General features: G+C 68.2%; 40 protein-coding genes and 2 tRNA genes. 21 read left to right on the forward strand and 21 right to left on the reverse strand.

Translation table 11 applies throughout. The annotated features are described in order from the left end of the window. Nucleotides 1-45 precede the first annotated feature (45 nt). Nucleotides 46-2,292, reverse strand: a complete 2,247-nt coding sequence (recG, locus tag CA982_RS17050) for an ATP-dependent DNA helicase RecG (protein ID WP_086536459.1) — start codon at nucleotides 2,290-2,292, stop codon at nucleotides 46-48. Continuing rightward, the gene (locus tag CA982_RS17055; RefSeq protein ID WP_086536460.1) at nucleotides 2,289-3,938 is read right to left on the reverse strand and encodes a DAK2 domain-containing protein; all 1,650 of its coding nucleotides are present in this window, start codon (nucleotides 3,936-3,938) and stop codon (nucleotides 2,289-2,291) included. The genes recG and CA982_RS17055 overlap by 4 nt, the downstream gene beginning before the upstream one ends. Nucleotides 3,939-4,220: 282 nt before the next feature. Here CA982_RS17055 and rpmB point away from each other — a divergent pair, with 282 nt between their 5' ends. Together rpmB and CA982_RS17065 are read left to right on the forward strand one after the other, a co-directional pair. Next, nucleotides 4,221-4,412 carry a 50S ribosomal protein L28 gene (gene rpmB, locus CA982_RS17060; protein ID WP_004023092.1) on the forward strand — a complete coding sequence of 64 codons (192 nt, stop codon included), beginning with the start codon at nucleotides 4,221-4,223 and terminating at the stop codon, nucleotides 4,410-4,412. A 109-nt stretch (nucleotides 4,413-4,521) separates the two neighbouring features. After that, nucleotides 4,522-5,370 (forward strand): enoyl-CoA hydratase/isomerase family protein, encoded by an 849-nt coding sequence (locus tag CA982_RS17065; RefSeq protein WP_086536461.1) that lies wholly within the window; start codon nucleotides 4,522-4,524, stop codon nucleotides 5,368-5,370. A gap of 384 nt (nucleotides 5,371-5,754) precedes the next feature. On the opposite strand, the gene CA982_RS17070 is transcribed toward CA982_RS17065, so the two are convergent. Genes CA982_RS17070 through thiL form a run of 3 tightly spaced genes read right to left on the reverse strand, consistent with a single transcriptional unit; the run spans nucleotide 5,755 to nucleotide 8,069 of the window. After that, entirely contained in the window at nucleotides 5,755-6,438 is a 684-nt protein-coding gene (locus tag CA982_RS17070) for a uracil-DNA glycosylase (RefSeq protein ID WP_086536462.1), read from the reverse strand. A gap of 23 nt (nucleotides 6,439-6,461) precedes the next feature. Further along, complete coding sequence (locus CA982_RS17075) at nucleotides 6,462-6,983, reverse strand: gamma carbonic anhydrase family protein (RefSeq protein WP_086536463.1); 522 nt, start codon at nucleotides 6,981-6,983, stop codon at nucleotides 6,462-6,464. Nucleotides 6,984-7,028: 45 nt separating this feature from the next. Further along, entirely contained in the window at nucleotides 7,029-8,069 is a 1,041-nt protein-coding gene (gene thiL, locus CA982_RS17080; protein WP_086536464.1) for a thiamine-phosphate kinase, read from the reverse strand. 155 nt (nucleotides 8,070-8,224) lie between these two features. Here thiL and CA982_RS17085 point away from each other — a divergent pair, with 155 nt between their 5' ends. Continuing rightward, a complete protein-coding gene (locus CA982_RS17085; protein ID WP_086536465.1) occupies nucleotides 8,225-8,470 on the forward strand; it encodes an Lrp/AsnC ligand binding domain-containing protein in 246 nt (81 codons plus the stop codon). A 78-nt stretch (nucleotides 8,471-8,548) separates the two neighbouring features. Next, nucleotides 8,549-9,157: a DUF3515 domain-containing protein gene (locus tag CA982_RS17090; RefSeq protein ID WP_086536466.1), complete on the forward strand. Its 609-nt coding sequence runs from the start codon at nucleotides 8,549-8,551 to the stop codon at nucleotides 9,155-9,157. Between the two features lie 18 nt (nucleotides 9,158-9,175). On the opposite strand, the gene CA982_RS17095 is transcribed toward CA982_RS17090, so the two are convergent. Beyond that, the gene (locus CA982_RS17095; protein WP_086536467.1) at nucleotides 9,176-10,183 is read right to left on the reverse strand and encodes an NAD(P)H-dependent glycerol-3-phosphate dehydrogenase; all 1,008 of its coding nucleotides are present in this window, start codon (nucleotides 10,181-10,183) and stop codon (nucleotides 9,176-9,178) included. Nucleotides 10,184-10,326: 143 nt separating this feature from the next. Between CA982_RS17095 and cofC the strand changes: the two genes are divergently transcribed. From cofC to CA982_RS17110, 3 genes are all read left to right on the forward strand, one after another. Next, complete coding sequence (cofC, locus tag CA982_RS17100; RefSeq protein ID WP_167383371.1) at nucleotides 10,327-11,094, forward strand: 2-phospho-L-lactate guanylyltransferase; 768 nt, start codon at nucleotides 10,327-10,329, stop codon at nucleotides 11,092-11,094. Between the two features lie 75 nt (nucleotides 11,095-11,169). Then, the gene (locus CA982_RS17105) at nucleotides 11,170-13,368 is read left to right on the forward strand and encodes an RNA degradosome polyphosphate kinase (RefSeq protein WP_086536468.1); all 2,199 of its coding nucleotides are present in this window, start codon (nucleotides 11,170-11,172) and stop codon (nucleotides 13,366-13,368) included. Between the two features lie 44 nt (nucleotides 13,369-13,412). Next, complete coding sequence (locus CA982_RS17110) at nucleotides 13,413-14,336, forward strand: NUDIX hydrolase (protein ID WP_086536469.1); 924 nt, start codon at nucleotides 13,413-13,415, stop codon at nucleotides 14,334-14,336. Nucleotides 14,337-14,454: 118 nt separating this feature from the next. Here the strand turns inward: CA982_RS17110 and CA982_RS17115 are convergent, their stop codons facing one another. The 3 genes from CA982_RS17115 to leuC all read right to left on the reverse strand — a co-directional run bounded on the left by CA982_RS17115 (nucleotide 14,455) and on the right by leuC (nucleotide 17,367). Further along, nucleotides 14,455-15,084, reverse strand: coding sequence for an HU family DNA-binding protein (locus tag CA982_RS17115; protein ID WP_086536470.1), 630 nt, complete (start codon nucleotides 15,082-15,084; stop codon nucleotides 14,455-14,457). 173 nt (nucleotides 15,085-15,257) lie between these two features. Next, nucleotides 15,258-15,851, reverse strand: coding sequence for a 3-isopropylmalate dehydratase small subunit (gene leuD / locus CA982_RS17120; RefSeq protein ID WP_086536471.1), 594 nt, complete (start codon nucleotides 15,849-15,851; stop codon nucleotides 15,258-15,260). Between the two features lie 52 nt (nucleotides 15,852-15,903). After that, nucleotides 15,904-17,367, reverse strand: a complete 1,464-nt coding sequence (gene leuC / locus CA982_RS17125) for a 3-isopropylmalate dehydratase large subunit (protein ID WP_086536472.1) — start codon at nucleotides 17,365-17,367, stop codon at nucleotides 15,904-15,906. 108 nt (nucleotides 17,368-17,475) lie between these two features. Here leuC and CA982_RS17130 point away from each other — a divergent pair, with 108 nt between their 5' ends. Continuing rightward, nucleotides 17,476-18,210, forward strand: coding sequence for an IclR family transcriptional regulator (locus tag CA982_RS17130; protein ID WP_086536473.1), 735 nt, complete (start codon nucleotides 17,476-17,478; stop codon nucleotides 18,208-18,210). Between the two features lie 61 nt (nucleotides 18,211-18,271). Beyond that, nucleotides 18,272-18,769, forward strand: coding sequence for a PPOX class F420-dependent oxidoreductase (locus tag CA982_RS17135; protein WP_086536474.1), 498 nt, complete (start codon nucleotides 18,272-18,274; stop codon nucleotides 18,767-18,769). Between the two features lie 130 nt (nucleotides 18,770-18,899). Here CA982_RS17135 and CA982_RS17140 read toward each other — a convergent pair. From CA982_RS17140 to CA982_RS17160, 5 genes are all read right to left on the reverse strand, one after another. Next, nucleotides 18,900-18,972 (reverse strand) — tRNA-Glu (locus CA982_RS17140). Between the two features lie 54 nt (nucleotides 18,973-19,026). Next, nucleotides 19,027-19,098, reverse strand: a tRNA-Gln gene (locus CA982_RS17145). Nucleotides 19,099-19,184: 86 nt separating this feature from the next. Further along, nucleotides 19,185-20,663 (reverse strand): glutamate--tRNA ligase, encoded by a 1,479-nt coding sequence (gltX, locus tag CA982_RS17150; protein ID WP_086536475.1) that lies wholly within the window; start codon nucleotides 20,661-20,663, stop codon nucleotides 19,185-19,187. A gap of 46 nt (nucleotides 20,664-20,709) precedes the next feature. Next, nucleotides 20,710-21,534: an alpha/beta fold hydrolase gene (locus tag CA982_RS17155; RefSeq protein WP_086536476.1), complete on the reverse strand. Its 825-nt coding sequence runs from the start codon at nucleotides 21,532-21,534 to the stop codon at nucleotides 20,710-20,712. Next, nucleotides 21,531-22,301, reverse strand: coding sequence for a fumarylacetoacetate hydrolase family protein (locus CA982_RS17160; RefSeq protein ID WP_086536477.1), 771 nt, complete (start codon nucleotides 22,299-22,301; stop codon nucleotides 21,531-21,533). Before CA982_RS17160 ends, CA982_RS17155 begins: the two co-directional genes overlap by 4 nt. A gap of 148 nt (nucleotides 22,302-22,449) precedes the next feature. Here CA982_RS17160 and CA982_RS17165 point away from each other — a divergent pair, with 148 nt between their 5' ends. Beyond that, nucleotides 22,450-23,679 carry an MFS transporter gene (locus CA982_RS17165; RefSeq protein ID WP_086536478.1) on the forward strand — a complete coding sequence of 410 codons (1,230 nt, stop codon included), beginning with the start codon at nucleotides 22,450-22,452 and terminating at the stop codon, nucleotides 23,677-23,679. A 98-nt stretch (nucleotides 23,680-23,777) separates the two neighbouring features. Here CA982_RS17165 and CA982_RS17170 read toward each other — a convergent pair whose 3' ends face one another. Together CA982_RS17170 and serA are read right to left on the reverse strand one after the other, a co-directional pair. Continuing rightward, complete coding sequence (locus tag CA982_RS17170) at nucleotides 23,778-24,785, reverse strand: 3-isopropylmalate dehydrogenase (protein WP_086536479.1); 1,008 nt, start codon at nucleotides 24,783-24,785, stop codon at nucleotides 23,778-23,780. Continuing rightward, the gene (serA, locus tag CA982_RS17175) at nucleotides 24,782-26,377 is read right to left on the reverse strand and encodes a phosphoglycerate dehydrogenase (protein ID WP_086536500.1); all 1,596 of its coding nucleotides are present in this window, start codon (nucleotides 26,375-26,377) and stop codon (nucleotides 24,782-24,784) included. Before serA ends, CA982_RS17170 begins: the two co-directional genes overlap by 4 nt. A 342-nt stretch (nucleotides 26,378-26,719) precedes the next feature. Between serA and CA982_RS17180 the strand changes: the two genes are divergently transcribed. Then, complete coding sequence (locus CA982_RS17180) at nucleotides 26,720-27,385, forward strand: chymotrypsin family serine protease (protein ID WP_086536480.1); 666 nt, start codon at nucleotides 26,720-26,722, stop codon at nucleotides 27,383-27,385. Between the two features lie 95 nt (nucleotides 27,386-27,480). Here CA982_RS17180 and CA982_RS17185 read toward each other — a convergent pair whose 3' ends face one another. Continuing rightward, nucleotides 27,481-28,503: a LacI family DNA-binding transcriptional regulator gene (locus CA982_RS17185; RefSeq protein WP_086536481.1), complete on the reverse strand. Its 1,023-nt coding sequence runs from the start codon at nucleotides 28,501-28,503 to the stop codon at nucleotides 27,481-27,483. Between the two features lie 246 nt (nucleotides 28,504-28,749). Here CA982_RS17185 and CA982_RS17190 point away from each other — a divergent pair, with 246 nt between their 5' ends. From CA982_RS17190 to CA982_RS17220, 7 genes are all read left to right on the forward strand, one after another. After that, on the forward strand, nucleotides 28,750-29,913 hold the full coding sequence (locus CA982_RS17190) for an asparaginase (protein WP_086536482.1): 1,164 nt from the start codon (nucleotides 28,750-28,752) through the stop codon (nucleotides 29,911-29,913). Between the two features lie 3 nt (nucleotides 29,914-29,916). Next, nucleotides 29,917-30,795: a polysaccharide deacetylase family protein gene (locus tag CA982_RS17195; protein WP_086536483.1), complete on the forward strand. Its 879-nt coding sequence runs from the start codon at nucleotides 29,917-29,919 to the stop codon at nucleotides 30,793-30,795. Nucleotides 30,796-30,900: 105 nt separating this feature from the next. Beyond that, complete coding sequence (locus tag CA982_RS17200; RefSeq protein WP_086536484.1) at nucleotides 30,901-32,274, forward strand: MFS transporter; 1,374 nt, start codon at nucleotides 30,901-30,903, stop codon at nucleotides 32,272-32,274. Then, nucleotides 32,271-33,035: an SDR family NAD(P)-dependent oxidoreductase gene (locus tag CA982_RS17205; RefSeq protein ID WP_086536485.1), complete on the forward strand. Its 765-nt coding sequence runs from the start codon at nucleotides 32,271-32,273 to the stop codon at nucleotides 33,033-33,035. Before CA982_RS17200 ends, CA982_RS17205 begins: the two co-directional genes overlap by 4 nt. A 27-nt stretch (nucleotides 33,036-33,062) precedes the next feature. Next, nucleotides 33,063-33,800 carry an SDR family NAD(P)-dependent oxidoreductase gene (locus CA982_RS17210; protein ID WP_086536486.1) on the forward strand — a complete coding sequence of 246 codons (738 nt, stop codon included), beginning with the start codon at nucleotides 33,063-33,065 and terminating at the stop codon, nucleotides 33,798-33,800. 47 nt (nucleotides 33,801-33,847) lie between these two features. Beyond that, on the forward strand, nucleotides 33,848-34,069 hold the full coding sequence (locus CA982_RS17215) for a hypothetical protein (RefSeq protein WP_244176336.1): 222 nt from the start codon (nucleotides 33,848-33,850) through the stop codon (nucleotides 34,067-34,069). A gap of 214 nt (nucleotides 34,070-34,283) precedes the next feature. After that, nucleotides 34,284-35,948, forward strand: coding sequence for an MFS transporter (locus CA982_RS17220; RefSeq protein ID WP_086536488.1), 1,665 nt, complete (start codon nucleotides 34,284-34,286; stop codon nucleotides 35,946-35,948). Nucleotides 35,949-36,181: 233 nt separating this feature from the next. On the opposite strand, the gene ilvC is transcribed toward CA982_RS17220, so the two are convergent. The 3 genes from ilvC to CA982_RS17235 form a co-directional block, all read right to left on the reverse strand. Next, on the reverse strand, nucleotides 36,182-37,195 hold the full coding sequence (gene ilvC / locus CA982_RS17225) for a ketol-acid reductoisomerase (RefSeq protein ID WP_010841326.1): 1,014 nt from the start codon (nucleotides 37,193-37,195) through the stop codon (nucleotides 36,182-36,184). 118 nt (nucleotides 37,196-37,313) lie between these two features. Beyond that, nucleotides 37,314-37,817, reverse strand: coding sequence for an acetolactate synthase small subunit (gene ilvN / locus CA982_RS17230; RefSeq protein ID WP_004019305.1), 504 nt, complete (start codon nucleotides 37,815-37,817; stop codon nucleotides 37,314-37,316). Then, nucleotides 37,814-39,778, reverse strand: a complete 1,965-nt coding sequence (locus CA982_RS17235) for an acetolactate synthase large subunit (RefSeq protein ID WP_086536489.1) — start codon at nucleotides 39,776-39,778, stop codon at nucleotides 37,814-37,816. The genes ilvN and CA982_RS17235 overlap by 4 nt, the downstream gene beginning before the upstream one ends. A 347-nt stretch (nucleotides 39,779-40,125) precedes the next feature. Between CA982_RS17235 and CA982_RS17240 the strand changes: the two genes are divergently transcribed. From CA982_RS17240 to ilvD, 3 genes are all read left to right on the forward strand, one after another. Beyond that, entirely contained in the window at nucleotides 40,126-40,584 is a 459-nt protein-coding gene (locus CA982_RS17240; RefSeq protein WP_086536501.1) for a PH domain-containing protein, read from the forward strand. A gap of 97 nt (nucleotides 40,585-40,681) precedes the next feature. Continuing rightward, entirely contained in the window at nucleotides 40,682-42,028 is a 1,347-nt protein-coding gene (gene mgtE / locus CA982_RS17245) for a magnesium transporter (RefSeq protein WP_086536490.1), read from the forward strand. Nucleotides 42,029-42,299: 271 nt separating this feature from the next. Further along, complete coding sequence (gene ilvD / locus CA982_RS17250; RefSeq protein WP_086536491.1) at nucleotides 42,300-44,144, forward strand: dihydroxy-acid dehydratase; 1,845 nt, start codon at nucleotides 42,300-42,302, stop codon at nucleotides 44,142-44,144. A 90-nt stretch (nucleotides 44,145-44,234) separates the two neighbouring features. Here ilvD and CA982_RS17255 read toward each other — a convergent pair. Further along, on the reverse strand, nucleotides 44,235-45,106 hold an 872-nt coding region (locus CA982_RS17255), incomplete at its 5' end, for a DoxX family protein (protein WP_086536492.1).

A 45,106-nucleotide genomic window follows, 5' to 3' on the forward strand; every position in this document is an offset into this window, starting at 1 on the left:
GCGCCCCGCGCGACGATCCACGGCACCTGGGCAGCAGGACGCCGGTCAGGACTTGTCGAGATACGCGATCTTGTGCGGGACGAGGATGCCGTCGACGAGATCGGCGAGCGGCCGGTGTTCGAGCAGCGTGATGTCCTCGCTCACCACGTCTTCGGCGAGTTCGCGAGCGTCCTCGATGACCTCGACGTCCTCGAGTAGGGAGAGGAACCGCAGCGAGGTGTTCACGCCGGACTGCAGGGACCCGAGCAGATCGCCCTCCCGCCGCTGTTCGAGGTCGACTCGTGCGAGCTCGAATCCGTCGTTGGAAGCCGCGACGGCACGGAGGCGGTCCATCGACGGCGACGTGTCACGGGCGTTCGTCATGAGCAGGCACAGTCCGGCATGCCGGCCGCGCCCGACGCGACCGCGCAACTGATGCAGCTGGCTCACGCCGAAGCGGTCGGCGTCGACGATGACCATCGTGGTCGCGTTGGGAACGTCGACACCCACCTCGATGACGGTGGTCGACACCAGGACGTCGATCTCGCCCCGTCCGAATGCGTCCATGACGGAATTCTTCTCGTCGGCGGGCAACCGGCCGTGCAGGAGCTCGACCCGCCGGTGCGCGAAGGGACCGGAGACCAGCGCCTCGTACTGCTCGAGAACCGAGGTCGTCTTCGGGCCCTTCTCGTCGTTCCCGTCCGGTTCGGGTTCGGGGCCGTCGCCGATACGCGAACACACCACATAGACCTGACGGCCCTCGTCGATCTCCTCGTTGGCACGTGACCAGACGCGATCGACCCACGAGGCCCGGCTCGTGGGCACCACGGAGGTGGTGATCGGCTGCCGGCCGCGCGGCAGTTCGCGGAGCACCGAGGTCTCCAGATCGCCGAAGGCGGTCATGGCGACGGTCCGCGGGATCGGCGTGGCGGTCATCACGAGGAAATGCGGGATGCGTCCGTCGCGCCCCTTGCCGCGCAACACATCTCGCTGCTCCACACCGAAGCGGTGCTGCTCGTCGATCACCACGAGTCCGAGGTCGAAGAACTCCACTTTGTCCTCGAGGAGCGCGTGCGTCCCGATCACGATGCCGGCCTGCCCGGTGACCACGTCGAGCAGCGTCTCGCGCCGTCCCTTGGTCTTCATCGATCCCGTGAGCAGCGCGATCCGCGTCGCCCCCTCGGCCGCGCTCAGCTCACCCGCCTCGGCGAGGTCGCCCAGCATCGTCTTCATGGTCCGGTAGTGCTGCGCGGCAAGCACTTCCGTCGGCGCCAGGATCGCACACTGGAACCCGTTGTCGACGACCCGGAGCATCGCCAGCAAGGACACGAGAGTCTTTCCGGACCCGACCTCGCCCTGCAGCAGCCGGGACATCGGCTGCGCGCGGGCCAGATCCTCGGCGAGCTCCTCCCCCACCTCGACCTGACCGTCGGTCAGCGTGAACGGGAGCCGGTCACGCAGCTTGTCCTCGAGACCGCCGGGCACCCGCGGACACGGTGGCGCCGACTCACTCCGGCCCGCCAGCCGACGCTGCGCGAGCACGGTCTGGATGGCCAGCGCCTCGTCGAACTTCAGTCGACGGGACGCGATCGTCACGTCATCCTCGGAATCGGGCAGGTGGATCTTGCGGATCGCCTCGTCGGTGCTCACGAGTCCCCGCGCGCGCCGTTCGGCCTCGGTCAGGGCATCGGGGATCGGCGCGCTCTCGGTCAGCACCCGGCGGACCGCGCCGAGGATGTCCCAGGTCTGGATGTTCTTGTTGGCCGGGTACATCGGCAGGATGTCACGGTCGAACATCGTGATCAGCGGGTGGTCGCCGCACTCTCCGGTGACCTGCTCCTCGATCGCGTACATCTCGGTCAGCATCTTGGAGCCGACGACGTCCTCGATCTCCGGATCGCCGTCGGGCAGGATCATCCATTCGGGATGGGACAACTGGATCTGGTCGCGGAAGTACTTGACCGCGCCGGCCATCATCACCCGCGCGCCGGGACGCAACAATCCCTTGATCCGGAACGCGTTGAAGAAGCTGGCCTCGTAGACCTCGTTGTCGTCGGTCACCTTGACCTTGAGGAAGGATCCCTTGCGGCTTCTCATCTTGATGAGGTCGGACTTGGTGATCCGCCCGACGATCGTCAGCCACTCACCGGGCTCGGGTCGTTCCTGATCGGCCACATGGCCGCGTCGTATGTACCGGCGGGGGGTGTAGCGCAACAGCTCCCCGACCGTGTGCACGCCCACGGTCGCGAGCTGTTCGGCGGGCTTGACCCCGAGGACGTCGGCCAGCGAATCCGACAACGCCAGCTCGGTCACTCCACACCCACCTGGATGAGATCGGTCCGCTGCCCGGTGCGATACACCGCCAGTTCGATACCGGGATAACTGCGCCGCATCTGCTCGCCGACGGCCTCGAGGGCGGCCTCGTCGACGTCGACACCCGCGAGCAGCGTCACGAGTTCACCTCCGGTGGAGAGCATGAGGTCGACGAGCGCGGTGCACGCCGACGTCTGATCCGGCGCGACCACGAGTACGTCGTCGCCGATCAACCCCAGCACGTCGCCGACGTCGCTCATCCCGGCCAGCGTCATCATCCTCGTGGTCGCCGACTGCAGGGATCCCCAGCGCGCGCCGGCCGCGGCCTCGGCCATCGCGTAGGCGTCGACGTCGGGCACCTCACTCGGATCGTGCACGGCGAGGGCCGCCAGGCACTGGGTCATCGACGAGGTCGGCAGCATGAGCACCGAACGCTGGTTGGAACGCACCTCGGTGGCAACCGTCACGAGGTCCTGAGACGTCAGGGCGCCGTTGGCCATGACGACGACATGCGCGCTGTCGGTGTCGCGGATCGTCTTCCCCAATTCGTGGGCCGAGAGACCGTCGTCGGCGCGCAGCACCACCGCGCCGGCCTCGCCGAACAGTTCGGCCGCTCCGTCACCGGACACGACGGCCACCACGGCCCGCTTGTGCCGGGGCGGTGGTTCCGCCGAATCTGCTTGTGCTCGAATGGCGTCGAGGGCGAAGCAGCTGATCCGGACGTCCGAGAGCTGCCCGATGCCCGCGCCGGCCTCCACCGCCGCTCCCGGCTCGCAGGTGTGCACGTGCACCGAGAACCGTTCACCCTCACCGCTGGAACTGTCGCCGACGATCACCACGGCGTCGCCGAGGTCGTCGAGCCGTGCGCGGAGTTCGGCGATCTGCTCGCCTGCTGCCCCGTCGAGGAGATACATGACCTCGAAGTCCTGGTCGCTGCCGTCGACGCAGCTGTCGTCCGGCCCGTGTCCGAGCGTGGTGCTGTCGGTGAGGATGCCCCGGTAGCGGCGCCGGCGGTGGGAGACGCCGGTGATCACCTCGACCATGGCGTCGACGATCGCGAGAAATCCGCGTCCGCCCGCGTCCACCACGCCGGCGTTCGCGAGCACCGACAGCTGCTCCGGGGTGCGTTCGAGTGCCTCGGCGCAGTCATCGGCCACGGCGCGCACCTGGTCTGCGGGCGATTCGTTCTCGTGTGCCGCGGCCGCCTCGGCGGCCACCCGCACCAGCGTGAGCACTGTGCCCTCACGCGGTTCGCTCACCGCGCGGGTCGCCGCGAGCGAACCGAGGCGGAGTCCCAGCGTCGACAGTTCGGCGAAGGTCAGTGCGTCCGTGTCGCCGAGGATCTCCGCGCCGTCTGCGAGGCCGACGAGTACCTGGGAGAGGATGATCCCCGAGTTGCCTCGGGCCTGCGCGACCGCGCCGTCGGCCATCGCGCGCGCCACCTCGGGCAGGGATGCGTCGGGCGGGGTCTTCTCGACCGCCTCGGCCGCCGCACGCATCGTGAAGAGCATGTTGCTGCCGGTGTCCGAATCGGGGATCGGGAAGACGTTGAGGTCGTTGATCTCGCCGCGCAGCGACTCGAGCTGCTCGACCGAGGCACGGGCCCAGTCGCGCAGCAACTGCGGGTTGACGGTGCGGGCGATCACACGGTGACTCTTTCTCGCAGACGCGGCGCGCGACGGGCAGTGCTCTCGCGGGCGACGTGACCGGCTGGTGAAGTTGTGTGCAAGGCTACTCGGGGTGTCCGACCGTGCGGCGCGTCCGAGCGGGTCCGCCTGCGGCGAGTCGGCCCGGATTTGGTCACGTCCCCACGACCTGGTTATCCTTGCAGGGTTGCCTTTCGCCTCGGCGCGCACACCGTCCGGTGGTGCCGATCGATCCGTGAGGCTGACCACCAGACCATGATCATCTACCAAGGGAGTTCGACGATGGCTGCCGTCTGCGATATTTGCGGCAAGGGCCCGGGCTTCGGCAAGTCGGTTTCTCACTCGCACCGCCGTACCAACCGACGCTGGAACCCGAACATCCAGTCCGTTCGCGTGGAGGTCGCCCCCGGCAACCGCAAGCGCAAGAACGTCTGCACCTCCTGCCTGAAGGCCGGCAAGACCGCAGCTGTCTGATCTTCCGCACCCGTCCGCGGGTGAGGTGTCCGAGAGCACGAGACCCGATGCCATGAGCGCAAGCTCCCCGGCGTCGGGTCTTTGGCGTGTGCGCGATAATGTTTCGCGCATGCCCTCATCGAATCCCACCGCCACCGCCACCCACCCCGCCGCCGTCGATGCCGACGACTTGGTGAGCGAGGCCAACGGCGTTCTCACCGTCGCGGTGTCGACCGCGGGTGCGGGCAACTCACTCGACGACGCCGCCCTCGCCGCCGGCACTCAGGCTCTCCGCGAGGTCGCGCGCGGCCGGCGGGACGTCGGTGCCGTCCTGCTCGTCGGGCTGGGCAAGAACTTCTGCGCCGGCGGAAACGTCCGTGCCTTCGCCGGCGCGGACGACCGTCCGACCTACCTCCGCGAGATCGCGGACAACTTCCATCAGCTCGTCGGCGCCCTCCACGAGGCCGACCGCCCCGTCGTCGTCGCCGCCAAGGGCTGGGCCGCCGGTGCCGGCATGTCTCTGGTCCTGCACGCCGACGTGGCCATCGGCGGCCCGTCGACGAGACTCCGGCCCGCCTACCGCGGCATCGGTCTGACGCCCGACGGCGGACTCACCTGGACGCTCCCGCGCGCGGTCGGCGCCGCTCGCGCCCGACAGATCATCCTGACCGACCGCGTCCTCACCGCGGAGGACGCCCTGCAGTGGGGGCTGCTGTCGGAGATCGTCGCCGACAACGAGGTCGAAGCGGCCGCGCGCACGGCGGCCGAGACCATCGCGTCGGGTCCCCGCGGCGCCGACGCCGCCACGAGGCATCTGCTCGCCGTCTCCGCGGACACGACCCTGGTCGAGCACCTCGCACTCGAAGCCCGCTCGATCTCCGAACGGTCCGGCCTGCCCGAGGGCATCGAAGGCGTCGACGCCTTCGTCGGCAAGCGCGCACCGGACTTCACCCGCGGGCGCGCCGGCACTGCTCCCTGAGCGGAACGAACACCACCTAACCGCCGCTCCCCAATCCGAAGGAACCGCAAAGCCCCTGGTTCCGAGCCCGAGAGATCTGCTGATCCACCGCTCCCTGAGGAGCGCCCGGAGCTTGCGGAGGGCGCGTCACGAAGAGTTGGCGAGACGAACTTGCGAGACCCTTCGTGACGCTCGCAAGCTCGCTCCTCAGGGAGCAGTGAATGTGGTCGCGCACCGAGCACGACGGTTGTTTCGTAGTCCACGACGGCCGCCAGGCCGCAGATACCGAGGTGCGAAGAGCGCAAGCGACCCAACCCCGCCGCTCCCTGAGGTGCGAGGAGCGCAAGCGACCCAACCCCGCCGCTCCCTGAGGTGCGAGGAGCGCAAGCGACGAGCCACGAAGGGTCAGGGCAGGCGCCAGTCGACCGGTTCGGCACCGAGATCCATCAGTTCCTCGTTCGCCCGGCTGAAGGGCCGGGAGCCGAAGAACCCGCGCGAGGCCGACAGCGGCGAGGGATGCGCCGACGTGATGGTCGGGACATCGGGGAGCCACTTCTCCAGACCCGCGGCGTCCCGGCCCCACAGGATCGCGACGAGTGGTTCGTCGCGAGCCGCGAGCGCCTTGATGGCACACTCGGTCACCTCTTCCCAGCCTTTGCCGCGATGGGAGGCAGGCTCGCCCGGGGCCACCGTGAGCACCCGGTTGAGCAGGAGCACACCGTTGTCCGCCCAGGGCGTGAGATCACCGGTGGTCGGCGCCGGGTAGCCGAGATCCGCGCAGTACTCGGTGTAGATGTTCGTCAGCGAACGCGGGATCGGCCGCACGTCGGGCGCCACCGAAAAGCTCAGCCCGACTGCGTGTCCGGGCGTCGGATAGGGATCCTGCCCGACGATCAGGACGCGTACGTCTTCCAGGGGGCGCGTGAAGGCGCGCAGGACATGTTGTCCCGCAGGAAGATAGCGGCGCCCCTCGGCGATCTCGGCGCGCAGGAACCGGCCCATCTCGGTGATGATGGGCTCCACCGGTGCCAACGCCTCTGCCCAGCCCGGGTCGATCAGTTCGGCGAGCGGTTTGGGTGGTGCGGTCACGATTGCCTCCGTCGTGCGGGTCGTCAGTCCAGCCGTTTGAGCGCGGTGCGGTAATGCTGCGCGTTCTGGAAGTACATCTCACAGTTCAGGTCGGTGTGTCCCGTGGGGACCTCGTAGCCATCCCGCAGCCGCGCCGGCACACCGAGCGCCATGCGTCGCGGCGGCACGTCGAACTTGAACGGCACCACCGCGCCGGCGCCCACGATCGCACCGTCGCCGACCGTCGACCCGTTCAGGACAACCGAACCCGAGGCGATGAGGCAGTCGTCACCGATCGTCGCGCCCTCGATGTGCGCGTTGTGGCCGACGACGCATCGCTCACCGATGACGGTCGGGTCGAGAACTGTGCAGTGGATGACGGTGCCGTCCTGGATGTTGCTGCGCGCGCCGACGGTGATCGTCCCGTAGTCGCCCCGCAAGACCGCGCCCGGCCACACCGACACCCCGTCACCGAGGGTGACCGCGCCGATCACCACCGCGTCCGGGTGCACGTAGGTGTCCTGGCCCAGGACCGGTTCTCGATCGTCGAGTGCGTAAATCGCCATGAGGCGACTCTAATGGTGCGTCTCGGAAGCGGGCGAGACACACCACTAGTCGCCGGTCGGGTCGGCGAAGGACTGCCACCCGTGCAGGTCAGGTCCATCGGGCCCGCCGACGCGCCGGTCGTCCACCCAGACCTCGGGCGCCGACGTCGACGGCGCACCGACCGAGCCGATCACCGTCCAGCCGGGGGGCACCGCCGCCGCTTCGAACGAGGCGAGCAGGTGATGGTCCTCACCCCCGGCGAGGAGCCATCGCGTGAGGTCCACCCCGAGCGCGCCGGCCGCCTCGACCAGATCGGGTCGTCGCGGGACCGCGTCGGAGTCCACGGCCATCGCGAGCCCCGCGGCCCTCGACATCGTGAGCAGTTCTTCGATCAGACCGTCGGAGATGTCGGTCATGGCGTGCGCGCCCGCAGCTGCGGCGATCGGCCCCTGCCCGAGGTCGGGAGCCGGCACGCGATGCAGCGCAACGAGTTCCGGCCAGTCGGACTCGGCCGCACGCGGATCGGAGAGCACCGCGAGCCCCGCCGCGCTGGCCCCGAGCGGCCCACTCACCGCGAGGACGTCACCCGTTCGCGCGCCACCCAGTGACACCGGACGACGATCCTCCAGGGCACCGACCGCGGTGACGCTCACCACCACCTGACCGGCCGCGACGAGATCGCCGCCCAGCACCCGCGCGTCCAGTTCGTGCGCCGCGCGCACCACCCCGTCGTTCAGGTCGAGGACCACGCCGACCGGCGTCTCCGCCGGACATGCGATGGATACGACGAGACCCGTTGTGCGACCGCCCATCGCGGCGACATCGGCCGAACTCTGCACCACCGCGCGGGCGCCGACCTGCTCGGGCGTCGACCAGCCGAACCGGAAATGGCGGCCCTCGACGACGGTGTCGGTGCTGATCACCGCCGACCCGCCGATGTCGAGAACGGCTGCGTCGTCGCCCGATCCGATCACGATGTCGTGGGCGGGCTCACCGGCTGTCGCGGACGCGGTCAGCGCGGCGATGACGGCGCGTTCGCCGATCGCACCGACCGTGTCGGTCCGATCGATCGGGTGATGGGGTCGACCGGTCTCGTCGATGGTCACTCGTGGGGCCTTTCCTCTTCCGGTCGCGCGCGCACGGGTTTGTCGGTGACAATGTGTGCCACAGTGTATTGGGCCGCCGGGCGACGCCGGTTCGACAGCCCGTGTCGACGATGTGCCCCAGACGATGTGGCCCGGGAACGACACAGACGGAGAGGATGTCCGTGGTTCAGGCATACATACTGATCCAGACCGAGGTCGGCCGGGCCGCGCTCGCAGCGGCGACGATCGCCGAGATCGCCGGGGTCGCCTCCTCCGAGGAGGTCAGTGGGCCCTACGACGTGATCGTCCGGGTCGATGCGGCCGATGCCACGCACCTGACCGAGAACGTGGTTCCGCAGATCCAGAAGGTGGACGGCATCACCCGCACGCTGACCTGCCCGGTGGTCACGACGACGCGCTGACCGTCGACACCGGCCGCGGCCGTCCGCGACAGGTGCCCACGCGCGGGGCCGACCGAGGGACTCTCCTACTGTTGTGGGGTGACGTCAGCAGGTTCGGATGACACTCCGCAGAACCCCATCGACAACGAGGCCGTCGACGCCCCCGCCCCTGAGGACGCCTCGCGGTACGGCAGTGGCGGCCGGCTCAGCCCGGCACTCGTCGCGACGCTGGTGGCCATCCCGGTGATGGTGATAGCCGGGTTCATCGTGTTCGCCGCACTGCGTCCCGACCCGGTGACCCCGATCGAGTCCTACGACGCCGCCGGGCCGGTCTCCGAGGAGTGCACCCGACTTCTCGCCGAGGCGCCGGACACCTTCGAGGGGTTCGGCACGAAAGAGGTCTCCGGGGATCGCGCGACGTGGCCTGCGACGGGCTCCGGCGACGACATGACCTTGCGGTGCGGGGTGACCCGGCCGGCCGAGCTGTCCCCCACGAGCAACCTCCAGGAGATCCACGCCGCCGATCAGGCCGGGGTCCAGTGGTTCATCACCGACACGGTCGCCGGCTCGGGGCAGGCCTACGTGTGCGTCGACCACCGTCCGTACGTCGCGATGTGGATCCCGGCCAATGCAGGCAACGGCCCGATCACCGACATCTCGGGCGTGATCGACCGCACCCTCGAACGGGGACCGCTCGACTTCGGCTGATCCGGCGGCGGAAAGGGATCAGTCCCGGTAGATCTCCGGCTTGGGGCTGCGGCCCAGCAGCGAGTTGACGGCGTCGGCCACGGACATGCCGTCGTGGCACACCTGGTGGACCGCATTCGTGAGCGGCATCGGCACCTGGTGCCGCTCGGCCAGGGCGCGCACCGAAGAGCAGGACTTGACTCCTTCGGCGACCTGACCGTTCGTGGCCTCCTGCGCCTGCGCCATGGTGGCACCCTCACCCAGCCGGGCACCGAACGTGCGGTTGCGCGACAACGGCGACGAACACGTGGCGACGAGGTCGCCGATCCCGGCCAGACCGGCCAGCGTCTCGATCTGCGCGCCCACCGCGACACCCAGCCGGATCGTCTCCGCGAGCCCGCGGGTGATGATCGTCGCCAGGGTGTTCTGACCGAATCCGATCCCGCTCGCCATCCCGCAGGCCAGCGCGATGACATTCTTGGCCGATCCACCGATCTCGCATCCGACGACGTCGGTGTTGGTGTACGGCCGGAAGTACCGCGTGCTGAACGCGCTCTGCAGGGTCACCGCACGCGCCTCGTCGGCACAGGCGATGACCGTCGCCGCGGGCTGGCCCTCCGCGATCTCGCGGGCCAGGTTCGGACCCGTCAGCACCGCGATCCGGTCGTCGCCGACACCGGTCACCTCGGCGATGACCTCGCTCATCCGCAGCAGCGTGTTGGACTCGATGCCCTTGGCGAGCGAGACCAGTGACGCATCCGAACCGATGTACGGGGTCCACTGCGTGAGATTGGGACGCAACGACTGCGACGGCACTCCGCACACGACGATGTCGGCACCCATGAGGGCGTCGACCGCCGAACTCGTCGCCGTCAGCGCGCCCGGCAACGTGATACCCGGGAGGTAGTCGGCGTTGACGTGCTCACTGTTGATCGCCTCCGCGAGTTCGGGCCGTCGGGCCCAGATCACGGTGTCCGTCCCGGCATCCACGAGCACCTTCGCCACCGAGGTTCCCCAGGAACCCGCTCCCATCACCGCCGCGCGCACCGCAACCTCCCACCGGGCAAGCCCAATTCCGCATCCACACCGGCGGCCTTCTGGCCGTCCGACCCTGCTCACCCTAATGCCCTCGCGGGTATGACCGACCCGGAATGTCACCGACCACCGACGGGTGCATCATGATGGTCGGCATGGAACACAGCACTGTCGGCGCGGACGCCGACTCGACGATCGTCGACGCGGGGGGCACCGAGCCCGTCGCGACGTCGGTCGCGGCCGTGCTGGCGGTGAAGAGTCTGCACCGCGCGAAGTCGCGGTTGGCCGCGACCCTGTCCACCGCGTTCGAGGGCGACGACCCGGTCACCCGCGGTTCCCTCGTCCTCGCGATGTTCCTCGACACCGTCGACGCGCTGCGCGGGGCGGGGATCTCGCGGATCGTCGTCGTCAGCCCCGACGACGAAGTCCTCGCCGCGGCCCGGCGCTCGGGTATGCGCGGGCTGCGGGAGTCACCCCGGGGGAATCCGACACCGGGCAATCCCCCACCTTCGGGTCCACCGGACGCGGGTCTCAACGCCGCGTTCGTCGATGGTGCGCGGTGGGCCCGCGAGGCCTGGCCCGAGTCGACGGGTCTGATGTATGTCCAGGCGGACCTGCCGGCGGCCACGAGCACGTCGATCACCGCCGTGCTGCGCGCGGTCCAGCACCACCGCTCCAGTTTTCTCACCGACCGCGACGGCACCGGCACAGTCCTGCTCCACGGAACCGACGGTGATGCCGCAGAACCCCGATTCGGGCCCGGCTCTGCTGCCGCCCATCGGGCGGCGGGCGCCGTCGAACTCGATCCCGCGGGCCGGAACTGGCCCGACCTGCGCACCGACGTCGACACCGCGACCGACCTCGCCGTCGCCCGCGAGCTCGGACTCGGGCCGCACACCACCGCTGCGTTGCGTCATCTCTGATCCCGCACACCACACCGATCACCGTCTATCCGGCGGGCGTGTACGCCGAGCACGACGATGGGTCATCATTGGGGGGTGAGCCCAGCCGACGACGACGCAACGCAGACCGCCACGGTCACGACCACACCGATCCCCCATGCCCCGCCGGCCGCCACCCTGGTGCCCGACGAGTCCGCCGACCTCCCCGAGGACCGCTACCTCAATCGGGAATTGAGCTGGCTGGACTTCAATTCCCGTGTGCTCGCGCTGGCCGAGGACACGTCGCTGCCGCTGCTGGATCGCGCGAAGTTCCTCGCGATCTTCGCTTCCAACCTCGACGAGTTCTTCATGGTCCGGGTGGCCGGGCTCAAACGACGCGACGAGACCGGACTGTCGGTCCGGTCCGCGGACGGGCTCTCACCGCGCGAGCAGCTCATGCGGATCGCCGGCCGCGCCCAGACCATTGCCGACCGCCACGCCCGCGTGTTCCTCGACTCGGTCCGACCGGCGTTGGCCGACAACGACATCTACGTGGTGTCCTGGTCTCAGCTGACCGCCGAGCAGCAGGCGCGGATGACGGACTACTTCCGGGACGAGGTGTTCCCGGTCCTGACGCCACTGGCCGTCGACCCCGCTCACCCGTTCCCGTACATCAGCGGGCTGTCGCTGAATCTCGCCGTCACGGTCCGCGACGTCAACGAGAGCGGCGAGCATTTCGCGCGGGTCAAGGTACCGGACAACGTGAACCGCTTCATCCGGGTCGACCGGCTGGCGCCGTACCGGGGCCCCGACGACGACAAGGCGGCCAAGCGGGCGGTGTACCTGCCGATGGAGAGCCTGATCGCAGCCAATCTCGGCAACCTGTTCCCGGGTATGGAAATCGTTGAGCACCATGTTTTCCGGATCACCCGCAACGCCGACTTCGAAGTCGAGGAGGACCGGGACGAGGATCTGCTCCAGGCGCTGGAACGCGAACTCGCCCGGCGCCGGTTCGGCTCCCCGGTGCGGCTCGAGGTCGCCGACGACATGAGCGAGCACATGCTCGAGCTGTTGCTGCGCGAGCTCGAGGTCGATCCCGCCGATGTCATCCAGGTGCCCGGACTCCTCGATCTGTCATCACTTTTCGAGATCTACGCTCTCGACCGCCCGCACCTGAAGGACCGTCCGTTCGTCCCCGCCACCCATCCCGCGTTCGGTGAGCGGGAGACACCCAAGAGCGTGTTCTCGACGCTGCGCGACGGTGACGTGCTCGTCCACCATCCGTACGACTCGTTCTCGACGAGCGTTCAGCGGTTCATCGAGCAGGCCGCGGCCGACCCCCAGGTCCTCGCCATCAAGCAGACGCTGTACCGGACCTCCGGCGACTCCCCGATCGTCAACGCGCTCATCGACGCCGCCGAGGCGGGCAAGCAGGTCGTCGCGCTGGTGGAGATCAAGGCGCGGTTCGACGAGCAGGCGAACATCAAGTGGGCCCGCAAGCTCGAGCAGGCCGGCGTCCACGTCGTCTACGGCCTCGTGGGACTCAAGACCCACTGCAAGACCTGCCTGGTGGTGCGACGCGAGGGCTCGACCATCAAGCGGTACTGCCACATCGGCACCGGGAACTACAACCCGAAGACGGCGCGACTCTACGAGGATGTGGGTCTGCTGACCGCCGCCCCCGACATCGGCGCCGATCTGACCGACCTGTTCAACACCCTGACCGGTTACTCACGCAAACAGGAGTACCGGAACATCCTCGTTGCGCCGCACGGTATCCGGGCCGGGATCATCAAGCGGATCCAACGCGAGATCGAGCTCTTCCGCGACGGCGACACCCGCGCGCGGATCCAGCTCAAGGCGAATGCTCTCGTCGACGAGCAGGTGATCGATGCGCTCTACCGGGCCTCCCAGAGCGGGGTACCCGTCGATGTCGTCGTGCGCGGGATCAGCGCCCTGCGGCCCGGGGTCGAAGGCTACAGCGACAACATCCACGTCCGTTCCATTCTGGGCCAGTTCCTCGAGCACTCGCGGATTCTGCACTTCGGTGCGCAGAACCAGTACTGGTTCGGCAGCGCGGACATGATGCACCGCAATCTCGATCGCCGCGTCGAGGTCATGGTGAACGTCCGGGACGAGCGACTGGCCGGCGAGCTCGGCGACATCTTCGCCTCCGCGCTCGACCCGCGAACCCGATGCTGGGTCCTGCATCCCGACGGGAGCTGGGTCGCGTCCCCCGCCGAGGGCGAGGAGGTGCGCGACCATCAGCGACAGATGATGCGGCGCAATCGTCGTCGGCCGGAGACCAGTTCGTGACCGGCACCGGCACGTAACCTTCGACCTCTACCATCACCACCGATATGGCGAAGAAGACGAATGAGGTGTGGGCCGCGGGCGGCGTGGTCTGGCGACCGCGGGTCTCCGGCACCGGCGGTGTCGGGAGCGGTGACGTCGAGATCGCGGTCGTCCACCGCCCGAAGTACGACGACTGGACGCTGCCCAAGGGAAAAGCCGAGCCGGGTGAGACGCTCATCGACACCGCGGTGCGCGAGATCGCCGAGGAGACCGGACAACACGTCGTCCTCGGCCGGCACCTCGACGACGTCCACTACGACCTGGGCAACACGCGCAAGCATGTGCGTTACTGGTCGGCGCGGGCCCTCGACGGGGCGTTCGTCGCCGGCGGCGAGGTCGACGAACTGCGTTGGCTCTCGGTCGACAAGGCCCGGGAGAAGCTGAGTTACCCGCTCGATCGGGCGATCCTGGAAGAGTTCGTGCGGCTCCCCGCGGGCCTGCACACGTTTCTCTTGGTCCGACACGCCAAGGCCGGCCGGCGCTCGACGTACAAGGGTGACGACCGGCTACGGCCGCTGGACAAGCTGGGTCGCGCGCAGGCAGCCGCCCTGGCCCCGCTTCTGCTGGCGTTCGGGGCGGAGCGCGTTCACTCGGCCGATCGCGTGCGTTGCGAGCAGACCCTGGAGCCACTGCGCGAGCGACTCGGCGTCGAGTTGCACAGCGAGCCGGACCTGTCCGAGGAGACGTACCGGACGAATCCGGCGGCGGCGCAACGTCGGATACTCCAGCTCGCGGCCGACACGACGTCGACCCGGGCGGTCTGCAGTCAGGGGAAGGTGATCCCGCCCCTCATGGACTGGTGGGCCGACCGGGACGCGATCGCGCTTCCCAAGGCGTCCAATCGCAAGGGAAGCGTGTGGGTTCTGTCGCTCCACGACGGCAGGTTGGTGGCGGCCGATCACATCGCCGGGGCGCTCCCCACGGCCTGAGTCCGGCCATCGTGCGGACGACACCGTCGTCCGGCAAGGGCCCGAACACAGTTCAGCCCCCGGCGGGGGAAGTACGCCGGGGGCTGAACTGTGGTCGTCGACCGCGGTGATCCGCGGTTCAGCGACGAGTGGTCTTCTTTGCCGCGGTCTTCTTTGCGGCGGTCTTCTTGGCCGGAGCCTTCTTCGCGGCCGTGGCCTTCTTGGCCGGAGCCGCCTTCTTGGCCGGAGCCTTCTTCGCGGCGGTCGTGGTCTTCTTGGCCGCCGTGCTCTTGGCCGGAGCCTTCTTCGCGGCGGTCGTGGTCTTCTTGGCCGCCGTGGTCTTGGCCGGAGCCTTCTTCGCCGCCGTGGTCTTCTTGGCCGCGGTGGTCGCCTTCTTGGCCGCCGTCTTCTTCGCCGGCGCAGCCTTCTTGGCTGCCGTGGTGGTGGTTCCGCTGCCGCGCTTCACAGCCGGACCGGTGGCGGACAGCTTCTGCTTGCCGGCCACGACGGCTTTGAACTGAGCGCCCGGACGGAACGCCGGAACCGATGTCGCGCGGACCTTCACGGTCTCGCCCGTGCGCGGGTTGCGGGCGACGCGCGGCGCGCGCTTCCGCTTCTCGAATACGCCGAAGCCGGTGATCGTCACGCTCTCGCCCTTGTTGACCGCGCGCACGATCGTGTCGACGACGAGCTCGACGGCTTCAGTCGCAGTCTTGCGATCCGCGTCGAGCTTCTTGGTCAGCTCATCAATGAGCTCCGCCTTGTTCATGAGTACCTCCGCAAGCTGATCTGACCGAGTTTCGGCCAGCTACCAACACACGGTAAACGTCGAATTTGAAAACGTCCATCTTCCACGCCAATTAGGACGCCGTGTTGCGAAATGGCATGGCAGCTCACGACGGTGCCGCCGCGGCGAGATGACCCCGCCGCGGCGGTGGGGAATCAGTCCGCGAGGGTGCGCGGCTTGAACGCCGGGCGCGTCGACTCGAACTCGGAAATCGCGTCTACCTGGCGCAACGTGAGTCCGATGTCGTCCAGACCCTCCATCAGGCGCCACCGTGTGTAGTCATCAATTGCCAACGGCACCACGAGGTCTCCGGCGGTGACCGTCTTATCGACAAGGCTCACCGTCACTTCGAGGCCCGGATTCTCCTCGAGCCGCTTCCACAGCAGTTCGACGTCGGACTGCTCGACCTGGGCGGCCACCAGACCCGCCTTGCCCGAGTTGCCGCGGAAGATGTCGGCGAAGCGGGACGAGATCACCACGCGGAAACCGAAATCGGACAGGGCCCAGACCGCGTGCTCACGTGAGGAGCCGGTGCCGAAGTCGGGACCCGCGACCAGGACCGACCCGCGGCTCCAGGGCTCGTTGTTGAGGATGAAGTCGGGATCGGTCCGCCAGCCGGCGAACAGACCGTCCTCAAAGCCGGTGCGTGTCACCCGCTTCAGATAGACGGCCGGGATGATCTGGTCGGTGTCGACGTTGCTGCGGCGCAGCGGGACGCCGATGCCGGTGTGTTCGGTGAACGGTTCCATCAGGAAAGCCCCTGTTCGAATGATGTGGCTGGGATGTGGTTCGGACCGTGACTCAACCGAGATCGGCGGGTGCCGACGGCGAGTCCAGATCAGCGGGCGCCGACAGGGTGCCGCGCAGCGCGGTGGCCGCGGCCACTCCCGGCGACACGAGGTGGGTTCGACCACCCTTGCCCTGGCGCCCTTCGAAATTGCGGTTCGACGTCGACGCACACCGCTCGCCGGGGGCGAGCTGGTCCGGGTTCATGCCCAGGCACATCGAGCATCCGGCCTGCCGCCACTCGGCACCCGCCGCGACGAAGATCTCGCCGAGCCCCTCGTCCTCGGCCTGCGCGCGCACGCGCATCGAGCCGGGAACGATCAGCATCCGCATGCCGTCCGCGACCTTGCGGCCCTTCAGGATGCCTGCCACCTCGCGCAGATCCTCGATCCGGCCGTTCGTGCACGAGCCCACGAAGACCGTGTCCACCTTGATGTCACGCAGCGGCGTTCCGGGCTCGAGGCCCATGTACTCCAGTGCCTTCGCCGCGGCACCCGCCTTGACCTCGTCGCCGTATTCGGCCGGGTCCGGCACCGCGGCGCCGAGCGGCGCACCCTGGCCCGGGTTGGTCCCCCACGTGACGAACGGGGTCAGCGTGGTGGCGTCGATGTGCACCTCGGCGTCGAAGGTGGCGTCGGGATCGGTGCGCAGACTGTCCCAATAGGCAACAGCGGCATCCCAATCGGCACCGGCCGGAGCGTGTGGCCGCCCCTTGAGGAACTCGTAGGTGGTCTCGTCGGGCGCGATCATCCCGGCCCGGGCACCTGCCTCGATCGACATGTTGCACACCGTCATCCGGGCTTCCATGGACAGCTTGCGAATTGCCTCGCCGCGGTACTCCAGTACGTAACCCTGTCCGCCGCCGGTGCCGATCTTCGCGATGATCGCGAGGATCAGGTCCTTGCTCGTCACACCGGGCGGCAGCTCGCCGTCGACGTTGATGGCCATCGTCTTGAACGGGCGCAACGACAGCGTCTGGGTGGCGAGCACGTGCTCGACCTCGCTGGTGCCGATTCCCATCGCGATCGCACCGAAGGCACCGTGCGTGGACGTGTGACTGTCGCCGCACACCACGGTCATGCCGGGCTGGGTCAGGCCCAGCTGCGGCCCGACGACGTGGACGATGCCCTGCTCGGCATCTCCCATGGGATGTAGGCGGACGCCGAACTCCTCGCAGTTGCTGCGGAGCGTGTCGACCTGGGTGCGCGAGACCGGGTCGGCGATGGGCTTGTCGATGTCCACCGTCGGGACGTTGTGGTCCTCGGTCGCGATCGTCAGGTCGGGTCGTCGGACCGGACGTCCGGCGAGACGCAGTCCTTCGAAGGCCTGCGGACTGGTGACCTCGTGCACGAGGTGGAGGTCGATGTAGATCAGGTCGGGATCGGTGTTGCCGGACGCATCGACGTCACCGGGGACCACGACGTGATCGCGCCACACCTTCTCGGCGAGAGTTAGCGGCTGGGCTGGGCTGTTGCTCATGGCTGCACTCGTTATCTGTCTCGGGTTCTTCGGACTCTGCACGCGGTGTTGACGGTCTGGCTGGCTTTCGAACGTGCATCTCACTATTTGGACAGCTAGTATCGTCCTATGGGAAAGGATACCGCATCCGCGGTCAGCAGCGGAATCGGCGTGCTCGACAAGTCCGTGGCCGTGTTGCATGCGATCGCCGAGACCCCGTGCAACCTGTCGGAGCTCTGCGGACGAACCGGACTCCCCCGGGCGACGGCGCACCGTCTCGCGGTCGGGCTCGAGACGCACAGGTTCCTCACCAGGGACGTCACCGGACGTTGGCAGCCCGGCCCGGTACTCGGCGAACTCGCCTCCTCGGCACACGATCCCGTCACCGAGTCGGCGCTCATGGTCCTCCCCCGGCTTCGTGACATCACCGGCGAATCGGTCCAGGTCTATCGCCGCGAAGGAGCCGAGCGCGTCTGCGTCGCCGCGATGGAACCACCGACCGGCCTGCGGGACACCGTCCCGGTGGGTACCCGCTTCCCGATGAGCGCGGGGTCGGCGGCGAAGGTCCTCCTCGCCTGGGCCGACCCCGCCACCCAGCGTGCGCTCGTGCCGGACAGTGTCTTCAGCGAACGGGCCTTGCACGAGATCCGGCGCCGCGGGTGGGCGCAGAGCGCCGGTGAACGCGCCGCCGGGGTGGCGAGTGTGTCGGCTCCGGTACGCGACGGCAACGGTGACGTCGTCGCCGCGATCTCGGTGTCCGGGCCCATCGACCGGATGGGGCGTCGGCCCGGTGCGCGCTGGGCGGCCGACCTGCTCGCCGCCGCAGACGCGATCCACAAACGTCTTCAGGCCGCTCGTCCCTGACCCCAGAGCCGTTGCACCCGGAGGCGTTCCGATGCGGCGGCCGGTGGGCTAGCGTCAGGGAATGGGAGTCAATCAACGTAGTCAGATCGTCATGTCCGAGGACGAGATCGCGGAATTCGTCGCGCACAGCCGGACCGCGACCCTCGCCACCACCGGACCCGACGGGAGCATCCACCTGGTGGCGATGTGGTACGGGATCGTCGACGGCGACATCTGGTTCGAGACGAAGTCCAAGTCACAGAAGGCGGTCAACATCCGCCGCAACAGCCGGTGCTCGGTGATGATCGAGGACGGCGACACCTACGACACCCTCCGGGGCGTCACCTTCGAGGGTGTCGCGGAGATCCTCGACGATCCGGACTCCTGCCTGAAGGTCGGCATCAGCGTCTGGGAGCGCTACACCGCGCCCTACACCGAGGAGTCGCGGCCCTTCGTGGAGCAGATGATGAACAAGCGCGTGGCCGTCCGCATCAGACCGTCTCGCACGCGTTCCTGGGACCACCGAAAGCTCGGTATCCCGGAGATGCCGGCCGCCGGCAGCACCGCCGAGTTCCTGTGAACCGCCGACGATGACAGCGACCGCCTGAGCCTCGTCCGTGTCCCGCTGTGATCAGCGCGACACGGACGAGATGGCTTGCGCCACAATGAAAAGACCCTCCCTCTGCGATGCAGAGGGAGGGTCTTTCTTGTAGCCCCGACGGGATTCGAACCCGCGCTACCGCCTTGAGAGGGCGGCGTCCTAGGCCGCTAGACGACGGGGCCATGGGAACTTCCGGCGATCAAGACCTTAGCACGGTCTCGATCTCTTTCTGTCCGCTGGGGTACCAGGACTCGAACCTAGAATGGCGGTACCAGAAACCGCTGTGTTGCCAATTACACCATACCCCATTGGCTTGGTTCTCCTTGCGGAAAACTGCCGAGAAAGAGAGTATCAAAGGGTTACCGGAAGTCCACAAACGTGCAGCTCAAAGGCACTATTTGGCCGCAATCTCCCGTGCCGAGGCCAGGCGCGCGAGCGTCTTCTCGCGACCCAGGATCTCCATCGACTCGAACAGCGGAGGACTGATCTGAGAGCCGGTGACGGCCACCCGTACCGGACCGAACGCCTTGCGCGGTTTGAGGCCCAGGTCGTCCACCAGCGCGGCGTTCAGCGCGTCCTGCAGCGCAGCCGTGGTGAAGGAATCCAGCGACTCGATCGCGGCGATGGTGGCATCCAGAACCGGCACGGCGTCGGCGCCCAGGTTCTTGCTCGCGGCCTTCTCGTCGATCGTGAAATCGGCATCCGAGACGTAGACGAACGAGATGAGATCCCAGGCGTCTCCGAGAACCTGGATACGCGTCTGCACCAGTTCGGCCAGAGCTGCGAAGGTCTCGTCGTCGGCAGTCTCGGCGAGCTTGCCCTGCACGACGAGATACGACTTGAGCCGAGCGGTGAAGTCGCCGAGGTCCAGCCGGCGGATGTGCTCGGCGTTGATGGCGTCGGCCTTCTTCTGATCGAATCTCGCAGGATTGGAATTGACCTGCCGCACATCGAAAGCTGCGATCATCTCGTCCAGGCTGAAGACGTCGACATCACTCTTGTAACCCCAGCCGAGCAGCGCGAGGTAGTTGAGCAGACCCTCCGGGATGAATCCGCGGTCCCGGTGGTGGAAGAGATTCGACTGCGGGTCGCGCTTGGAGAGCTTCTTGTTGCCCTCCCCCATCACGAACGGAAGGTGGCCGAAGGCCGGTACCGCGTCGGCCACGCCGATGCGGATCAGCGCGTCGTAGAGGGCCAGCTGACGCGGCGTCGAGGAGAAGAGGTCCTCGCCGCGCAGAACATGGGTGATCTTCATCATGGCGTCGTCGACCGGATTGACCAGCGTGTAGAGCGGATCGCCCGAGGCACGCGTGAGGGCGAAATCCGGCACGGTGCCCGCCTTGATCGTCGTGGTGCCGCGCACGAGATCGTCCCACGAGATGTCGGTGTCCGGCATACGAAGCCGGACAACGGGTTTACGTCCCTCGGCCACATACGCCGCGCGCTGCTCGGCGGTCAGGTCACGGTCGAAGTTGTCGTAACCCAGTTTGGGGTCACGGCCGGCGGCCCGGTGACGGGCCTCGACCTCCTCGGGAGTGGAGAAGGCCTCGTACGCCTCTCCTGCCGCGAGCAACCGCGCGACGACATCGGTATGGAGGTCCCGACGCTCGGACTGGCGGTAGGGCCCGTACGGTCCGCCCACCTCGGGTCCCTCGTCCCAGTCGAGCCCGAGCCACCGCAGCGCGTCGCGGATGGCCGCGTAGGACTCCTCGCTGTCACGCGCGGCATCGGTGTCCTCGATGCGGAAGACGAAGGTGCCGCCGTCGTGGCGGGCCTGGACGAAGTTGAAGAGCGCGGTACGCACGAGCCCCACGTGCGGCGTCCCCGTCGGAGACGGACAGAATCGGACGCGCACACCCTCAGTACTGGTCATGGGCTCAGGGTATCGAAGCGGCGCCGCGCTCCCGACACGCCCGCCGTCAGGCCCGGTGCCGCTCGCAGAACTCGACGAGGACCCTGTTCACCTCCGCCGGCTGTTCGAGATAGCCGAAATGACCGGCCCGTTCGATCTCGACGTACTGCGCGCCCGGAATGGCCTCGGCGACTTCGCGCGCCAGCTTCGCCGGCAGCGTCCGATCGTCGGCGAAACCGACGACCAGCGCCGGCCGGTCGATGCCGCGGTAGGCCGCGAGGCGGTTGGACTCCTTGTTGTGCAGTTCGAGCTGCGCACGGACCCCCGGGGTGATCGTCTGCGGGGAGAATCCGATGATGTCGAGCCAGTCACGCGCCGTGCGGTCGTCGTCGAGCGTGTGCGGCGACAGGTTCAGATGGGCGGTGATGGCGGCCTCGTACTCGGGCGGCAGCTTGATCTTGTTGTCGTAGAGCGCTCGCTCCCCGGCCGAGATCGCTTCCTGCAGTGGGGTGTTGCGGCCGTAGGTCGCCACCATCACCGCCGCCTTCACCACATCCGGCCGCGCCAGCGCCAGCTCCTGGGTGATCCGGGCCCCCAGTGAGGTACCGATGACGATCGCGGGTCCGCGCCCGAGGTGCTCGATCAGGGCAGCCGTGTCGGCGACCATGTCGTCGAGCGTGAACCCCTCCGCACACTCCGAGGACGGCGCGACACCGCGGTTGTCGAAGGTCACCACGGTGAAGCCGGCCTTCACCAAGGCCGGTTCCTGGTGGGCCTTCCACACTCGGCCGGGGCTACCGGTCCCCATCACCATGACGATCAGCGGGCCGGAACCGGCCACGCTGTAGGAGATGTCGATGCCGTTGACTCGAGCCGTACTGGGAGCTGTCACTTGTCCACCACCGGGTTGGAGAGCGTACCGATACCCTCGACGGTCACCGAGACACGCTGGCCGGCGACCATGGGTCCCACACCTTCCGGGGTGCCCGTGAGGATCACGTCGCCCGGCAGCAGGGTCATGACGCGCGAGATCCATTCGACGATCTCACCGACGTCGTGGAGCATCAGCGACGTGCGGGTCCGCTGCTTGACCTCGCCGTCGAGTTCCGTCACGAGTTCGACGTCGGACGGGTCGAACGCGGTGTCGATCCACGGGCCGAGCGGACAGAAGGTGTCGTAGCCCTTCCCCCGGGTCCACTGCCCGTCGGCCTGCTGGTGGTCGCGGGCGGTCACGTCGTTGGCGACCGTGTAACCGAGGATCACATCCTTGGCCTGAGCGGCCTTCACGTCCTTGCACGCCCGTCCGATGACGATCGCGAGTTCACCTTCGTAGTCCACACGTTCCGACGACGGCGGACGCACGATGGGCAGCTCGGGGCCGATGATCGAGGTGTTCGGTTTCAGGAAGATCACCGGGTCGGCGGGCGCTTCGCCACCCATCTCCGCGGCGTGTGCGGCGTAGTTCTTGCCGATGCAGATCACCTTGCTGGCCAGGATCGGCGCCAGGATCCGCACATCTGCCGACTTCCACGAGCGACCGGTGAACGTCGGCGTGCCGAACGGGTGCTCGGCGATCTCCTTCATGACGGTGTCGTCACCGTCGCCCTCGACGGACACGAATGCCACGCCGGCAGGACTCGCAATTCGACCTAAGCGCATGTCCAGACCCTATCGCACCGCCGATCCCACACGTTGGGAGCCGAGTTGGCCGGCCTCCGATCGAGTTTTACAATGTGGGCAGTCCGTTTCATATATTGAGATGGGTTGCGGCGACGATCGCCCGATCAGACAGCGAGGTGAGTGACACATGACCGATGTCGACGACATCACCACTGCCAGAAGGTGGATCATCCTCGGGTGTTCACTCCTCGCCGCACTCACCACGACGTGCGTGGTCAGCGGCGTCGCCTATCTGATCCCGGCGCTGCACACCGACGCCGGCCTCACGCTGACCGAGGCGTCGACACTCGCCGCGGTCCCGACCATCGGCCTGATGGCCGCGACGATCCCGTGGGGAATCCTGTTGGACCGCTACGGCGAACGCCGCATCCTGCTGCTGTCCCTGTCCATCTCCCTCTGCGGCGCAATCGCGGCCGCGGTCGCCGCGTCGGCCGACGCGTCGTATGTCGTCGTGGGCGCCGCGCTCCTGGTGGGCGGTCTCGGTTCGGGCGCCGCGAACGGCGCCAGCGGCCGGATCGTCGTCGGTTGGTTTCCCGCGCATCAGCGCGGAACCGCGATGGGCATCCGTCAGATGGCCCAGCCGCTGGGCATCGGTGTCTGCGCACTGACCATGCCGGTCGTCGCGGCGAGCTCGGGACCTGCTGCCGCCCTGGCGATCCCGGCCGCGGTGACCGCCGCGGGACTCGTCGCGGTGATCGTCGGCATCACCGACCCACCGCGCCGCGCGGCTCCCGCCACGGTGACCCCGGACCCTGCCCCACGCGCGAACCCCTACCGCGGCAACTCTTTCCTCGCGCGCATCCACATCGTCAGCATGCTGCTCGTCATCCCTCAGTCGATGCTGTGGACGTTCGTGCCCACCTGGCTGATCGTCGCGCACGGATGGTCGCCGGCCGGCGCCGGCACGCTGATCACGGTGACCCAGGTCGTCGGTGCGCTGGGACGGATAGTCGCCGGACGATGGTCGGATGCATGGATGTCACGGATGCGACCGGTCCGGGTGATCGCGGTCGCCGGGGTCGCCGCCATGTTCGCACTCGCGGTCAGCGACTGGTTCGACAGCCCGCTGGCACCCGCGCTCATGGCGGTCGCGAGCATCATCTCGGTCGCCGACAACGGTCTTGCGTTCACGGCCATAGCCGAATACGTCGGACCCGAATGGAGCGGGCGCGGCCTGGCCGTCCAGAACACCGGACAGTATCTGGTGACCGCGGCGACCACGCCGCTCCTCGGGGCACTGATCGCCGCGGTGGGCTTCCCCCTCGCATTCGCCGCGACCGCCCTCGCACCGCTCGTCGCCACACCGCTGGTCCCTCGCGACCGGACCCGGGGAGCCGACGAACTGGTGGACGTGTAGCTCCACCGCTGATGGACGAGCCCGCCACCGATCCGGTGGCGGGCTCGTCCTTCACGGCGGGTTCACTCGCCGCGCCGGAGTTGTGGGTCCGGGCGGGACTACAGCCGCTCGCGGATGCGCGTCCCGATCTCGGCGGTGCTGAACGTACCGCTGCGATCGGCGAGGTCGTCGGCGACGGCCTTCTCGATCCGCGCGGCGGCGTCGTCGTCGCCGAGATGCTGGAGCAGGAGCGCGACCGACAGGATCGCGGCCGTCGGATCGGCCTTGCCCTGACCGGCGATGTCGGGTGCCGACCCGTGGACGGGCTCGAACATCGACGGGTTGGCGCCGGTGGCGTCGATGTTGCCCGACGCGGCCAGTCCGATTCCGCCGCTCACCGCGGCCGCGATGTCGGTGATGATGTCGCCGAACAGGTTGTCGGTGACGATGACGTCGAATCGGCCGGGATCGGTGACCAGGTAGATGGTCGCCGCGTCCACGTGGCAGTAGTCGGTCGTGACGTCGGGGAATTCGGCGCCGACCTCGTCGACCGCACGGCTCCACATCGATCCGGCGAAGGTGAGGACGTTGGTCTTGTGCACCAGCGTCAGCTTCTTACGACGCTGCTGCGCGCGCTGGAAGGCATTGCGCACCACACGCTCCACGCCGAAACGGGTGTTGACGCTCACCTCGGTGGCGACCTCGTTCGGGGTGCCGACCCGAATCGCACCGCCGTTGCCGGTGTAGGGCCCCTCGGTCCCCTCCCGCACCACCACGAAGTCGATGTCGGGGTCGCCGGCCAGCGGCGAGGAGACGCCTGGGAACCGGCGCGACGGCCGCAGGTTGACGTGGTGGTCGAGGGCGAACCGCATGGTGAGGAGCAGACCGCGCTCCAGCACACCCGACGGCACCGACGGATCGCCGATCGCGCCCAGCAGGATGGCGTCGTGACGGCGGAGCGACTCGAGGTCGTCCTCGGTCAGCAACTCGCCGTTGCGGTGGTAGCGACGCGCGCCGAGATCGAACTCGGTGGTGCTCACCGCCGGCACGACCGACTCGAGCACCCCCAATGCCTCGGTGATGACCTCGGGACCGATGCCGTCGCCGGCGATGACTGCGAGTTTCATGAGAGGTCGACCTGTTCGATCAGGGTCGCGCTGACCGCGTCGCCGATCGCGGCGACGACGTCATCGTCGAGAACGCTGCTCACGCGGAGCATCATCGTGGCTCCGCCGCCCTCGGCGTCCTGGGACAGACCGGCCGCCAGGATGTCGATGCCGGCATTGCCGAGCAGGGTGCCGATCTTGCCCAGCGAACCCGGCTGGTCGTCGTAGCTGACGATCAGGTTGTGGCCCTCGGCACGGAGGTCGAAGTTGCGGCCGTTGATGTTGACGATCTTCTCCACCAGCCGCGGACCCGAGAGGGTGCCCGAGACGTTGTGGGTGGAACCGTCGGCGAAGACGGCCTTCACGTCGACCACACTGCGGTGGTTGGGGCTCTCCGGCGCGGTCGTGACCTCGCTGGTCACACCGCGCCCCTCGGCGACCGCGGGCGCGTTGACGAAGGTGACCGGCTCGTCGAGCACCGCCGAGAACAGACCGCGCAGGGCCGAGAGTCCGAGGACGTCGACGTTGTTGGCGGCGAGTTCACCGCGCACGTCCACGACGATCGAGGTCGGCGGCTCGTTGCTGATCGCACCGACGAGAACGCCGGCCTTGCGGGCGACCTCGAGCCACGGAGCGACCTCTTCGTCGACGGCTCCGCCGGTGATGTTGACCGCATCGGGGACGAAGTGTCCGGCCAGCGCCAAGCGCACACTCTTGGCGACGTCGGTGCCGGCACGGTCCTGCGCCTCGCTGGTCGAGGCACCGAGGTGCGGGGTCACCACGACCTGCGGGAGCTCGAACAGCGGCGAGTCGGTGCAGGGCTCGGTGGCGAAGACGTCTAGTCCGGCGGCGCGTACCTGACCGGAGGTGATCGCATCGGCCAGGGCCTGCTCGTCGATGAGACCACCGCGGGCGGCGTTGACGATGACCACGCCCTTCTTGGTCCGGGCGAGCTGCTCGGCGCCGATCAGGCCCAGGGTCTCCGGCGTCTTCGGCAGGTGCACGGTGATGAAGTCGGCGCGCTCGAGCAGTTCGTCGAGGCTGACCAGCTCGATCCCCAACTGGGCCGCGCGGGCCGGCGACACGTAGGGGTCGTAGGCGATGATGTGGGTCTCGAACGCGGCGAGCCGGGCGGCCACGAGCTGACCGATGCGGCCGAGGCCGACCACGCCGACGGTCTTGTCGAAGATCTCGACACCGTTGAACGACGAACGCTTCCAGGTCTTCTCACGCAGGGTGGCGTCGGCGGCCGGGATCTGCCGCGAGGCCGACATCAGCAGCGCGACAGCGTGTTCGGCCGCCGTGTGGATGTTGGAGGTCGGGGCGTTGACGACCATGACGCCGCGCTCGGTCGCCGCGGGGACGTCCACGTTGTCCAGACCGACGCCCGCCCGGGCGATGATCTTCAGCTTCTTGCCCGCATCGAGGACCTCGGCGTCCACGGTCGTCGCCGAGCGGACCAGGATGGCGTCGGCGTCGACGACCGCCTCGAGCAACTTGGGACGATCCGGGCCGTCGACCCATCGCACCTCGACACCGTCACCGAGTGCTTCCACGGTGGACGGCGCCAGCTTGTCGGCGATGAGTACAACCGGGCGGCCAGCAGAGCTCACAGTCATTTCTCCAGGTTCGGGGAGTGCGGTTTCACGATCGGCGGTGCGGAGTGTCGGTGACGACTCCGTACGACAGCTTAAAGGTGTGGTAGGTGCCGCCGAGCATGCGGTGTACCCCGAAACCGGAGACCTGTCCCCCGGCACGGGTAGAGTGTGACCCGCATTACGTCTGCCTTGCGTGGAGCATCACGGAAGTGTTGCAAACCGACCGCGGGTCGATCCCACGCAGACATGTGCGCCCGGGGGGACCGGTACGGTGTGCTTGCCGCCAGTTGCGAAGTCCCGACGGGTGGCCCGATGCCCGTGACCGAGAACTGGTTGGACCCGAGAAGTGGAGTGCGGATGACGAAGAAGCTGACAGTGCTGTTGGCGGTTTTGGCTGCGACGGTGCTGGCCGGCTGGGGAGGGGGCGTCGCGGTCGCCGCACCGGCGAAGATCTTCGTGGGAGGCGGCTCCGGCATCCTGGTCCTCAAGGGCGGCAACTCGGCGGCGGCCTGCACGCTGACCACCATCGGCCGCTCGAAGACCAACAAGCTCATCGGCGTCACCGCTGGTCACTGCGGCACCCCCGGTCAGAAGGTTTACTCCGAGACCTTCCAGGATCGCGGCCAGGCCGGCACCATCACCTACACCGCGCCCGATCTCGACATGGCGATCGTCGAATTCGACGCCTCGCGCGTCGTGCCGCTGCGCACCGTCCGCGGCGTCACCATCCGCTCGGTCGACCCCAAGCCGCTCGGCTTCCCGACCATCGCCTGCAAGGAAGGCCGGACCACCGGCAACACCTGCGGTATCGCCTGGTTCTCCGACGGCGACGTCCACGTCAGCCAGATGTGCGTGATCGAGGGTGACTCCGGCAGTCCCGTGGTCGTGGGCGATCGCCTCGTGGGGATGGTCAACGCCTACTACTTCCTCGGTTGCCTCGGCCCCGAGACCGGTACCAACATCCAGCCGATCCTCAAGCGGATCGCTTCACTCGACGCCTACAAGGGATTCCGGGTCGCCTGACGACTCCGGGTCCCACCCCCACCGACGCCCCGGATGGTTCTCCTCCGGGGCGTCGTCGTGTTCGGGTCAGCTCCGGCGATATGGGAGCCCGCTCGTCAGGCCTCGACGGATGACGGGCCGCCCGTCCCAACGCTCGCGGAGGTGCTGCTCGAGCGGACGATGAGTTCGGGCTCGAGCACGACCGACTCCGGCGTCCGACCGCCGATGACCTCGAGCAGCAAGCCGACGGCGCGCCTGCCCATCTCGTGCATCGGTGACCGGATCGTGGTCAGCGGGACGGCGCCGCCGGCCGCGATGGGCGTGTCGTTGTAGCCGACGAGGGCAACGTCGTCGGGCACCCGGATCCCGCGATCGCGCAGGGCTCCGAACGCTCCGATCGCGGCGAAGTCGTTGGTCGCGAAGATGGCATCGGGCACCGGTCCGGTCGAGAGCAGTTGCTCGACGGCGGCCCGGCCGCCGGCCGGATCGAAGCCCGAATAGACGATGCGGTCGTCCGGGATCTCGACGCCGTGTTCGGCGAACGTGGTCACGATCCCGTTAGTCCGGTCGCGTGCAGTGGAGGCGAATTCCCAGCCGGCGAGTACCGCGACATCTCGTCGTCCGGTGTCGAGCAGATGCCCGCCGACCAGCCGCCCGCCCTTCACGTCGTCGACGGTCGCCGAGGGATAGTCCCCCGCAGTTCGGGACACGAGCGCGAATTTGATTCCCTGCGAATAGATCTCGTCGAGGAAGTGATGGTCGAGGTGGGCGTCTCCGTAAATTAGGCCGTCGACGCGCCGGTCGATCATCATGCGGGTGCGCGCCCGCTGGTTGTCCGGCTTGTCCAGCGAGTTGGTGACGAATGTCGACAGACCCGACTCGTACGCCGCCTCCTCGACTCCCTCGTAGATGGTCGCGAGGACGTAGTCCTGTAGCCGGGGCACGAGCACCCCGATCAGTCCCGAGCGTCGTGTGCGCAGACTCGACGCCTGCGGATTCGGCGAGTAGTCGTGCTCGGCCGCGAACGCCCGGATCCGGGCGACCGTGTCGGACGATCCCCAGCGGAGCGCGGCGTCACCGGGCGTGTTGAGCACACGGGACACGGTCGACGGGCTGACCCCGAGTTCCGTCGCGATCATGCGGAGCGTCAGCGGTCCCCTCGCCGGCCCCTCTGCTGGCTTTCTCAACCCGGCCCTCTCTCGTCGGTGGCCCACAGCGTACCCAACGCGTTCTGTTACGTCGCGATTTACACAATCGTTTGGCGGAAGTTACACAAACGATTGCGTCAAACGTTTGGGCTGTGTTTCACTTCACGTCATGCACGTCACAGTCATCACCATGGCCCCCGGTGCCGGGGGGCTCTCGTCATTGCCGAGCTGTCGCCGATGACGCGGATCGCAGTCATCGCCACAGGCGGCACGATCGCGTCCGAGGCGACCGACGACGGAGTCGTCGCCACCCAGACCGCCGCGCGGCTGGTCGGACGCGCCGGCCTCGGCGACGTCGAGGTCGAGACGGTCGATCTGATGACGGTCGGGTCCTATCGGTTGACGCTCGGACACCTGCGGCAGATCAGTGACGCGGTCGGCTCACTCCTCGCCCGGCCCACAGAACCGGTCGACGGCGTGGTCATCACGCACGGGACCGACACCATGGAGGAGACCGCGATCCTCCTCGACCTCGTCCACGACGATCCCCGTCCCGTCGTCCTGACGGGGGCCCAACGGGCCGGTGACACCGCCGACGGTGACGGCCCGGGCAATCTCACCGACGCCGTCCGCGTCGCCGCGACCCCGTCCGCGCGCGACCGTGGCGTCATGATCGTCTTCGCCGGGCAGATCATCCCCGCCCGCGGGGCACGAAAGATCCACACGATCGCACTCGACGCCTTCCGCTCCGTCGTCTCTCCCCCGTCGGGCACCGTGACCGATGGGCAGGTCTGCTTCGGACCCACGACACCGCGACCCGACCCACTGCCGCGCCCGGGCGCCGCATTCGACGACACTCGTGTCGATCTCGTCGATGTCTATCCCGGTGCGGACGACGCACTGCTGCGCGCGGCCGCGAACTGCGGCGCCGCCGGAATCGTGCTGGCCGGCACCGGCATCGGCAACGGGAACCCCGCCATCGTCGACGCCGCGAGCGATCTCGTCGGCGACGGTCTCGCGCTCGTCCTGTCCACCCGGGTACCGGCCGGACCTGTCCGGGGTGTCTACGGCAACGGCGGCGGCGCCGACCTGGTCGCGGCCGGTGTCCCACCCGTCTCCGGACTACCCGCGACCCAGGCGCGAATCCTGTTGGCACTGTTGCTGTCCACTGGTCTCACAGACAGCAAGCCACTGGCAGAGCTGATCTCGACCTACGCCGACCTGACACCGGCCGACGCCCCCGGCCGAGCCCGGGAAGCAGCCGAGCCGCGAAGCGGGGACGTCGCCACTCGTCTCGACACCGTCGTCCACGGCGATCGCTTCCCCACCGGTCGCTGTGCGACCGATGTCGCCACCACCGATCTCCACACCACCGAACGCCACACAACCAAGGAGGACTGAACAATGGCCAAGGAAATCTTCGTAGCCTTCGGAATCGACGTCGACGCGGTCGGCGGCTGGCTGGGCTCCTACGGCGGCGAGAACTCGCCCGGGGACATCTCGCGCGGTGTGTTCGCCGGCGAGGTCGGTGTCCCCCGCCTCAACAACCTGCTCGCGAAATACGATCTCCCGGCGACCTGGTTCTGGCCGGGACACTCCGTCGAGACATTCCCCGAACAGTTCGATCAGGTCGTCGCCGCGGGACACGAGATCGGTTTGCACGGATACAGTCACGAGAACCCGATCGCCATGACACGGGAGCAGGAGTCGGAGATCCTCGATCACTGCATCGATCTGATCAGCACGCGGACCGGCAAGCGGCCCACCGGATACGTCGCGCCGTGGTGGGAGTTCAGCAAGGTCACCAACGAGTTGCTCGTCGAGCGCGGGATCACCTACGACCACTCGCTGATGCACCGTGACTTCGAGCCGTACTACGTCCGTGTCGGTGACTCATGGACCCCGATCGACTACGACAAGCCGGCCGCGGAATGGATGAAACCGCTTGTCCGCGGCGAGGAGACAGACCTCGTCGAGATCCCGGCGAGCTGGTACCTCGACGACCTGCCGCCGATGATGTTCATCAAGGGCAGCCCGAACAGCCACGGCTTCGTCAACCCGCGGCACATCGAAGAGATGTGGCGCGACCAATTCGACTGGGTCTACCGCGAAAGTGACTACGCGGTCTTCACCTTCACCATCCACCCGGACGTCTCCGGCCGTCCGCAGGTTCTGCTCATGCTCGAGCGACTGATCGAGCACATCAACTCGCACGACGGCGTCCGCTGGGTGAACTTCGACACCATCGCCGAGGACTTCAAGAAGCGGTCGCCGCGCGACTGACCGGTTGTCCACCGCCATTCCATCCTTTTCCCATCGCTTTCCCATCGCCGACCCGATGACGTGCCGGCGAGTCCGCCCAACCCCTTTGAGCAAGAGAGCACAACCATGTCTCGACCCACCACCCCCACCTCGGGATTGCGGCGTGTCACCGGCAAGGAGACCCGCCGAGCATCCGGAATCGCGTTCTTCGCCTGGACGATCGCGGTGTACGACTTCATCCTGTTCGGCACGCTGCTTCCGCGGATCGAGGAGTCGTTCGGCTGGACCACCAGTCACGCCCTCCTGGTCTCCACCCTCGTCAGCGTCGGCACCGCCATCGTGGTCCTCCTCGTGGGCCCCATGGTGGACAAGCTCGGACGCCGTAAGGGAATGATCATCTCGGTCGGCGGCACTGCTGCGTCGTCGGCGGCCACCGCCGCGACCTTCGGCGCGACGTCGCTGATCGGAGTCCGCGCGATCAGCGGTCTGGGCCTCGCCGAACAGTCGGTCAATGCCACGTATCTCAACGAGCTCTACGAGCTGACCGAGGACGAGAAGATCAAGAAGCGTCGGGGATTCGTCTACTCGATGGTCCAGACCGGCTGGCCGGCCGGCGCACTGCTCGCGGCCGGGTTCGTCGCCATCGTGACGGCGATCTTCGGCGCGGACTCCTGGCGAATCGCGTTCCTGCTGGCGACCATCCCGGCGGTCATCGTCGCTCTGGTGTGCCGCACGCTCAAGGAGAGCCCCCAGTTCGAGGCGCAACACGCCGTCAAGCAGCTCCGCAAGGCCGGAAAGCACGACGAGGCAGCAGCACTCGCCGCCGCGACCGCGACGGTCGAGCAGACCTCGGCCCCCTTCAAGCGGATCTTCACCGGCAAGCACCTGCGCAACACCGTCGTGTTGTCCCTGGCCTGGCTGCTCAACTGGTTCGCCATCCAGACCTTCTCGGTCCTGGGCACCACGGTGCTGGAGAAGGGCAAGGGGATCGACGCCTCCAGCACCCTGATCCTCGTGGTGCTGTCCAACCTGGTCGCGGTCGCCGGCTACCTCGCGCATGGATGGGCGGGCGACCGTTTCGGGCGCCGCAACACCATCGCCGTCGGCTGGTTGCTGTCGGGTCTGTTCTTCGGCGCGATGCTTCTCGGACCGTCGAGTCAGATCTTCGTGCTCGTGACCTACATGATGGGCTTGTTCTTCCTCCTCGGCCCGTATGCCGCGATCATGTTCTTCCAGGCGGAGTGCTTCGACACCGATTGCCGCGCAACCGGAAGCGCTTTCATCGGCGCGATGTCGCAACCGGGGGCGATCATCTCGGGCTTCATCCTGACCGGTCTCACCGCGGCGTCGGTCGGCTACTCGACGGCCGCCCTCTGGGTCGGCGCCCTGGGAGCCATCGCATCGGCCGTGATCGTGCTCGGTGCGCGCAAGGTCGCCGACACGCCGCCGTCGGCGGGCGTGCCCGCCGGACCCGCGACGACGGCAGGAGCTCAGGCATGACCGGTCAGATCGTCGCGATGATCACCGGCGCCGCATCGGGAATCGGCGCCGCCACCGCAGTGTGCCTCGCCGAACGTGGTGTGCGGGTGGGTATCGGGACGTTCCCGGGCGACCCGCACGACCCCGAGTCGACCCTGCGGGATGTCAATGATGTCGGCGGGCAAGGACGGATCGTCGAAGTGGACGTCCGGTCGACCGACTCGGTGGACGCCTTCGCCGACGAACTCGTGTCGACGTGGGGGCGTCTCGACGTCGCCGTGGCCAACGCGGGCATCCTCCGTGAGGCGTCCTTCGACACGATGACCGACGACCAGTGGCACGACATGATGGATGTCGACCTGCACGGGGTGATGCGGACCGCCCGCGCCGGACTGCGCCACATGACCGAAGGCGGATCGGTGACCGTGATCTCGTCGATCGCGGGCGGGGTCTATGGGTGGCAGGATCACGCGCACTATGCGACCGCGAAGGCCGGCGTGATCGGCCTCGCACGCAGTCTCGCCGTCGAATACGGCCCCCGGGGAATCCGCGCGAACGCGATCATCCCCGGCCTGATCCGCACCCCGCAGTCGAGCGACGCCGTCAATTCCCTGGGACCCGAAGGGCTCGACCGAGCAGGGGGATACATCCCGTGGGGCCGGGTCGGTCACCCGCGCGAGGTCGCCGAGGTCATCGCCTTCCTGTCCGGTCCGCAGGCCTCGTATGTCAGCGGTCAGGCGATCGTCGTGGACGGTGCGCTCACCACCGCGATGCGCGACTGAACGACGTTCTGAGAGAGAGGATTCAACATGGCCGGAGCACTTCCGGGGAAGCGCGCCCTGGTGACCGGCGCGGCGTCGGGAATCGGTCGCGCGATCGCCGCCGCCTACGTCGCCGAGGGCGCCGAGGTGACGCTGGCCGATCGCGACCATCGGGTGCCCACAGTGGCCGACGAGATCGGTGCCCGGCGCGGTGTCGTCCTCGATGCGACGTCCGAGACCGAGGTCGACGCTCTCGTCGAGCGCGTCGTCGCGGAGGACGGTGGACTCGACATCCTCGTCTGCTCGCACGGGATCCTCACCCAGTCGCCCACCGTGGACATGCCGACCGAGTTGTGGCGGGAGACCGTCGACATCGATCTCACCAGCGTCTTCCTGTGCAACCGGGCGGCGCTGCGACCGATGCTGGACCAGGGCGCCGGCCGCATCATCAACGTGGCGTCGCAGCTGGCCATCAAAGGCGGTGTCTCACTGGCGCACTACGCCGCGGCGAAGGCAGGAGTCATCGCCATGTCGAAGTCGATCTCACTCGAGACCGCCACTCGCGGCGTGCTGGTGAACGCGATCGCACCCGGACCGGTCGACACCCCGATGGTGGCGGGCATCGACGACGACTGGAAGCACAGCAAACGCGCCGAGCTGCCGCTCGGCCGGTTCGGACGACCCGAGGAGATCGCCCCGGTGGCAGTGCTCCTGGCGTCCGATCCGGGCGGCAACCTGTTCGTCGGCCAAGTGCTCGGCCCCAACTCCGGCGACGTGATGCCCTGATGTGTGGGGGCTGCGCGGGGGCACCCCCGGATTGGGCCGCCGAGTTCGTGAGCGGTCCGCGCCGACGCGCCGAGGTGGCGCGCCGGATGTCGGAGGTGCTGCGTCGGCACACGGTGCGCGCGATCCCCTCGGGATGGGTCGTCGCCTCCCTCACCGGATCGGCGGTCGTGTGCCGGACCTACGACGAGCTGGTGGGATCCGTCGCCGAACGTTCCGGGCTCTCACCGGAACACGTCCGGTTCCGCGGGCTGGCGGCGCACGCCCACTGACACCGACGCCTCGAACCCGGCGCGGCGGCCGAGATCATCCGGCCGCCGCGCCGTTCCACATCGTCCGCCCCACCGTCCGCGTGCGCCTCGATCGTCCGGCTGCACACTTGTGGGACCGGTTCGTCCGGATCAGGCCGATAGTGGTTCGCCGTCCGCTCCGGCGTGCGATGTTGGACCCCGTGCGGTCCGATCACGCCGCCCGCGAGGAGGCCGAATGAGCGCGCGCGACACACCGGCATCTCCCCGGCTCGGGCTCGTCATCGTCGCCATGACGATCGGCAACGCGGTGATCCTGGTCAGCCAGACCGCGGTGCCTTTGGCGTTGCCGGCGATCATGGACGAATTCGGGGTCGGCTCGAGCAGCGTGCAGTGGGTTCTCACGGCAAGCCTGCTGCCGCTCGCCGGGCTCATGGTTCTCGGCGGTCGTCTGGGCGACCTCTACGGTCTCCGGCGGGTGTTCTGTGCGGGCTCGATCGTCTTCGCCGCCGCCTCGCTCGCCGCCGGACTCGCGCCGACCTTCGAGTTCCTCGTGGCCGCCCGCGTGGTCCAGGGCGCCGGCGGTGCGCTCCTGCTCCCGACCTCCGTCGCCATCGTCTCGGCCGTGGCCGGCGAGAAGGATGCAGGCCGCGCCCTGGGCACTCTGGGCGGCGCCGCCGCGGTGGCGGGCGCGCTGGGCCCGATCATCGGCGGCGCGCTGACCGGGGCCCTCGGCTGGCGTTTCGTCATGCTCGTCAACCTGCCACTCGCCGCGCTGTCGATGGTGATCGCTCTCCTGGTGGTACCGCACGATCCTCGACGGGCCGACCGGGATCGAGTCGATGTGATCGGCGCCGTCCTGCTGAGCATCACCTTGCTCGGCGTGGTCTTCGGGATCGGCCAGTCCCAGGTGTGGGGGTGGGCGTCGCCGGGCGTGTGGCTGCCCCTGGTGATCGCAGCGCTCTCCGCCGCGGCGTTCGTGGTCGTCGAACGGCGTATCGCGGTCCCCCTGATGGACTTACGGCTGCTGGTCAGTCATCGAAATTACGCCGGGGCCACCGTCAGTCAAGGACTGGGCGGCATGATCGAGATGGGCCTGGGCGTCATCTTCCCGTTGCTGCTGATCCTCAATCTCGGGATGGATCCGACGACTGCCGGCCTCGCGCTGCTGCCCACCACGCTCCCGATGGTGATCGTCGCCCCGCTTGCCGGTCGGTGGTACGACAAGGTCGGCGGGCGGTTCCCGCTGATGACCGGTTTCGGCGTCCTGGGACTGGCGGGCGTGGCGCTGATGCTGGCCGTGCCGACCCATGAATTCGTGCCGCTCATCCCCGGACTCACCCTCTATGGCATCGGCCTGGCCATCGTGCTGACCGTCAACGACCCGGTGTCGCTGGATTCGGTGCCGGCCCGCCATCACGGCCAGGTGTCCGGCGTCTCCGCCACCGCCGAGCAGTTCGGCGGTGCGCTCGGCATCGCTGCGTTCTACCTCGTCTTCCACGCGACGTATGTGCACGAACTCCACGAGCGCATCGACTCCTCGGACCTGCCGGACCTCACCGCCGCGCAGTACGAGAAGCTGCGCAGCGACATCGAAGCGGCCGAACAGACCGGACTACGTCCCGATCACTTCGACCCCGAGTTCACCGACTACCTCCGCAGCACCCTGGACGCGGCGTCGTCGGCACACGTGCTGACCTTCGGGATGACCGTGGTGGTCGCGGTCCTCGGCGTGGTCGCGAGTGCGCTGCTGGTCCGGCGAGCCGTCGACAATCCCATCGATATGACGAGCCCGGAGAAGGTGTTCGCGGCCGGGGTCATCGTGGGCAGCGCCTCGTCCTCGAAACACCTGCACCTGCACCGTCATCGGGACGATCAACCCGCGCCGCGCGACCCGGTGTGATCGCCGACCGGCGCAGGTAGGCGTAGCGCTCGCACAAACGAGTTGTCAGACAAGCGGTTCGGGGTTGGGACGAGCGATCGAACGCGGCCGAATCCACCCTCTTTCGGAACTCCCTCCCCCCGCGACCCCGGTGGGTTCACCGGAAAGGGGTGGGTTTGCGGAGACAGAAGCGGGCCCGCACCACAATGGTGCGGGCCCGCTGTGCGCTGCGTTCAGCGCACTACGACTGCGACTCAGGCGGTCTCGGTGATCGGGCGGTCGACCCAGCTCATCAGGTCGCGCAGCTTCTTGCCGGTGACCTCGATCGGGTGCTCCGCGTTCTCCTTGCGCAGACCCTCGAGCTCCTTGTTGCCGCCCTCGACATTGGCGACGAGGCGCTTGACGAAGGTGCCGTCCTGGATGTCGGTGAGGATGCCGCGCATGCGCTCCTTGGTGTCGGCGTCGATGACCCGCGGGCCCGACACGTATCCACCGAACTCGGCGGTGTCGGAGACCGAGTAGTTCATGCGGGCGATGCCGCCCTCGTACATGAGGTCGACGATGAGCTTGAGCTCGTGCAGCACCTCGAAGTAGGCCATCTCCGGGGCGTAGCCCGCCTCGACCATGACCTCGAAGCCGGTCTTGACCAGTTCCTCGGTGCCGCCACACAGCACGGCCTGCTCACCGAAGAGGTCGGTCTCGGTCTCTTCCTTGAAGGTGGTCTTGATGATCCCGGCACGACCACCGCCGATGGCGCTGGCGTAGCTGAGCGCGAGCGCCTGGCCCTCGCCCTTCGGGTCCTGGTGGACGGCGATGAGCGCCGGAACGCCCTTGCCGTCGACGAACTGACGGCGCACGAGGTGGCCGGGACCCTTCGGGGCGACCATCGCGACGGTCACGTTCTCCGGCGCCTTGATCAGGCCGAAGTGGATGTTCAGACCGTGGCCGAAGAACAGCGCGTTGCCGTCCTGCAGGTTCGGCTCGATGTCCTCGGTGAAGATCGAGGCCTGCGAGGTGTCGGGCGCCAGGACCATGATGACGTCGGCCCAGGCGGCGGCCTCGGAAGCGGTCAGCACCTTGAGGCCCTGCTCCTCGGCCTTGGCCTTCGACTTGGAACCCTCGCGGAGGCCGATCACGACGTCGACGCCGGAGTCGCGCAGCGACAGCGAATGCGCATGGCCCTGGCTGCCGTAGCCGATCACCGCGACCTTGCGACCCTGGATGATCGACAGATCCGCGTCGTCGTCGTAGAACAGTTCGATGGCCACTATGTTTCCCTTCGATATGTGGTGTCCTCGACGGATTCTCGGAATCCGCCGGGATTCGTAATTCCCTTGTCGCTCCTCGCCGGTGCCCAGATGAGCACGACGGCAGCGGGATTCTCTGTCAGCGGTTGGCCGACATGCTCTTCGGTCCCCGACCGAGGGTCACCGCGCCTGATTGCGCGATCTCCCGGATTCCATACGGATCGAGCATCCGCAGAAGTGCTTCGAGTTTTTCCGACGTACCCGTGGCCTCGATCGTGAGCGACTCGGGCGAGACGTCGATCACCTTGGCGCGGAACAGGTTCACCACCTCGATGACCTCGGTGCGCACAGTCGAGTCGGAGCGCACCTTGACCATCATCAGCTCGCGGGACACCGAGCTCCCCGGATCCTGCTCGACGATCTTGATCACGTTGATCAGCTTGTTGAGCTGCTTGGTGACCTGCTCGAGCGGGAAGTCCTCCACGGAGACCATGATCGTCATCCGCGAGATGCCCTTGAGCTCGGTGGGGCCGACGGCGAGGGACTCGATGTTGAACCCGCGCCGCGAGAACAGCGCCGAGATACGCGCGAGGACGCCGGGCCGGTCTTCGACCAGGACACTGAGGGTATGGGTGGTGCTCACTGCTCGTCCTTCTGGGTTGCGCGATCGGCCGGTGCGTTCTCGACCGTTTGATGGCCGTCCATCGCCTGGTGGATCTCCACCGGACCCGACGCCGACTCTTCGTCGTCGAACAGCGGCCGGATGTCGCGGGCGGCCATGATCTCGTCGTTGCCGGTGCCCGCGGCGACCATCGGCCACACCTGGGCGTCCTTGCCGACGATGAAGTCGATGACCACCGGGCGGTCGTTGATCTCCCGCGCCTTCGCGATCACCTCGTCGACGTCTTCTTCGCGTTCGACGCGGAAGGCCACGCAGCCCAGCGCCTCCGACAGCTTGACGAAGTCCGGGATCATCCGCGAATGGGTCGACAGGTCGGTGTTCGAGTAGCGCTCCTCGTAGAACAGCGTCTGCCACTGACGAACCATGCCCAGGTTGCCGTTGTTGATGAGCGCCACCTTGATCGGGATGCCCTCGATCGCGCAGGTGGCGAGCTCCTGGTTGGTCATCTGGAAACAACCGTCACCGTCGATCGCCCACACCTCGGCGTCGGGGTCGGCGGCCTTGGCGCCCATGGCGGCGGGCACCGCGTAGCCCATCGTGCCCAGACCACCGGAGTTCAGCCAGGTGCGCGGCTTCTCGTAGGAGATGAACTGCGCGGCCCACATCTGGTGCTGGCCGACGCCCGCGCAGTACACGGCGTCCGGGCCGGCAGCCTTGCCGAGGGCCTGGATGACGAACTCCGGCGACATCGAGCCGTCGGTCTGCCGGTCGTAGCTCAGCGGGTAGGTCCGGCGCAGGTTGTCCAGGTAGGACCACCACTGCGAGATGTCCGGAGTCGAGCCGCTCGTCGCCCGCTCGTCGCGCAGGGCTTCGGTGAGCTCGGCGATGACCGCCTTGCAGTCACCGACGATCGGCACGTCGACAGGCCGGTTCTTGCCGATCTCGGCGGGATCGATGTCGGCGTGGATCACCTTCGCGTTCGGCGCGAACGACGACAACTGTCCGGTGACGCGGTCGTCGAAGCGCGCGCCGAGGGTGATCAGTAGATCGCTGCGCTGCAGCCCCGCGACCGCCGCCACCGTGCCGTGCATGCCCGGCATGCCCAGGTGCAGCTGATGGCTGTCGGGGAACGCACCCCGCGCCATCAGCGTGGTGACCACCGGGATGCCGGTGAGCTCGGCCAGTTCCAGCAGCTCCGCCGAGGCGTTCGCCTTGATGACACCGCCGCCGACGTAGAGCACTGGCGACTTCGCGGCGTTGATCAGACGGGCCGCCTCGCGCACCTGCTTGCCGTGCGGCTTGGTCACCGGACGGTAACCGGGCAGGTCGATCTGCGGTGGCCACGAGAAAGTGGTCTGCGACTGCAGGATGTCCTTGGGGATGTCGACCAGGACCGCCCCGGGACGACCGCTCTCGGCGATGTGGAACGCCTCCGCGATGGTCTTGGGGATGTCGATCGCCCGGCTGACCAGGAAGTTGTGCTTGGTGATCGGCATGGTGATGCCGGAGATGTCGGCTTCCTGGAAGGCATCGGTGCCGATGAGTGCGCGACCGACCTGACCGGTGATCGCGACGACGGGCACCGAGTCCATCTGGGCGTCGGCCAGCGGGGTCACCAGGTTGGTGGCACCGGGACCGGACGTGGCCATCATGACGCCGGCGCGCCCGGCGACCTGGGCGTAACCGGTGGCGGCGTGGCCTGCGCCCTGCTCGTGACGGACGAGGACGTGGCGGACCTTCTGCGAGTCCAGCAGCGGGTCGTAGACCGGCAGGACCGCGCCACCCGGAATGCCGAAGACGACCTCGACACCGAGTTCCTCGAGGGACCGAACCACAGACTGGGCGCCGCTGACACGCTCGGGCGCGACGGTGTGCTGGGTTACCGCACGGAGGTTGCCCGCCGCCGGAGACTGCTGCCGCAGTCCTGCGTTACGCGTCGGCTCGCTGCGGCCGGCGTCGGTGCGTGCTGTTGGTGCGCTCACTGCACGATCCTCATCTTGGTTGTGGAATCCGATATCCGTGATGGAAGTACCTGGCATGAAAAAACCCCCGACAGCTTCCGCTGTTCGAGGGTGGCGCGTCGATGCCGGTGGGGGGTCTGCGAGGTGACCGGTCAGGCGAAGACGCGCCAGCCGATTACTACGAGGATCCCGTTCTGCATCACGCGTTCACGGTAGGACTGTGTTCGGTTCTGAGTCAAACTCCGGACCATGGTGTCCCACCATCTGGGAAATCACTGGTCGAACCGGTCGCGTCCACACCGCATTTTCGGTACGGCGCGATGAACCCGTCGGTAGGGAGCCCCATGGCCGGTTGGCACAATGGACGCGTGCCGACTGATTCCACCGACCCCGTAGACCCGAAGACCAGTACCACCCCAGCCGACGACGACGTCACGTTCGACTACCCGGTGACGTTCCGCATCAACCGGATCGCGTACTTCACGGTCCCGATGGTCGCCCTGGTGGTCGTGCTGCTGGTCGGCGCCTCCCCCTGGTTCGCCATCGCACTCGTCGTACCCGTCGTGCTGTGGCTGTGGATCCACCGGCTGCGGACCGTGGTGACCGAGAACGGCCTACGCGCCGTCCGGATGTTCTCCACCACCGAGATCGCCTGGTCGGAGGTCGCGGGACTGCAGTTCCCGAAATGGAGTTCGGTGCGCGCGGTGCTCACCGACGGCAACCGAGTCCGGTTGCCCGCCATCGGTTTCCGTGATCTCCCGGCGTTGTCGATCGTCAGCGGTGGTCGTATCCCGGACCCGTTCGAGGCAGCCCGCTCCGCCAAGTAGGAGTCGGCGCCGCCCACGCCCGGATGGCACCTCCTCCTCTCCTCTCGGCCGGCCACCGCCTACCTGTCACCTCTCGTTCCGGCGATAGAGTGCGGCCGTGGAGCACACCCGAACATTCGACGCCGGTGAACTCGACGAACTGATCTCGGCAGGTCGCCTCGCAGACGTCGGGACGACGCTGTCCACGCTGCCGGCGGGCGACATCGCCGCCCTGCTCGACCGGCTCCCCCACAAGTCCCGCGGGGTCGCGTTCCGTCTGCTGGCCAAGGATCTGGCGGTGGAGGTCTTCGACGATCTGTCGGCCGGCTCGCAGCGCCGCCTCATCGACGATCTGGGCACGGCCGAGGTGGCCGCGGCCTTCGATCACCTCGACCCCGACGATCGCGCCGAGCTGCTGGACGAGCTGCCCGCGGGAGTCGCCAAGTCGCTGATCCAGCAGCTCACCCCGGCCGAACGCGACATGACCGCGGTGGTTCTCGGCTACCCGCGCGGTTCGGTGGGGCGTCGGATGAGTCCCGAGTTCGTCCACGCACGAGAGGACGAACCGGCCGGCGACGCATTGGCTCGCGTGCGAGAACGCGGACATGCCGCGGAGACCATCTACACCGTGCCCGTCCTCGACGGCGCCCGCTCGCTGTGCGGTGTGGTCAGCCTGCGCGACCTTCTCCTGGCCGACCCGGCCGAACCCGTCCGCGACCTGATGAACAAGCCGATGTTCGCCCATGCCGAGGACGACGCCGAAGCCACCGCGCAGCGGTGTGTGGACCGCGGAATCCTCGCGATGCCCGTCGTCGACAACGACAGCCGTCTGGTGGGCGTGCTGACGATCGACGATGCCGTCGAAGTCGTCGAGCAGGCCCGGGACACCGACGAGGCGCGGGCGGGCGCGCGCGAACCGCTCCGCGACCCCTACCTGCTCTCGTCCATCCTGTCGATCACGCGCGCCCGGATCGTGTGGCTGTTCGTCCTCGCGGTGTCGGCGATCCTCACCGTCAACGTGCTGGAGATCTTCGAGGGCACCCTCGAGCAGCGGGTCGCGCTGGCACTGTTCATCCCGCTGCTCACCGGGATCGGTGGCAACACCGGTTCGCAGGCGGCGACCACCGTGACCCGCGCACTCGCCACCGACGAGGTCGCCCCGCGCGACGTCGCCCGCGTCGCCGCCAAGGAAGTCCGGGTGGGACTGACCATGGGTGCGCTACTCGGACTCGCCGGGTTCGCCGTCGCCGCTCTCGTCTACGGCCTCGACATCGGTGTGGTCATCGCTGCGACGATACTGTCGGTGTGCACCCTGGCCGCGACCGTGGGCGGCGTGATGCCGCTGATCGCGAAGTCCATCCGCGTCGATCCCGCGGTGTTCTCCACGCCGTTCATCTCGACGTTCTGCGACGCCACCGGCCTCCTCCTCTACTTCTCGATCGCCAAGGCGGTGCTGGGGATCTGACCCCGACCGCGGGACGTGACCGGCGAGGTCGTGCTCGGACGCCGAATCGTTTTGTTACCCCTCGTCGCAGCGGAGTAGCCTGACTTCTCGGCGCTCCCCCACGCCCACCCTCAGCGAGGCGGCGCCCGTCAACACAGCCGCGCCCGGCCAAAGCCCGTGGGGAAACAACCCCTCCGGTCGCGGAGTTGAGCCGAAGAGTCCGGCGCCGATCTGTCATCGCACATCCGATCGCGCCGGGCCCGCCCGAGCCAGACGATCGATTCGAGGAACCATGCCTGCTCTGAGGTCACGCACCACCACCGTCGGCCGCGAAGCCGCCGGCGCCCGCTCCCTGTGGCGCGCCACCGGGATGACCGACGACGATTTCGGCAAGCCGATCGTGGCGATCGCCAACTCCTACACCCAGTTCGTGCCGGGACACGTGCATCTGAAGGATGTCGGCGACATCGTGGCCGAGGCCGTGCGGGCCGCCGGCGGCGTGCCGCGCGAGTTCCACACCATCGCCGTCGACGACGGAATCGCGATGGGCCACGGCGGCATGCTCTACTCGCTGCCCAGCCGCGAGATCATCGCCGACTCGGTCGAATACATGGTCAACGCGCACACCGCCGACGCGCTGGTGTGTATCTCGAACTGCGACAAGATCACGCCGGGCATGCTCAATGCCGCGATGCGCCTGAACATCCCGACGGTGTTCGTCTCCGGCGGACCGATGGAGGCCGGCAAGGCCGTCGTCGTCGGCGATGTCGCGCATCCGTCGTCGGACCTGATCACCACCATCTCGGCGTCGGCCAACAGCGCCGTCGACGAGGCCGGCCTCGACGAGGTCGAGCGTTCCGCGTGCCCGACCTGTGGTTCGTGCTCGGGCATGTTCACCGCCAACTCGATGAACTGCCTGACCGAGGCGCTCGGACTCGCGCTGCCCGGCAACGGTTCGACCCTGGCCACCCACGAGGCGCGTCGAGCACTGTTCCAGCGTGCCGGCACTGTGGTCGTCGACGCGGCGACGCGCTGGTATCGCGACGACGACGCGTCGGTGCTCCCGCGGAACATCGCCACCCCGACCGCATTCCGCAACGCGATGGCCCTCGACGTCGCGATGGGCGGCTCGACGAACACCGTGCTCCACATCCTCGCCGCGGCGCAGGAGGGCGAGGTCGCCGACTTCGACCTCACGGTCATCGACGAGATCAGCCGCAACGTCCCGTGCCTGTCCAAGGTCTCGCCGAACTCGGACTATCACATGGAGGACGTCCATCGGGCCGGCGGAATCCCGGCCATCCTCGGCGAACTGCGCCGCGCCGGCCTGCTCGACGACACCGCGTCGACCGTGCACACCCCGACCATGGCCCAGGCGCTCGACGACTGGGACATCCGCGGTGGCAAGGCGATCGACGAGGCCGTCGAACTCTTCCACGCCGCACCGGGCGGCGTCCGCACCACCACACCGTTCTCGACCGCGAACCGGTGGAGTTCGCTCGACACCGACGCCGAGGGTGGCTGCATCCGCGACCTCGCGCACGCGTACACCGTCGAAGGCGGTCTGTGCGTGCTCCGCGGAAACCTCGCCCCGGACGGCGCGGTCCTGAAGACCGCCGGCATCGACGAGGATCTGTGGCACTTCGAGGGCCCGGCCCGCGTCGTCGAGAGTCAGGAGGACGCGGTCCAGGTCATCCTGTCCAAGACCATCCAGGCCGGCGAGGTCCTCGTGGTGCGCTACGAGGGTCCCGCGGGCGGACCCGGGATGCAGGAGATGCTCCACCCGACCGCCTTCATGAAGGGCACCGGGATGGGCAAGAAGTGCGCGCTGATCACCGATGGCCGGTTCTCCGGCGGGTCGTCGGGTCTGTCGGTCGGGCACATGTCCCCCGAAGCCGCGTCGGGTGGTGCCATCGGACTCGTCGAGGACGGCGATCCGATCCTCATCGACGTCAAGACCCGCAGGCTCCAGGTTCTCGTCGACGACGACGTGCTCGCCGAGCGCCGCGCCAAGATGGAGGCCTCCGAGCGTCCGTGGCAGCCGAAGGACCGTCAGCGCACGGTCACCACTGCGCTGCGCGCCTATGCCAAGCTCGCGACGTCGGCGGACCGCGGCGCGGTGCGGCAGGTCGACTGACCCGGCCAGACCACCCACCACAGAGTGCGGGGAACGTATCGGATTCCGATACGTTCCCCGCACTCTGTCTGTTCCGGGCGGACCAGTGGGTCAGACGAGTGGGTTGCTGCCGTTCGCCAGGACCCAGACCGCGACAGCGGCAGCCGCGCCGACGATGAGCCACAGGAACGAGCCGACGAACGGCCGTCGCGCCCAGCCACGCGGATAGTCGAGCGAGTACAGCCCCGGGCCGGTGAGGATGACGACTGCCGCGGCCACCGCCAGGAAGAGTTCGAACTCGACTCCGCCGGCGGCGGCGAAGAACGTGAACCCGCCTGCCATCGACATCTTGTAGGCCGCGGCGACGAGCATCGTGCCGAGGATCGCCGACGCCCCGATCGGCGTCAGCAGGCCGATGATCACCATCAGACCGCCGATCGTCTCCGACAGGGCGCCGACGATCGCGAGGATCTGGGCGTAGTCGGCACTGAACCCGGCGTCGACGAGCATGGACTCGAACCCGCTGAGGCGCGGACCGTTCCACAGCCCGAACAGCTTCTGCAGCCCGTGGGCGCCGACCACACCGCCGAGCGCGATGCGCAGTACCAGCAGGCCCAGGTCGATCGTGCCGCGCCGCGACTTCGCGAGCGCGTCCTGAAGATCGTCGTCGACCGCCACACCACGACGGCCCTCGGTGTCGTCATCGGTCCGCCGCCGGCCGAACCGGCGGCGGCCGCGCGGCTCGTCGTCGGGGATCTCGGTGTCCGTCGACTCCCCGCGGGCGCGGGACACCACATCGTCGTCGTCATCGAGGAAGTCGTAGCGCGCGGTGCCGACCGGCGGCAGAGCCGGCTCAGGGGTGGTGACCGCATTGTCGGTGGGAGCGTCGATGGGCTGCGCGCGGGCGGGACCGGGACGCTTCGCGAACTGCACGGTCTCGAAGTCGTCGTCCGCCGTCGACGGCGACCCGGCTGCCGTCGGGA

The sequence above is a fragment of the Gordonia lacunae genome (genome assembly GCF_002149015.1).
In the GTDB taxonomy this organism is placed as follows: Bacteria; Actinomycetota; Actinomycetes; order Mycobacteriales; family Mycobacteriaceae; genus Gordonia; species Gordonia lacunae.

Excerpts from the sequence above, each read along its gene's own strand:
- rpmB (WP_004023092.1), top strand. The coding sequence starts at position 4,221 with ATGGCTGCCGTCTGCGATATTTGCGGCAAGGGCCCGGGCTTCGGCAAG.
- CA982_RS17065 (WP_086536461.1), top strand. The coding sequence starts at position 4,522 with ATGCCCTCATCGAATCCCACCGCCACCGCCACCCACCCCGCCGCCGTC.
- CA982_RS17075 (WP_086536463.1), bottom strand. The coding sequence starts at position 6,983 with ATGGCGATTTACGCACTCGACGATCGAGAACCGGTCCTGGGCCAGGAC.
- CA982_RS17085 (WP_086536465.1), top strand. The coding sequence starts at position 8,225 with ATGTCCGTGGTTCAGGCATACATACTGATCCAGACCGAGGTCGGCCGG.
- cofC (WP_167383371.1), top strand. The coding sequence starts at position 10,327 with ATGGAACACAGCACTGTCGGCGCGGACGCCGACTCGACGATCGTCGAC.
- CA982_RS17110 (WP_086536469.1), top strand. The coding sequence starts at position 13,413 with ATGGCGAAGAAGACGAATGAGGTGTGGGCCGCGGGCGGCGTGGTCTGG.
- CA982_RS17115 (WP_086536470.1), bottom strand. The coding sequence starts at position 15,084 with ATGAACAAGGCGGAGCTCATTGATGAGCTGACCAAGAAGCTCGACGCG.
- leuD (WP_086536471.1), bottom strand. The coding sequence starts at position 15,851 with ATGGAACCGTTCACCGAACACACCGGCATCGGCGTCCCGCTGCGCCGC.
- leuC (WP_086536472.1), bottom strand. The coding sequence starts at position 17,367 with ATGAGCAACAGCCCAGCCCAGCCGCTAACTCTCGCCGAGAAGGTGTGG.
- CA982_RS17130 (WP_086536473.1), top strand. The coding sequence starts at position 17,476 with ATGGGAAAGGATACCGCATCCGCGGTCAGCAGCGGAATCGGCGTGCTC.
- CA982_RS17135 (WP_086536474.1), top strand. The coding sequence starts at position 18,272 with ATGGGAGTCAATCAACGTAGTCAGATCGTCATGTCCGAGGACGAGATC.
- gltX (WP_086536475.1), bottom strand. The coding sequence starts at position 20,663 with ATGACCAGTACTGAGGGTGTGCGCGTCCGATTCTGTCCGTCTCCGACG.
- CA982_RS17160 (WP_086536477.1), bottom strand. The coding sequence starts at position 22,301 with ATGCGCTTAGGTCGAATTGCGAGTCCTGCCGGCGTGGCATTCGTGTCC.
- CA982_RS17165 (WP_086536478.1), top strand. The coding sequence starts at position 22,450 with ATGACCGATGTCGACGACATCACCACTGCCAGAAGGTGGATCATCCTC.
- CA982_RS17170 (WP_086536479.1), bottom strand. The coding sequence starts at position 24,785 with ATGAAACTCGCAGTCATCGCCGGCGACGGCATCGGTCCCGAGGTCATC.
- CA982_RS17180 (WP_086536480.1), top strand. The coding sequence starts at position 26,720 with ATGACGAAGAAGCTGACAGTGCTGTTGGCGGTTTTGGCTGCGACGGTG.
- CA982_RS17185 (WP_086536481.1), bottom strand. The coding sequence starts at position 28,503 with ATGATCGCGACGGAACTCGGGGTCAGCCCGTCGACCGTGTCCCGTGTG.
- CA982_RS17190 (WP_086536482.1), top strand. The coding sequence starts at position 28,750 with ATGACGCGGATCGCAGTCATCGCCACAGGCGGCACGATCGCGTCCGAG.
- CA982_RS17195 (WP_086536483.1), top strand. The coding sequence starts at position 29,917 with ATGGCCAAGGAAATCTTCGTAGCCTTCGGAATCGACGTCGACGCGGTC.
- CA982_RS17200 (WP_086536484.1), top strand. The coding sequence starts at position 30,901 with ATGTCTCGACCCACCACCCCCACCTCGGGATTGCGGCGTGTCACCGGC.
- CA982_RS17205 (WP_086536485.1), top strand. The coding sequence starts at position 32,271 with ATGACCGGTCAGATCGTCGCGATGATCACCGGCGCCGCATCGGGAATC.
- CA982_RS17210 (WP_086536486.1), top strand. The coding sequence starts at position 33,063 with ATGGCCGGAGCACTTCCGGGGAAGCGCGCCCTGGTGACCGGCGCGGCG.
- CA982_RS17220 (WP_086536488.1), top strand. The coding sequence starts at position 34,284 with ATGAGCGCGCGCGACACACCGGCATCTCCCCGGCTCGGGCTCGTCATC.
- ilvD (WP_086536491.1), top strand. The coding sequence starts at position 42,300 with ATGCCTGCTCTGAGGTCACGCACCACCACCGTCGGCCGCGAAGCCGCC.